We start from the raw sequence: 57671 nt of genomic DNA, 5'->3' as shown, positions 1-57671 counted from the left end.
CAGTGTTTATGCGCGTGAGATCTGTAGTATCTGTGCCGACGTTTGTGAAGAATGTGGCACAGAATGTAAAATGCATGATGTAAAACACTGTCAAGAATGTGCAGAAGCTTGTTTTAGATGTGCAGAGGCTTGTAGAGCAATGGCAGCGTAGAACAGACTCAATAATCAATAACCCTCCTTGTGAGAAAGGAGGGTTTATTGATTATAAGTTATAACTAAAATTATATATAAATTGGAGATAGCTGTTAGAGCAGATCAACGTCTGCTGGAACAGTTTTTTCTGCTTATGCTGAAAAAGAAGTGGTTACAAAAATGTATTTAATAATTAACTTAGAAGAAGTCGGTGTTCATATAAGAATAATACAATAAGAGCGGAACTTCTCCTTATATTTGTACTTTATAGGGTGAATTTGAACGAAACTCGACTTTTAATAAAAAAAATGATGGATTTAGAGGATGGGATTGACAACATACACGAAAATGTACTACATTATGTAGGGTTACAAAAAATTAATTTTTAATGCCGAGTTTCATTTTTGAAAACGGGGGAACCATTCCGGGTGAATTATTCTTGATTGAAAAGGAATAAAGGGCGCCTTCTACCGAACCCTTAGCTAACTCCGTAGGCATCCGAAGGGAGAGCATGTGTTTGAAGAAATTCATGATTTCATTAATAGGGTCTGCAGTTATTTTGTCAGCTGGTGCGACTAATGCGTTTGCTGATGATCAATCCAAATTGCGTACAGAAGTAAGTCAAGTTGTTGGTACACCTTACAAGTGGGGGGGAACTTCTGTATCGAGTGGATTTGATTGTTCTGGTTTTATTTTGTATATCTTTGATAAGTTTAATTTGGAGCTGCCACGGACATCAAATGCTCAGGCAAAAACAGGTACCCCAGTTGCAAAGAAAAATCTCAAACCTGGAGATTTGGTCTTCTTTAATACAAGTGGTGCTGGTATATCTCATGCAGGGATTTATATCGGTAATGGGCAATTTGCTCATTCTTCCAGTAGTAAAGGAGTAAGGATTAGTAATTTATCGGAATCATACTATAAGGATCGATACGTTACAGCAAGACGTACAATCTCTAAACAAAGTTATACAAAAATGGTTAGTGGATTGCACTAGTACTTATTTGTAATTAGACAAGCCCTGGTAAAAACCACGGGTTTGTTTTTTTGTATCGCAGGTGAATTAAATCTTGTTAAGAATTTAATCTAACATAATTCATTAATCTTCAATGGAAATACCATAAAATGAAAAATTGACTAGTTAAATTAAATAAACTACAATTCGTAGTATATAATATATTATTGATTTCTTGATGTTTTTAAACAAGGATCAATTTTTTTATCAAAAACACTACACTGCGTAGTTAATAATCCGGAAGGGAAGACTTTTTCTATGTGTGGGATTACAGGGCTTTTGATGTTTGAAAACAATTCGCTGCCAACGACGGTAGCAATTAGAAAAATGACCGATGCAATCAAACATCGTGGTCCCGATCAAACGGGCATTAGGGTGGTAGATCGGATTGCTTTAGGATTTACCCGTTTGTCGATCCTTGATTTGGAACACGGCAGCCAGCCTATTTCCAACGAAGATCAGAGCCTTTGGCTAGTTTTTAACGGTGAGATTTATAATTATCAATCATTAAAAAGAGAACTTGAAGACCTTGGTCATACGTTTAAAACGAACACAGATTCTGAAGTCATCATACATTTATATGAGGAGTATCAGGAACATTGTTTAGAAAAACTGCGTGGAATGTTTGGATTTGCAATATGGGATCGGAGGAAAAAACAATTATTTGCTGCTCGTGATCATTTCGGAATAAAACCATTCTATTACTATACGGATAACACTCAATTTGCCTTTGGCTCCGAAATTAAAAGTATCCTTTCTTTAGATGGTCTGAAACCCGCCGTTAACTCAAAAAGTCTGTTCCATTATCTAACATTACAATATGTGCCCCAACCAGATACAATGTTTGCTGGAATAAAAAAGCTTGAACCGGGTCACTATTTGATTGTCGATCAATGGGGAAATATAAAGAATCAAACATATTGGGAAACTAAGTTCGAACCGGAACATCGGCCAATTGAAACATTTATTGAAGAGATCCGGTATAAACTTAATGAATCTGTGAATCTTCATACCCAGAGTGATGTGCCGATTGGGAGTTTTTTATCTGGGGGAATAGACTCAACATCGATTGCCAGTTATCTTAGCAAGAGAGGGCCTGTAAAAACCTTCTCGGTAGGATTTGAAGGCGAGCATAATGAAAATATATATGCTAAAAAGACGGCAACTGAACTGGGTATAGATCATTTTGATGAAGTGATATCGGTTGATCGTTTTTTTGAGGATACGATTAAGGCTGTGTGGCATATGGATGAGCCCATAGCAGATCCGTCTGCAATTGCGATCTATCGACTTTCCCAAGTGGCAAGAGAGCATATTACTGTCGCATTATCAGGTGAAGGTGCAGACGAGCTGTTTGGAGGATATCGTATTTATAGAGAGCCCTCCTCACTTAAACCATTATCGTGGATTCCTACGAACCTAAAACGGAACATTAAGCAATTTATAGACGAAATTCCGTTCAATTTTTATGGCAAAAACTATTTGAAAAGAGGCTTAACTCCTTTAGAAGAACGATTTTTGGGGAATGCTAAGATCTTTAACGAACAAGAAAAGAGACTTGTCTTGTCTTCAATGGTAAATTTGAAAACGAATTGGGAACCTACAACAGCACTAACCAGTAAAATATATGAGACTTCGAAAGACCTTGATGATATTAGCAGAATGCAATTAATCGATCTTAACTTCTGGTTACCTGGCGATATTCTAATGAAGGCTGACAAAATGAGCATGGCACATTCCTTAGAGGTTCGTGTGCCATTTCTAGACAAAGAAGTGTTTGAAATAGCTCGTAAAATACCATCATCATACCGTGTAACAAATAAAACAACGAAATATGTACTTCGTAAAGCGATGGAGGACATAGTACCTAATCATGTACTGAATCGTCCCAAGCTAGGTTTTCCAGTACCTTTAAAGAAATGGCTTATGGGATCTATCGGAGATATCATGATCGAACAAATCATTATAAGTGGTATTGAAGAATGGATTCAAATAGATCATGTTGTTGGTCTATTAAAGGAACACCGTAATGGGAAAGTCGACAACTCAAGAAAAATATGGACCATTTATATTTTTGCCTTGTGGCACTCGGTTTTTATACATGAAAATTCAGTTAGACTCGTGATATAAATTAGTTGTTAATTGAGGGGTAGACCTCTCATTTTTTACTTTCTAAGTTGATGGGTTAAACCTTGGCTTAAATGGTCTGAGAGAATGAGGCTCACAAAATCTACACATTTACCAACTATAATAGGAGTTATTCTATACTCAAGTTAGGAGAATGATGATGACGGATAAGAAATCAAAGAAAAAAAGGAAGGGAATATCGTTAGGTATCGGATCATTATTTTCTGTGGTTATGATTGTCTTGATTGGTTTTGCTATTTGGGGAAATGTGAAAAAATCGAATGATACCACTCTTGATACACTGAATGCCGACTCTAACACTCATCCACATATATTTAGCTACTCGCCTAGTAATGATACGGTCTGGGTAGGGACACATACAGGTGTTTATGAGCTGAAAGACGATATATTTCAAAGAACACTCCCAGAACTCCGTACGAATGATATCATGGGGCTTGAAATTGATCCGTTTGATCCAACAAGGATATTTGTATCAGGACATGGATTTGTCAAACGTTCCGTTGATGGTGGGGAAACTTGGCAGACAATTGAAAACGGACTCCCTAATGCAGCAAAACCCGATGAGCCCGATGCCCATTATTTAACGATGGACCCGGATGATCCGAATCATCTATTTACATTGTTAGCAGGTGAGGGTGATAACCTGTATGAAACGAGGGATGGCGGGAACACGTGGACGAATGTAACAAGTTTACCTGCCGGTGCATATTCTATTACAATGATGACTGGATCGCCATCATCCATTTTGGCTGGAACGGAAACGGGACTTGTACGGTATGATATACAAAATGGAACTGTTCAAGAAAACAAACTGACCAATGATCCGGTTTATCAAGTCATAACTTTGCCTAACAAAGAAGTAGTTACTATGACGGAAAGCGGATTCCAAAAATCAATGGATTTGAAAACATGGACGGCGATGGACATAGAATTGAATGGGGAAATTCCACTTGGTATTAAAGCATCTAAACAAGACAGCAACCGTCTCGTTATTATAACAGATCGTTATTCTGTTTATGAAAGTAGTAACGGCGGAGAGAAATGGACAAGAACGAAATAAGTAATTCGCCTTCTACAATTGACAGTGCTACTAATTGTTACTACAATTTGTAGTTACAGAGGTGAGGAAATTGAAAATTAAAAAGTTTAACATGCATGAACAAGGTCTAAATCAATTCTTTGGTCCGCTGGAAGCGAAAATTATGGAAATTCTATGGGCATCAAAAAAAACAACGATTCGTGATGTACAAACCATTGTAAGTGAAGAAGAACCACTCTCATTTAATACCGTAATGACTGTTATGAATCGATTGATTGAGAAAGGACTGCTGAAAAAAACTTCCAAGGGTAGCGGTAGAGCAAGATTAACGTTTTTTGAACCTATACAAACCAAAGAACAATTCTTATCAGAACAAACTAAAGAGGTTACACAAGGACTAATCCGCGAATTTGGAGAGTTAGTTGTTGGTCATATGATCGATGCATTGGATGATGCAGATCCTAAATTAATCTCTAAACTTCAAGATAAACTGAACCAAATGAATCACGGGAGTTCATCATGAAATCGGCTGTGAAAACAAATCTGATTTTGTTAATCATGTTACTCACGGGCTCATTTGTGTTGATCCAAATGGGTTGGTATGTCGCGCATCAAGTACTAGGTGTGCCACTCAATTGGAATATAATACAATACTGCTTAACCGCTATACAGGAAGACACTTTGGGGCATGACATCATTAAAGTTTTATTTAATCTTGTCATTTTGTATACAGTGGTGCGATTAGTTGGCAGATCAGGTAGGCAATTATTCTTGACTTGGAAATGGATGCGGACGTTTAGAAATAATACGGATCATCAGCAAACGTTATACCTAAACAAGGTATACCAGGATTGGAATACAGAAATTATAGTTGTTAGAGATGACGCATTTATTGCTTTGGCAATGGGGATTTGGCATCCACGTATCGTTATTTCTACTGCAGTTATGAACCTGTTCAACGAAGAGGAAGTCAGGGCAATATTACTCCATGAATGGTATCACTGCAGGGGACGCGATCCGCTTCAAATGTTCCTGGTCGTTTTACTGACAGAGAGCATGGGGTATATTCCATTATTAAAAACATTGAGCAATCAGTTTGCAACTAGGAAGGAACTTCTTGCGGATCGTTTTGCTTTAAGACATATGAAATCGGAATATCACTTAGGTAATGTATTATTGAAGTTGTCCACTTTGGTAAATAATCGGCATATAACCGTAGCTGTGCCCTTTGCAAATACAGCAATAAATTACCGAATATTACAAGTGCTTCAGCCGGATCAACCGCTTCATATTCCCTTTTCCTACGGCAAGTCTCTTCTGTCAACCATTATTATTTTTGGCATCATGATTGGTTTGATATCGGGCGGATGTTCATGAGCCCTTTTTTTATTCTAAACACTACTACGTGTAGTTTTTACGGTAAGATTATTGCTGAGGTGATTTAAGGACGTGTATGAAATATTCAACTGGATAACCAACGTTGTTGCTAGTCCATTAACTGAGGTAGCGTACTCTTCGAATATAGCACTTCTTTCTGTTATGTTTTTGGGGTTTGTCGGTTCAGTGGCACCGTGTCAAATTTCAGCAAACATAGGTGCCATGATGTATTTTAGTAACCGCCAAGTTCAGCGAAGATTATCATGGATCGAAATCAGTATGTACTTGCTCGGGAAAATTTCAGTATTTAGTATATTGGGTGCTGTGTTTTGGCTATTTGGACAAAGTGTATCCCAAGATATGATTCCATTTTTCGTATTCGCACGTAAAATGTTAGGTCCACTGCTGATTATCATGGGGCTGTTCTTTTTAGGTTTGTTGAAATTACCGGGTAGTTTCGGCTTTCAATTATCTTCATATCTAAAAAATCTATCTGGACGTATCGGTGGGAAATGGGGGGCGTTTGTACTAGGAGCTTCCTTTTCCTTCGGTTTTTGTCCAACGATGGTTTGGCTGTTTTTCGGCTTAGTTATGCCGTTGGTATTTCAATCTTCTTATGGATTCATTCTACCTCCAATATTTGCAATAGGAACAGCGATGCCGTTTCTATTGTTTGTGGGATTAAGCATCGTACTGGGGTTCGATACAGCTATGATAAAAAAGTCGCGTCAATGGGGGAAATGGATGCAGAGAGTCGTAGGTGTGTTATTTCTATTATTAGGGGTCGCCGATACGATAACTTATTGGTAATAAGGTGACTACATGCTGTTATATATTTGAGATGAGAGGGAAATGATGAGATGAAGGTTATACTCTTTTCCATTGGCGGTATTGATATTCGTTCTTATGGCGTAATTGTAGCTTTTGCAATTTTACTTGCCATAGGAGTTGCTTATTACCTTTCGAGAGGGAGCGAGTACCAGAAGCATATTCCGAACTTAATGACCTATGTGATTTTTGGCGCAATTATAATGGCCAGAGTTTGGCACGTTTTCTTTTTTCAGTGGAACTATTACTCATCCAATCTAAGTGAAATATTTGCCATTTGGAATGGGGGAATATCAATTCAAGGAGCATTAGTGGGTGGTTTTATAGTGGCAGCTATCTATACTAGGATACATCGCCTTTCATTTTGGGAATTGGCGGATGTCCTGGCACCTGCAATTATTTTAGGACAAGCTATTGGCAGAGTTGCTTGCTTTCTTAATGGTGATGCTTTTGGTTCTCCGACAGGTTCAAACTTTGGGATTGTATACCCTCCAGGAACAATGGCATTTGATGTTTATGGTTCGCAGCCGCTTTGGCCAGCCGAGGTATGGGAAGGGCAGTGGGATCTGATTGTATTTGCCATTTTACTCATATTGAGAACGAGAACTTTGCCTAGAGGGGTATTGTTCCTTTGGTATAACATTCTTTACGCAGTTGGAAGATTTATGTTGGAATTTCTGCGTGGGGATTCCCTTCGCTACTTGCTGGACTGGACCGCGGGTCAATGGACTAGCGTTGTCGTTATCCTCGTAAGTATTGGTTTGATTCTGTATTTCTCATTTCAGAATAAACAGAAACAGCAGGAGATATTACTGCAAGATAAATAGGCGTGCCTTACACCATTACTTTTGGTGTTATCTCGGAGAAGGCTCTTGGAATTGGTATAGCTAATGGACCCAGTTATTCACTGGGTCCATTTTTAATTTAACTACAATTTGTAGTGTTTATTTCAAAAAACTTCCACCAAAGAGAAATCTCTTTTCCCAATGTGTGTTATCAATTGAATCGATTCGGACACCGCCGGATGTTTTAGAATAAGTATGCAAAATCTTTCCATTCCCGAGATATATTCCATTATGCGTAATACGTGCCTTACTTTTGTCAATACCTCTATAGCTCGAGTCTTTATTCCCCTTATAAGACATGAAAAACATGATATCCCCAGGTTTTAATCGTCTCCAATCCTTTGTTACAGTTCCATTTTGCTTGATATAGGCCCCTTGCGTTCTTGAATTTGCTGGGATTAATACACCGGATCCCTCCCAATAAGCTTGCCGAACAAAATCAGAACAATCAAAGGTATTTGTATTCGAGCGGCTAGAACCAAATTCATAGGGGGTACCTAAATATTTCATACCACTATTTATGACGTTTTGTCTGATTGAAGAAGAGTTGTCCTGCTGATATAAGGTCTTTTGAGGAGCAGCCAATACTTGTCCTTGCTCTGGGACAACTGAAAATGATAGAGCAGTCAACAACCCCAATGCGATGATTTTTTTCAAAATAATCCCTCCTGATCGTGATGATTAATGTCTTGCATCTCAAATCTATCACAACCCATGAAGGAGCATTGGATGGAATATTTACCATCCCTCTTGGGGTACACATTATTCAAATGAATTAGGCAAATACCTACTACACCGGACAAAAGTCATATGCATAAGCTGTATGAACAAAATATTAGGAGGCTCTAATGTTGAATCAGACTATGAAGCATCACACTGCCATGATGTTTCCTCGTGTACTCAAAATCGTACAAGAATGTGGGGCAATGTGTGAACATATGGTTTCTCATTTTCTTTGTATGCCTGACGCACGCTCTAGAATCCACCAAATCCAATTACTCCGTGATTGTGCCACTATTTGTGAAACGCTCTCTTGTTACATTGCTCGCCGTAGTGTTTTTGCAAAAGCAGCTGCTAATCTGTGTGCATATATTTGCGAGGCCTGCGGCAATGAATGTGCGAAGTTTGCTGATCAGGAATCCCAAATGTGCAGTCGAATGTGCTTGAAATGCGCTCAAGAATGCCGTACCTTCGCTGCATAAAAAAGATCAATAGGAGCTAAGATGGACTTATTTAGCATTGGAAGGTTACTGAAGTTCAGCAGGAAGTTGGCAAAGGCAGAGAGGCGACTGGCAAAGGCTCAGAGAAGGATAGCGAGAGTAGAGAGGCGGAGAGCAAAAGCAGAGCGACGGAAAGCAAGAACAGTAAGAAGAATTGCTAAACGAATACGGAAGGGGCTGCTTTAAGATCTAATATATATTTAAAAAACATATGTTACAAATTAAAAAACCCACAAAACTCCCAAACGATGTATTCCATCTGTAGGAGTTTGTGATTGTTCTATCTTCTACTCAGCTTTATTATCTACATTCGGATCGGAAGTGTAATTAGTTTGATAATCTGAATACTTATATTTCACCTCCGTTACCATGCCGGACGATGCGTGATGTTGGAATGGTTTGCATATCGATAGAGGATACAGGGCCAGGTATACCTGAAGATGAAATTCCTTGTTGGTTTGAGCGATTCTATCGTGTTGAAAAGTCCAGATCAAGGGAACATGGCGGGTCTGGACTCGGGCTCGCAATTGCCAAAAAAATAGTGGAGCTCCATAACGGCAAAATTCAAGTATTCAGTGAATATGGACAGGGCACAACATTTGAAGTTCATTTACAAAAATTCGAATCTTAAAAATAAAAAATGTAATTATTCATTAAGTGCCTATCGCTGACTGCGACAATGGCACTTTTTATTTTTAATATGTTAAATGATAAATGGACTAAGGCAGGTTTGAAATAAGAATGATGAGAGCAGACTGAATTACATATAAGAGATAAATTGGGAAGGGGATTTTCATGGTGATAAGGGATATTCAGAGGGATGCGATTCTAACATTCGCAGCTGCTTTCTCTTTCATCGTTTACGAAGTTTTTCTTTCTCGATTCTTTGCAGTTATCTCGGATAATAATTACGTGTTTTTAACCATTTCATTAGCTACGCTAGGTATTGGACTTGGTGGATTTATGGCCTATAAAACTGCCGGACGTGTTTACCAATTTCGCAATGTATGTCTCGGCTTGTTTGCACTTTTTCTAATCGTATCCGTCTTTGTCATGTATGTCTTTCCGTATCAAGGGATATGGTTTTATTCACCAGTCGCTCTGCTCCCTTTCTTTACTGGAGGTGCTTTACTCGCTGCCATTATGCAACAACATAAACAACAAATTCGCCTCATTTATTGTGCTGATTTGGCTGGCGCAGGGATTGGAGCCGTTTCATCCATCGTATTGATGAGTATATTCGATCCCATCACAACAATATCACTGTTAGCTGCCATATTGTTTGGAATAAGCGTTAGTATGGACTTTAATCGTTCGCGAACCCAGCGGAAATTCGTATATCTCTTGATTTTTACGCTTCTGCTTGTCAACACGGTCTTACCATTCTCACAATACATCCCCTTTCTGGCATTCGAAACGAGTCCATCAAATGTGTTCCAAGGAAACACGAAATCAAAAGTTATGTATACGGAATGGAATTCATTCTCTCGTACTGATGTATACGACGATGCAAACGGGGAGCTGTTATATATTACTATCGATGGGGGTGCTGTTTCTCCCATATCAAAATATACGGGGGACTTAGAGGAGGTAGACTATTTACGATCAACAACCAGTTTTCTTGCTTTTGAAGATATCTTAGATAAAAAACGGGCACTCATTATTGGAGCAGGCGGTGGCCAAGAGGTTTTAGCCGCCCAACTTGCAGGCTTTAAGGAAATTGAAGCGGTCGATATCAATCCTGGGAGCTTTCGAGCTGTACAGACAGTTTCTTCATTCTCGGGCGATGTATTTAATCAACCGGGGGTGAAAGCAATCGTTTCTGATGGAAGGAATTATATACGTCAAACACAAAATCAGTATGACTTGATCTATTTGTCCCTTGTAAAAAAAGAATCGGAGAATGGCTTAGGCCTTGCTTTGACTGAAAATTATATCTTCACAGAAGAAGCCATCCGAGAATATCTAAACAAGCTGAAGCCGGGGGGGAGGCTTGCATTTTTACTCCATGATGAGTCGGAGCTCATGAAGGTGTTGAACGCAGCAGAGGAATCACTACGATTTGAAGGGATTCATCATAATCAATTACAGAATCATCTGGCAGTGATTGGCACATATCAGCATCTTGGTCATGTCGTGTGGGGATTCAATGGGAGTCGTATTACCAGGCCGTTGGTGATTGTGACGAAAGCCCCCTTTACTTTAGAGTCCGCACAACATCTTAAAGTGGAAGCTGAAAAGAAACAACAGATACCTGTTCACATCCCAAAGATATATGATCGCTATGCTGATTTATATCGTACTTTTTCGATTTCACAAAACCAATTACTTTCTAATCGTGACGATATGCCCTACTTTTACAATAAGGCAAATGGGGTTCCTGTCCAACTTGTCATTCTTACGATAGGTACGATATTGATTACTTTAATATTAGCTGTAAGAACAAAGTACTCATTAGGTCGTACCGCGTACTTTTCTGGGTTGGGGATCGGATTTATTGTGATTGAAACAACACTTATACAGAGGTTAATCCTACCGTTAGGACATCCAACGTTATCTTTTGTATTGGTGCTTGGTGTATTGTTAGTTTCTGGTGGTGTTGGCAGCCTGTTTTTTGGTAAATGGTTTTCTTTCGACAAGAATAGATACACGCCTTTGTTGTGGATTTGTGTTTTAACATTGTGTGTGAATGGAGTTATATCATGGTATAACGAACAATCATTTTCTTTATCTTTAACCTATCGGGTTATAGCAGCGGGGCTAATACTCATCCCATTAGGTTTATTTATGGGTATGCCGTTTCCGTTTGGTTTGACGAAGACTCCTGAGCGGAAGATAGCATTAAGTTGGGCAATTAATGGTCTGATGACCGTCACTGGTTCGCTTCTTGCCACCATGATCTCTTTAACCCTAGGCTTTACTGCTGCTATGACGATAGGAGCTCTGTTATACGGGTTGTTATATATTTTGCAACCGAAATTAAATTTAAGTAAGTAATATAAAAAATTCCGCTATTAATTTTTCATTGGAATTGACATCGTCTATTCTTTGATACTACAATACGTAGTGTAAGTCTAATCACTACTTACTGTAGTTTAAGGAGAAAAGTAGCATGTTCAACGCTGATTTAACGGTCTGGATTGTTTTTGCAGCAGGATTTCTGTCATTTATCTCACCATGCTGCCTTCCGCTGTACCCCTCGTATTTATCTTATATAACAGGGGTATCCGTGAAAGATTTACAGGAAGGCAGAGGGGCTTTTCGAACAAGAACATTGTTTCATACTGTTTTTTTTATTTTTGGGTTTTCTATTATATTTTTCGCTCTAGGTCTGTCTGCTAGTTTCATAGGAAATCTGTTTACTGGTAATCAAGAGTTAATTCGCAAAATAGGCGGTGTGATGATTGTTGTGATGGGTTTGATGATGGTGGGGTTATTTAAACCTTCAATCCTAATGAAAGATTTGCGATTTGAATGGAATAAAAGGCCTGTCGGTTATCTGGGTTCCGTATTAGTCGGAGTTACATATGCGGCAGGGTGGACACCCTGTGTTGGCCCTATACTCACAGCGGTGTTAGCTTTAGGTTTTACCAATCCCTCTGAGGCGTTGATATATACCTTTTCTTACACTTTAGGCTTCGCTATTCCGTTTTTTATCATGGCCTTCTTCCTTGGGCGAACGAAATGGATCCTAAAACATTCTAATCGACTCATGAAAATCGGAGGAGCATTAATGGTGTTGACAGGTGTCTTGCTCTATACGGATCAAATGACAAAAATCACTATTTTTTTCATTGAATTATACGGTGGATTTACTGGTTTTTAAGGGGGCGAGTTTGTAGTGAAAAAACAATGGTGGATACTTTCGACAATTATTGTTCTCGCTATCATCGCTATTATACAATCGACGTCTGTAAGAACAGAAGAACTGCCCAAAACGGGTTATCAAGCCCCGAACTTTTCACTACAAGCACTTGATGGACAGACTTATTCACTCCAAAGTTTGAACGGCAAACCTGTCGTAATTAATTTTTGGGCTTCGTGGTGCGGCCCATGCAAAATTGAGGCACCTGAATTGGTACGGCTCTACGATAAATATAAAGCTCGTATAGAAATCTATGCGGTGAATGTAACAGCTAGTGATTCAATTGAAGGGGCTAAAGCTTTTGCACAAGATTTTGGTTTTCAGTTTCCCGTTCTGATTGATGAAAAAGGTGAAGTAGCTCAAAAATATGCGATTCGCCCCATACCAACTACGTTATTTGTCAATAGTGAAGGCATTATTATCGAACAGGTCATTGGTTTGGTTGATCCACAAACCATGGAATCCAAGTTTCGGCGGTTGTTACCTTAGGGCATAATAGGGGGATGATATTTTGCAGTTTGGCCCGTTTGTAATCAGGATAGATTGGTTGACAATAGCGGTGTCTGGATTCGCTGGATTTATAGCCATGCAATGGTTGTGTAAACGATACGGTAATCGAGATCAGCCAATACTAGACCCCGTTGCCAATGCTTTGTTATGGATATTGATCATATGGAAATTTAGCCCGCTGGTTAGTACACCATCATTGTTGAGTAACCATCCGCTTCTTTGGTTGACGATGCCCGGAACCATGATGGGATGGTGGGTCGGTTTGATAGTTGGTTCGATTTATTTATACCGTGCCTGGTATCGTCTTGAAGTTTCTTGGTGGTTAATTGGCGATTTGTTCACCTTTGGAGGGGGGGTTATGTATGTAACATACAGCATGCTTGCTTGGCAATACGGAAGTCTGACAACCCTTCCATGGGGAATTTCAATTCATAATCCTGAATTCCATTATCACCCAATCAACGTATACCGGTTAATCATTCTTTTACCGATGCTAGTCTGGATCTGGAAAAACGCTGGGCTTATTGGAAGCGGTAAGTGGCTAACAACTGCGTTAAAATTTCCCGTGATGGGTCTAATGATTGTGTCATTATTTGATTCAAAACCCAAATGGCTTATCCCGTTATCCTTCGAACAAATGGTGTATCTCATATTAATGTTGTTAGGAATTGGATTATCATTACGTAATGCTAGAAGAGATCAGACAAATCTATCGAGTGAAACGATTATAGAGGAGGGACAAAATGAAGTATCAGGGATATTACAATCTCATTCAAGAAATCTTGATATTGACCCGATCAGACCTAAAGATTCGAGGAAAGAAAAAGGGTCATTTTTATCAGATTAGACAAGATGCAATTGCATTCATTCATACAGATTGGTTTGATTCATTGTGTTATTCAGTGAATTTGGAGCCTGATGCGGTGCGTGTATCATTTCTTGATGATACCATTCAACACTCGAGAAAATATAGGGCAACTAACAATTTGTAGAGAAAATAACCATCCATAATTTATACACATTTTTAGAATGCATTATTGCCTTCAGAAAAGGATACGGCATCTATGAAAAAATTCTACAAGGCTTTTCTAATCCTATTCACTTTGCAGTTCAGTCTTCAGAATCTGACATTTGCAATGGAAGATAAGGATCACTTTTCACTCAATAGCGAGGCAGCTATATTGATTGACGGAACAACAGGTTCCATTTTGTTTCATAAAGAAAGTGATCGTTTGATGTATCCAGCAAGTATCACAAAAATTGTAACAGGAATCATTGCGATTGAAGAAGGGAATTTAGACGACATTGTAACCGTCAGCAAAGCGGCTAGATCTATCGATGGTACTAGGGTTTATTTACTTGAGGGTGAACGGGTTCCTCTGTTGAAGCTGGTACAAGGGCTTCTTATTAATTCAGGTAATGATGCGGCTACAGCGGTTGCGGAGTACTTTGATGAAAGTGAAGCCCAGTTTGCTGAACGAATGAATGAATTTGTGAGTGAAACGATTGGTGTTAAAAACACGACCTTTCAGAACCCGCACGGGCTATTTGATCAAAAGCACCAAACAACCGCTTATGATATGGCAAGGATTACACAATATGCAATGAAAAATCCTTTGTTTCGATCCATAGTAAGTACAAAGGAAATGGAATGGGTTGGAGAAGGTTGGGAAACGACTCTCTATAATCATAACAAGCTTCTTTGGCGTTACGAGGGAACGACGGGTGTGAAAAATGGATTCGTAGATCAATCCGGCTATACATTGGTTGCTTCTGCAAAGAGAGGAAGCTCAGAATGGATCGCTGTAACGTTAAAATCGGATTCATCAGAACTAGCTTATAGTGATATGGTAAATTTATTTGATTATGGATTCGAACATTATGAAACCTACTCGATCTCGGTAGATGCAACATCCTTCCAAAGTTATAAAGATCGGTTTGTAATCCCCAAGACATTGGTGTTTACAGGCACAAAAGACATAGATTTTAAAGTTGAGATCGATCAATCTGACGGTCAGATCGTTGTTATTGATTCAGCTGGGCAAATTATATATAAGGAAAAATTGGTACCTATCGTTCAAAGCCTTCAAAAAACTACAACAACAACCGATCAAGTTATAAAAACAGAAAGTGAGTCCTATCGTACATCAATACCTAAAATCATTATCTTGGCAGTAACCACGTTGTTCACGCTACTGCTTATTAGAAAACAATGGATAAAGAAAAAGCGACGATATTTGAGTAATGATTGAAAAATCGAATATTTTCGCTTAATTCGTTGATCAAATCATGTATTAATTAAATCGTTATCTTCTAACCAGATCTCCTGAATAACTTCAGCTAGTACAGTTATGGTACGATAACTTTCTTCAAGATTATTTTCGACTCCTCCGATCTCTATAAGTGCACTATTGGTCGATAGGGCTTGGTTGTAATCACCATCTCCACTGGCGGAGTCTTTTGTATATATTCCTTTTGAAAGATCAGGTACTTTATCATTTAGTCCCTTTTGAATGCGTTCATCGAATTTCATATTCTTTTCCCAATTCGGATTATTTGTTCCAACAACAAAATACACTTGAGCATAATTCAAGTTATTATGTTGAACGGTGGTTTTATCTCGTCCCTGTGAGTCACGATGGATATCAATCAGATACTCAATATTATCATGCATGGTACGTTCCTGTTTTATTGTATTCTTTGAATAGGTGTAGGAATAGGCATAATTAAAACTGTCGACAAATGAAGGATAATCTTTTTTGAATGAAAAACAGGGATGTCATACGATTTCATTTTTTTTATTAGATAATCACCTAATAAGGTAACATTTGTTTTAGAGTCAAAGGCTTCATTTGCTGTTTGGACATTGCTTAATTCGGGTAACCATGATTCACGATTGTGCGAATGATAGATGAGGATTTGAGGCATAGAACGTTTGGCTTTTACTTTTTTCTTTAAAGGATTCGTTTGTGCCTCGGTTGATGTTTTTTCTTTATTTTTTAATGGTGCCGGTTGTTTTGATTTGTGCTTTGAAGATTCTGTTGTTAAGGGGGAACCTAGAGAGGTTACTTTAACAAATTGTACCGGTTGGGGATCCGATTTCGTTATTATTTGAGGTGAAGCGAATTTCGTGTGATATATGTGAACTCCTATCGTTGTATAGAAAGTTAACGAAAAAAACCAATCCAAATACTTTGATATATTTGCGTTTATTACTCATGAATTATCCCTCCTGGATCTCTCTGAATCTAGCGTTCATTTACTAGTAGATTATGAGTGGAGTAGGAGAAGTAGAACCAATAGATAGAATTAGTGATAAGAATAACATCGATAATTAGGGTAAGAATTCCTATAAGATTGAAAAAGGCACACTTAAAACACTACAATTTGTAGTTTGTGTGGATCAATCAAATTTGATAACTAACATGCCAAAGGAGCTCACATGAATCTACACACAGCTTTGAAACCATTTGTGCAGGATTATACGACAATGGCAAACATGAACATTACAGGTGTTCAATTTCATTCGGGTAAGATACAACAGGGGGATGTATTTGTGGCCATCAACGGGACCAAAGAAGATGGTCATCATTATATCCAAAGTGCGATAAAGGCGGGTGCTTCAGCCGTTGTTGGTGAATATGAAATAACGGACTTACCTGTTCCATATTATCGTGTTTCAAATACACGGAGGGCCTTAGCTGCTCTTGTTGGTCACTTATACGATTTCCCTTCTCAGCATCATGTAATGATCGGTATTACAGGTACAAACGGCAAAACCACCACTGCCCATATGCTTAAGCATATATTGGAATTTGCTGGCGTTACATGTACGCTCTTAGGCACTGTATTTCAAGAAATTAATGGACAAAAGGTGATATCGACACAAACAACACCAGATTCACTACAACTGAATAAATGGTTGAATCAAAGCGATGACCAAGTGGTCATCATGGAAGTATCTTCACATGGAATTGATCAGGAGCGTATAGCCTTCATCGAATATGATTATGCGGTATTTACGAACCTTAGTCATGATCACTTAGACTATCATAAGACTCTTGAAGATTACTTTGGAACTAAAGCTCGTTTATTTACTCAAATAAAGCAGAGCGGAGAATCCATTATATCGAGTCACAATGATTGGGGTAAAAGGCTTATTGATCTTCTGGCTACTCAAAAAATGAGAGTACATACCTTTGGAAAAAGTGGTAACGACGATGTGCAGCTCACTAATATTGAATCAGAATTCCCTTTGACGTTTGAATTGAAACAAAGAGGTACGCACTATAGACTGGTTTTACCCATCCCAGGAATATACAATGCTTGGAACGCCGTAGCTGCTTGGTTAACAGCAAGTCGAATGGGGGTCGAGCCTGAAGTCATACAAAAGGCACTCTGTACATTCGCTGGTGTTCCTGGGCGCTTTGAAATTTTTAAACATCCTTCAGGGGCAGAACTTATAGTTGACTATGCCCACACTCCTGACGGATTTCTCCAATTCCTCAGAACGATACATTCGCGTACAAATAACAGAGTCATTCACATTTTCGGTTTTCGAGGGAATGGAGATCCAACAAAAAGAAAGGAGATGATCCGGATTTCTGTTGAAAACAACGATATGATTGTTTTAACTCTAGATGATTTAAAGGGTGCAAATAAAAAAGAAATGTTGATGGAAATGAGAAGTTTAGTTAGTAATTACGGGAAAAGTAAATGCTTAATCATTGACGATCGTACGGAGGCGATCGAATATGTTTGGAAAAAAGCCAAGAAAGATGATGTTGTTATAATTACCGGTAAGGGGCGAGAGTGTTATGAACAAAGATTCGCAATACCAAGTAAATCTGATATTGAAACGATTGAATATTTGTTAAAATCCACTGCCCCCTGATGATTCTATATAAATGCCATAGAACTATGAAAATACGGGGAATTTGAACTCAATAGCACTATAATTCATAGTGTTATTGAGTTTTGTGTTGTCATAACCCGCTAATCTTACTATGTAATTTCATAGCTAATACCAATTTGTAGATGGGAGGAACAAACTTGATTAAAAAAAAACGCTATAATGAACACGAGGAACATGTTAATGAAGGTTGGTTGATTCCTTATGCCGATTTGTTAACCTTGTTGCTAGCACTATTTATTGTGTTGTATGCAATGAGTTCAATAGATGCGAAGAAATATGAAGAGATGAGTAAAGCATTCAGTACATATTTTAGTTCTGGTTCGGGGGTATTGTCACAGTCTGGAATTATAGAATCTGATATGAGAATGGATAGTACAGTAAACGTTAAGCAAACTATCGATAGAAGTATTACCAAGCAAATAAACACATTAGTCAATTTAGAGCAGATAGATCTTGAAAAGATACAGAAGAAGATCGATTCATTCATACAAACAAGTGGTTTTGAAACTAAGATTCGAACGAGTTTGACTAAAACGGAATTAACTATAATGATTAGTGATACTACATTGTATAATTCTGGTGAATCTGTTATAAAACCTGAATCACGGGCCATTGTTATGGCTATATCCATGATTTTAGAAGAAACTGAAGATTATAATATAATCGTCGCAGGACATACCGATAATGTGCCGATTAGTAATAGCGAATTTGATTCAAATTGGGAATTAAGTCAGAAGCGAGCGCTTCGATTCATGGATATTTTGCTTCAAAATAATAAAATGGATCCGGAAAGATTTCAGATTGTTGGCTTTGGAGAATTTCGTCCAAAAACCACAAACACTACCTCTGAGGGGAGGGCAATGAATCGGCGTGTGGAGGTATCCCTTGTACGAAGATTCGTTATAGATAAACAACTTTAATTTCTATTGATCAAAGAAGGCTAGAATGGCCTTATGTTTTAAATAATGGTACCGTAAAAAAATTCATTTAGACCAAAGCTAAATCTATAACACTAATTTAAACGCTCAAGATATTAAAAATCTGAGCGTTTTTGTTATTTGCTGTGAAACCGTTTGATTATGAGCAGGGAATCAAAGTCAAATAAAAAATAAAAATATGTTGACAATATAGGGTAGGGGGCTATACTATAAAAGCAGTCAATCTCCGGTAAATTATGGCATATAATTAACTTCACTTTTTGACGGCCGTCGAAAGCGTTAATTTTGGATTGATGAAATCCGGAGATATGTAGCTAAAGGAGGATAAAACAAATGTCTAAACAAGGACAGAGTCTTTCGCAAGCAGATCCAAGACGATGGATGGCACTAGCATTATTATGTCTTGCGAATTTTATGGTGATTATGGATACTTCGATTATCGGAGTTGCGTTACCGGCAATTCAAGAAGCGCTAGGATATACACAGGAAAGTTTACAGTGGGTATTTAATGCCTATGTAATATTCTTCGGAGGGTTATTACTACTAGGTGGTCGTTTATCCGACCTCTTTGGACAAAGACGCATGTTCATGTGGGGATTTTTGATTCTTACATTAGCATCTTTACTTGCGGGCTTTGCTTGGAACGATGATTCACTAAACATCGGTCGTGCACTGCAAGGATTCGGTTCCGCGTTAATAGCACCTTCGGCTCTCACCATTGTGATGATGCTTTTTAGCGGTAATCCTAAGGAATTGGGCAAGGCACTGGGCTTCTGGGGAGCTTCCGCAGCTGCTGGAGGATCCGCTGGTGTATTTTTGGGTGGTGTTATTACAGAGTGGCTGAGTTGGCAATGGACATTTCTAATTAACGTACCAGTTGGTATCCTTGCATTAATTTTATCTCCCGGTCTTCTAGCGAAAGGTACACGAAGAAAAGGAAGTATTGACATTGCAGGCTCCATCTCTGTAACAGCATCTTTGGTTCTGATCGTGTATGGAATTGTAACTGCAGAACATAATGGATGGGGTGCACCAATCACCATATGGACCCTTATCGCTGGGCTGATATTGTTCGTTCTTTTTCTAATCATTCAGTTAAACAAAAAGGAACCACTGGTTCCGCTTGGAATCTTTAAAGCACCAAACCTGGCTGCTGGCAATATTGCGCTTATCATGCTGTCAGGTGGTTGGATTCCATTATGGTACTTCCTGAACTTGTACATGCAGCAAATATTAAAGTTTTCCGCTTTCGCGGGTGGGGTTGGACTGCTTCCGATGACCATTTTGATTGCCATCTTCATGATCGTTATTACAGGCAAGTTGATTGGGAAATTTGGTATAAAAGCAAACATTGTGATTGGGTTGACGGCCCTTGGCGGTTCGATGCTCATGTTCTCAAGTAATACGCCTGTAGACGGCAGTTTCCTTATCAATGTACTTCCAGCTTCGCTTTTGGGTGCTCTCGGGATGTCTCTAGCCTACATTCCTTCTATGATGGCCGCGATGTCGGGAGCGAAGCCAGAAGAAGCCGGTCTTGCATCCGGCCTAGCGAATACAAGCTATCAGATAGGTTCTGCTATTAGCCTAGCAATCATGGTTGCCATTGCCGCATCAGCTACTTCTTCCACGACGGGTGCCAACCCTGTAGAAGCACTAAATGATGGTTTTCAACAAGCATTCTTTTGGTCAGGTATGGTTGCTTTTGCGGGTGCGATATTAGCTTTGATGTTTATCCGCTCGCCTAAACAGGCGGATTCGTCGAACGTACCGAAAGCTATGTAATTGTTGCTCTAACTGATCTCGATAATGAATATATTTTTTACAGAGAGGGTAAACCAATAATAATGTCACTGTTAAGGTTAAGGATATATTTTCAATGACTTTGTACTAAACAGGGCAAAATTCTTTACATGAAGGGAGTTAATTATGTTGAAGAAGAGAATTAGACCAATGGCTGTATTATTAATATTCATGTCCCTTTTATTAGTATTGGGGGCCTGCGGCAACGCTAATAATAATGACCCCGAAAGTCCAGATAATGCGGGGGAAATGGATCATGGTAACATGGAACACACTGGCTCTGGAGAAGTGCCTAAAGGTTTGAAAGAAGCAAAGAATCCAACCTATGGAATCGGAACACAAGCGATTATTGAATCAGATCACATGGCTGGTATGAAAGGGGCAACGGCAAAGATTGTGGGAGCATATGATACCACGGTGTACACTATTTCTTATACACCAACGAATGGTGGTGAAGTAGTGAAGAATCACAAATGGGTCATCCATGAAGAATTACAAAATGCAGGCGAGGCTCCATTAAAACCAGGAACTGAAGTGGTTGTAAATGCAGATCATATGGAGGGTATGAAAGGAGCAACGGCTGAAATTGATTCGGCTGAGAAAACGACAGTATATATGGTGGATTTCACTCCTACTACCGGTGGAGAAGAAGTTAAAAATCATCAATGGGTAACAGAAAGTGAGCTATCCCCTGTTAAATAATGTTAAACATAAGGAGAGCTTAATCATAATTGATTGAGCTCTCTTTTATTGCTGATTTTATTTCGATGATTTATTTCTTTCTCGATATTCGAAAGTGATATAGAGGGTTCCTTAGTACAGGTCATTCAAACATATCTTTTATGCCTAATTTTAACTACTAGTTCTCCGCCGAAGGACACTTAAGATGATAAGTAAGAGCGCAATAATTCCAATAAATGCGGACAAAATGCATCTACCTCCTACAATAATCCATATTTCAAAGACTTCTCCTTTTAAAGATGAAGCATTTGAACGAATCAAGGATAATAATTCATATGATTACTTTTCATTTCAGTTAACACTACGGTATGTCAATGTAGCATATTCTGCTCTTTCTTGAATGTGCGGAAAATCAGCAAAATCAAGTTGGGGTGGAACATACGCCATGCCCACTATGGGTGAACTGCTGCTTTTTCTGCCGTGGCTGTTCACGGTGTCATTGCTAAAGAGGTATACATAATGGATGAAGAGAACGATCCTCGCCTATGTTTGAAGAATATGTCGGAGGACAAGAACATATATGGATATGAAGTCGCGGAAGTGGCTTTTTTGTGGGGCTCGTCACTTACAGTCAAAGCAGCAAAAATCCGGGGCTAATTAAAATTAGTCCCGGAAAGGGTTGAGGGCTGCGGGTCGGTGAGTAGTGTCATACCATTTATCATTAAGGCGTAAGATACAGTCAAAGAGACGCGTTCTAGGTATATCCTTCTGAATCCTTTCGTTAAGATTTACCTTTCATCATTTCTTCCATTCGTCTACATCTTTCTTCAATACTGTCTACGGTACGTTTAATTTCATTTGTCGTCATCATATGCTGCTTCATCATGTTCATCATTTCCTTCATAGGTTCAGACATCATCATATTTTCTGCTGCCATCATCTCCTGACGCATGGGTGGTACGGATCGAGACGGCGGATAATACCAGGTATTGGGATACACATAATACACTTTTCTGATCTCTCCTTTTTTGATTTCTTCACCATTGTATGACCACGACAAGGCAAATGCCATTGATGAAAAAGCCCAATCTAGGAAAAACCATTCATGTAAAAAAATTCAGTGCCTCCCTGGAGTAAGGACATTGATGGGGCTTTTGTGGAAATACTGAACTTTGTAAACCATGCAAGGAAATTTTTTTCGAGGTGAAAAATAACATGATGATAAATATGAATAACTCGTTCATGATGATGTGTATGTTGCTCATGTTTTTAGGTGTGCTTATACTGATTGTTGCAGTAGGCGTGGCGGTTTATTGGGTAGTTGCTTCACTGACAAGAAATAACAGGACGAAGAACTACCCCATAATGATCCTAGCGGAGCGGTATGCAAAAGGTGAAATCACGGAAGAAGAATTTAAACAACGAAAAACGATCATCGAAGAGTAGACATCAACAGACCAGCTGATAAACCATCCAGCTGGTCTTTTCATTATTTCTAATTTCAAAAAGTTTTTCTTCATAAATTCAACACAAATTTTAGATATATTGATGAAGAGAAAAATCAAAAGGAGGTTCATGATGAAGGGTAAACTAAAATTATTCCTCGCTGTTGGTGCAATTAGTGTCATCGTGGCGGGTTGTGCAAATGCAAATAGTCAAAATGGGATGAAAGGTACAGATCAACCCAAGATGAACATGGGGGATTCTCAACAAAATACGAGTCAAAACAAAGAGCAGTCAGGGGACATGAAATTGACGCAAGCGACTCCTGTTGCAGATGGGAAGGAATTTACGATTACCGCACAAGCGAGCAACTTGAAAGTATCGGATGATGTGACCTTGCCTGTTTGGACGTTTAACAATTCGGTACCTGGCCCACAGATTCGTGTGAAGGTTGGGGACACCGTAAAAGTTAAATTGAAGAATGAATTGGAGGAGCCTGTTTCAATACACTGGCATGGCTACCCGGTTCCAAATAATATGGACGGTATTCCAGGCGTAACGCAAGATGCAGTGGCTGCAGGTAAGGAATTCACATATGAATTTAAAGCAACGGTCCCAGGAACCTACTGGTATCATTCGCACCAAGATAGCGTAAATCAGCTGGATAAGGGCTTGTATGGTACGTTAATCGTGGAAGATCCCAGCGAGAGTTATGACCGTGATTATACGATTGTACTCGATGAATGGATGAGCTCAGGTGAGATGGATATGAGCAACAACGAAGACATGGAAGGTATGGATCATAGCCAAATGGATATGGGCGATACGAGCAACAATGAAGACATGCAGGGAATGGATCACAGTCAGATGGATATGGGCAATACGAGCAACAATGAAGACATGGAGGGGATGGATCACAGCCAAATGGACATGGGCGATACCAGCAACATGACAGAGATGGCTGGGCATGATATGAGCATGTATGATGTGTATACCATGAATGGGAAAACAGGTGATGCAATCGACAAGCTCACCGTAAAGAAAGGGGATAAAGTCCGTATTCGATTGGTCAATGCGGGTTACATTACGCACACGATACATTTACATGGGCATGAGTTCAAAGTCATTGCATCTGATGGACAGCCTGTTAATAGTCCAGCCGTGATCACCGATCAAGGCATTGCAATCGCGCCTGGCGAACGCTATGATCTCGAATTTACTGCTAATAACCCAGGATCATGGCTATTAGAAGAACATGGAAAAGAGGACCGCGTGAAGAACATGCGTGCAGTCATTGAGTATGAAGGAGTACCCGACAGACCCGACGCTTCGAACGCAAACGAAGAGCTGCCGACCTTTGATCTAACCAAATACGGTCAGCAAGCAAGAACCAATTTTTCTTTGGATCAGAAATTTGATCAAGACGTGAAGCTAGATCTGAACACGGAAATGAAAGCCGGAGAAATGGTTTACACCATTAATGGAAAGCTATTTCCTGATACCGATCCAATTAAAGTAGATAAAGGGGATAAGGTGAAAGTAACCTTCGTGAATAACTCGAAGACCGATGATCATCCGATGCACTTGCACGGGCACTTCTTCCAAGTGTTAAGCAAGAACGGAAAACCGCTCGAAGGAACACCAGTTATCAAAGACACGCTGAATGTAAAGCCTGGCGAAGAATATGTGGTCGCATTTGAAGCCGATAATCCTGGGGATTGGATGTTCCACTGCCATGATCTGCATCATGCGTCCGCAGGTATGGTTACGGACGTCATGTACAATGGATACAATAGCAATTACACACCTGACCCTACCGTAGGAAATAAGCCTGAATAATCAATAAAACTCCTGCATCGATCAGCCGTTGTAGGAGTTTTTTTTGATTTGATTCATGGTCACATCAATCCTCCATCATTTCAACACGATTTCCACACATTCTTCTTCTACAATAGAGTTACATCACCAGATAGGAGGAGTTAGAGATGGACTGGACATGGTTATTGGTATTGGTTTGCCCGATCATGATGATCTTGATGATGTTGGGTATGCGTGGTGGTCACGGTAACGGGCATGAAAAACAAGGACATGGGACGAGTGAAGAAACTCAAAGAATGCAGAAAGAACTGGACGAGTTAAAGGCCCAAAACGAAAAAATGCGAAATGATCTTCAGAATGTAACCAAGTCATACCATTTAAAGGAGGAATGAATGTTGAGTTGTTGTGGAGGGCATCATCAAGAAAACAGCCATCAGTCTCAATCTTCTTATCATGCTTCAAAGTGGCATCATTGGATCATGACATTATGCTGCGCGTTGCCGATTGTAGTCGTCGTTCTCATGGTCTTGATTCGTGCCTTTCAAGGAGAACCAACCAATAATATTCTAATAGGCATCTTACTGATATGCCCATTATTCCATATGATTTTCATGCCATTGATGAACAAGATTCATCACAGGAGAACATCCAAAGAATGAATCAATTGCCTTTGCTTCAGCAGAATGCTGACAAAGTTTCTTTATCTTGCATTTGACGCTATGAATCGTTTACATTTTGGGTAGGATTTACACATTGAAGAAGGTGGATACAATGTCAAAGATTCATGTACTTGTGGTCGATGATGAGTGGAACATGCGGAATCTACTTCGCCTATATCTTGTGAAAGAGGGATTTGTGGTGAAGGAAGCTTCCACTGGCTATGAGGCGCTGTCGATGCTTAAGCAGCACTCTTTTGACCTTCTAATCTTGGATGTGATGATGCCTGGAATGGATGGTTGGCAGGTGTGCAAAACCGTTCGAGAAACGGAGATAATTCCCATCCTCATGCTCACCGCGCGTACGGAGACAAAGGATAAAGTTCATGGGCTCGGTATTGGAGCGGATGATTATTTAACCAAGCCATTCGAACCCGAGGAATTGGTAGCCCGGGTATTTTCGCTGCTAAGACGATCTATGATCAATCAAGCCCAAAAACCTCAAGATACGACGTTGGTTTTTAATAACCTCAAAATCAACGCAGATGCTCGAGAAGTTTACATTCATGAAGAAAGCATTGATTTTACGCCCAAAGAATTTGATTTACTTCACTTTCTTGCTGAGCATAGTCAACGTACATTTTCGCGTGATGACTTGGTTGAACGATTATGGGGGTATGAGTATACGGGAGACGCTCGAGTCGTCGATACCCACGTCAAAAATATTCGAGAGAAGATGAATCGTGCAGGACTTGGATACGAGGCAATTCACACGGTTTGGGGAGTAGGCTATAAGTTTATTGCGCAGGGAGAAGAAAGATGAGAAGTAATCGAATTGGGATGAAACTGGGGCTGATCATAGCTGCGATTTTTTTTATTGTTCTCCTCTTCCTTGGTGTCAGTCTATATCAAATGTTTTCAAGCTTTTACCATTCAGAAATGAAAACAGAGATCACGGAAATGACTTCTCATGTCTCGACCATGGCCGAGACCACAGAAGCATCTTCGGAAGAAATGATGCTGACTTTCGCCGATTTTTCGAATGTCAGCATGTTTTATATTAATGCAGCAGGAGACATTACTTTTCATACAGGGGAACATAATCCCGCCGATCGTACATTTATTCGTAAAGAGGATTTGAAGCAAATCTTCTCAGGAAACGCGATCAACTTAGAGCATGAAGATCCATTAGGCCATCGCTATATGGTGATTGGTCAACCGATCTATAAAGATCATCAGATTACCTCAGCTATTTATGTGATGGCTTCTATGCAAAGCATGGATAAGTCGCTTACAGCCATACGTAATTTGTTGATTCTATCCGGAGTAGGTGCATTTTTGCTTGCAATGGGCATTACATGGATTATGGCATTGCTTTTCTCACGACCACTCATTATGATGCAAAAAGCGACGAAAAAAATCGCCGTCGGCGAGTTAGAAACCCGGTTGGACATCCATAGCAAAGATGAAATCGGCGATTTGGCGGCAGCAATTAATAATTTGGCCGCAGATCTTCAGCGATACCGGGATACACGACAGGAGTTCTTTGCGAATATTTCACATGAGCTTCGAACACCGATCACCTATTTGGAGGGATATGCCAAGGTTGTAAAGAACCATATGTATGAGACGGAGGAAGAGAAAGACCGTTATTTAGATATTATTTATCAAGAAGGAGTTCGAATCCAGCATTTGGTGGATGATCTATTTGAGCTTGCCAAAATGGAAGAAGGAAAGATCAGTCTATCCATGGAATGGATTGATTTGAGGTATGTTATCCATCAGTCAGTCCAAAAGGTATCGTTAAAAGCAAAGGAAAAAGGGTTGGAGTTGGTTGTCCATCCCACCAAGTCTGTTCCATTCATTCGAGGAGATGGCATGCGTTTAGAGCAAATTGCCCTCAATCTTTTGGAGAACGCTATACGATATACCGATGAAGGGCGTATTGATGTATATCTTCACCATTCATCTACCATGCTGACACTATCCATTCAAGACACGGGGATCGGAATTCCTGACGACGAGCTCCCCTATATCTTCGACCGTTTCTATCGTGTCGAGAAGTCCAGATCACGGCAAACGGGCGGGACAGGGCTCGGTTTGTCGATTGTCAAAAAATTAGTGAAGCTGCAAGGAGGTTCAATCCATGTTACCAGCAGGGTTGGGAAAGGCACCTGTGTTAGCGTTCAATTCGTCCTTCCGATGATGCAGGAGGATCAATAAGATGAAGAAAACAGATTGGTTTATTGCTTTATTTTTCATGGCACTCGGGTTGATGTGTTTAATGTTTTCGGCCTCATATTACCGAATGGGTTCGTTTATAAGTGAGGTTGGCATATTCAGATTGGCATGCATTGGAATGGCGGTTGTAGGTGCGGCCATCTATCTTATCTATCGCTTGATTCGTTTCAAACAAGGAAAAGGCAAGTAAAGGGTGACTTCCATAGGGAGTCACTTTTTTTACACAGCGTGCCCAGCATCTTCTAGCCGGTGAAAGTCCGATCACGGGAGGGGCCAAGCCCCCGTGAGCTAAGATACCTGCGTATGGCGAAATCTGTGCGTAGAAGCGTATTGACGAAAGTACCTGTCGGAGACAGGGCGAGCAACATACCAGGCCGTAACATAAAGTGAATCCTGCGCGTCGTCAAAAAGACCTCGCAAGAGGGAATAGAGAAGCCGAAACTTGTTGCGTATGGATGAAGGCAACGGAAGCTGCTTGGAACTTTTGAACGGCAGCGAAGAATCCTCTGGTGTAAGGGGATCGGCAAGGTATGGTAGCCTTTTAAGGTTTTCTTTGACAATTTAAGAACTCGGCATTATTATAATAATCAAATAATCATTTGATTGAGGTGATTCAATGGAAGTTAGAGATACATGCGATATTTTTTGTTATGACGAGCATAAGGTCAATCGAGTGAAGGCAAAGCTAAGCACACATGATTTTCAAGATATGGCTCAAGTATTCAAGGTCTTAGCAGATCCAACGAGGCTGAAGGTGGCTTATGCACTTTGTGATGAGGATGAGTTATGCGTTTGTGATGTTGCAAATATTATTGGTTCTACTATGGCAACGGCTTCCCATCACTTACGGCTGCTGCGGAACATGGGGATTACGAAATATCGTAAAGAAGGAAAACTTGTTTTTTATTCAATGGAGGATGCCCAATTGAAACAAATCATCCGTATCGCGATTGAGCATCAGAAGGAGGCTATTGGAGTTGAGTAACATGGCTGAATCAACAGATAAAAAAAATGTATACCGTGTAGAAGGCTTTACATGTGCGAATTGTGCAGGGAAGTTTGAGAATAATGTGAAACAGCTCCCGGGAGTACAAGATGCCAAGGTGAATTTTGGTGCATCTAAAATTTCCGTGTATGGTGACACAACGATCGAAGAACTTGAGAAGGCCGGTGCCTTTGAGAATCTTAAGGTTGCCCCAGAAAAGGCTCAAAGGGAAGCGATAGGAGACTCTAACAAAGAAGAAAAGGAACCATTTTATAAAAAGCATAGCACGTTATTAAATGCGGCTTTACTGATCGTTTTCGGATACCTTTCCTTAATTGTAAACGGAGAGGAAAACCTGATTACCTCCTTGCTCTTTGCAGCCTCTATCGTGATTGGCGGATTTTCGCTCTTTAAAGTTGGTTTTAAAAACTTGATGCGTTTTGAGTTTGATATGAAAACCCTTATGACGGTTGCTATTATTGGTGCCGCAGTAATCGGGGAATGGGCGGAAGGTGCAATTGTAGTCATTCTCTTTGCAATAAGTGAAGCTCTTGAACGATTCTCGATGGATCGCGCAAGACAATCCATTCGTTCTCTAATGGATATTGCACCAAAAGAAGCCCTGGTGAGACGCAATGGGCAGGAGATGATGATACATGTGGATGACATCGCACTAGGCGATATCATGATCGTCAAGCCTGGACAAAAGATAGCCATGGATGGTGTTGTTGTTAGTGGCTATTCAGCAGTAAACCAGGCAGCAATTACAGGTGAGTCAGTCCCCGTAGAGAAAAAAGTAGATGATGACGTATTTGCCGGTACATTAAATGAAGAAGGTTTGCTTGAAGTTAAAGTAACCAAACTTGTTGATGACACAACGATTGCAAAGATCATCCACTTAGTTGAGGAAGCACAGGGTGAACGTGCGCCATCGCAAGCCTTTGTTGATAAATTTGCGAAATACTATACCCCAATCATTATGATTGTGGCAGCATTGGTCGCTGTGATCCCACCATTGCTCTTTGGTGGAGATTGGACAACATGGATCTACCAAGGCTTATCCGTACTTGTTGTTGGTTGCCCTTGTGCCCTGGTTATTTCCACACCGATTTCTATTGTGTCGGCCATTGGGAATGCTGCGAAAAAGGGCGTTCTCATCAAAGGCGGCGTATATCTGGAGGAAATGGGTGCTTTAAAAGCCATTGCCTTTGATAAAACCGGCACGCTCACCAAAGGTGTTCCTGTTGTTACGGATTTTAATGTATTGAATAAAGCTGCCAATGAAAAAGAATTACTCTCCATTATTACTGCCTTGGAGTATCGTTCTCAACATCCTCTTGCCTCTGCGATTATGCGAAAGGCAGAAGAATCCAGTATTTCTTATTCGGACATTACGGTTGAGGATTTCTCATCAATAACAGGCAAGGGGATTAAGGGTAGTGTTAACGGAACGACATATTATATTGGAAATCCAAAACTCTTTAAGGAATTGCCAACGGTTCAGTTCACTCCTGACCAAGAGCAGTTGGTTTCGTCCCTCCAAAACCAAGGGAAAACGGCCATGATTGTTGGTACAGAAAAGGATATCCTTGCTGTGATTGCAGTAGCAGATGAAGTTCGCGATTCCAGTATGGGCGTTATTCAAAAATTACATCAACTTGGCATTAAAAAAACCATTATGCTTACGGGTGATAATAAAGGTACGGCTACAGCTATCGCTGGATCTGTCGGCGTGTCGGATGTACAGGCCGAGCTATTGCCTCAGGATAAATTAGATTACATTAAACAATTGAGATCCGAATACGGAAATGTAGCCATGGTTGGGGACGGTATTAATGACGCTCCTGCACTTGCTGCTTCAACAGTTGGGATTGCCATGGGCGGAGCTGGGACGGATACAGCGCTCGAAACTGCAGACGTGGCTTTGATGGGGGATGACCTGAGAAAACTGCCTTTCGCAATTAAACTAAGCCGAAATGCACTATCGATAATCAAACAAAACATCACGTTTGCATTAGTGATCAAGCTCATCGCTTTGCTGCTGGTTATACCCGGTTGGTTAACGCTATGGATTGCCATACTTTCAGACATGGGGGCTACTCTCCTCGTTGCATTGAATGGATTACGACTCATGCGTGTGAAAGAATAACTCACAGTAACAATTCAACGTGTAATTTAGGAAGATCTCTTGATTCTTCGCTCTACATTTTTTGGGTGCGAGATTCTTCTCCATACGAAGTCATATTGCAGGTTTTATTCATTTTAAAAGACACACATTGGATATGTGTGTCTTTTCGTTTGGGACAAGACAATCCGATCAGGAAATAATCCATTTTTGTGCAGAAAACAATCAAACGAACATTTGACTAATAGAAAATAATGGTGTATTATAATCTCACATTCAAACAATTGTTTGATTATTAATTCTCAGTGAATTGGGGAAGATCAATGAAGAAGACAAATGACAAAACCAAATCGGATTACATTCCGGCTCTACGGTTTCACTGGCTTACGTCTTTTTACGATTCTGTATTACGTTGGACAATGAGAGAGTCTACATTTAAAAACCAATTAATCAAACAAGTTCAAAGTTATCCAGGACAACGAATACTGGATCTCGGGTGTGGCACAGGTACGTTAACGGTGCAATTAAAACAAAGCTATCCTGAATCAGAGGTCACCGGTCTTGATATTGATCCCGATGTTCTTCGAATGGCAGAGGCAAAGGCCGCGCAGAGGCATTTAAGCATTAAGTTTGATCAAGGTAACTCGTACGAATTACCATACCCTGATCACTCCTTTGATCGTGTGGTCACCAGTCTAATGTTTCATCATTTAACCACAACAAACAAGCTCCAAACCTTAAAGGAGATATTCAGAGTACTTAAACCAGAAGGAGAGCTTCATATCGCCGATTGGGGGAAAGCGAAAAATGGCATTATGCGTATTGCATATTATTCCATTCAGATCCTCGATGGATTTTCAACCACCACGGATAATGTTAAGGGACTTTTACCTGGATTTGCGCTAAAGGCCGGATTTAATACGATGAATGAAACAAAACAGTATGCAACCTTATATGGTAGCCTTTCACTTTATAAAGCAAAGAAGTGTAGTTAAGCCCATATAGAAAGAAGGATCAAATATGTCCATTACACAACTCTTATCAGCCATAGGTACCTTTATCGTAACCAACATTGATGACATTTTTATCCTCATGATCTTTTTTGCCCAAATCGATAAAGTGCGCCATATGCAAATTGTGATTGGTCAGTACCTTGGATTCGGACTTTTAGTAATACTGAGCTTACTTGGTGCCTTGGGTTTTACTTTTCTGCCACCAGAGTGGGCTGGGTTCCTTGGCTTGATACCGATTTATCTTGGTATTCGAATGTTTTTCACCAAAGAGGAAGATGAGGCAGAAGAAGCACTCGAGAAATTAGGTGATGTAAAGTCTCAATTAACCGGTAATCGTTTTTTTAGTCCATTGACTGCTAAGGTTGCAGCGATTACCTTTGCGAACGGTGGAGATAACCTAGGAATATATATTCCTTATTTTACAACCCAAAGCAGAGACTCACTTATTTATATCGCGCTCGTTTTTTTGGTTATGGTTGCGGTCTGGTGTTTCTTGGGTTATCGTCTAGCGAGTTTCCCAGCTATTGTAAAGATATTGCAAAAGTACGGTAATGTTATCATTCCAATCGTTTTTATCGTTCTGGGTATATCCATCATGCTTCATGGTGATGTTTTAGATGTTGTCAGAAGCTTATTAAAGTAATTATACAAACAACAAGATGGAGGAGATTAGGATGGATCAAGCAAATCAGCACATTGAATTGTTGGTAATTGGCGGAGGATCAGGCGGATATGTGGCTGCAATTAGAGCAGCTCAGCTCGGGAAGAAAGTATTATTGGTTGAAAAGTCGGAACTAGGCGGCGTTTGTTTGAATTGCGGGTGTGTACCGTCCAAAGCGTTGATCTCGGCAGCACATCGACACGAGCATATGCATAATTCGGGAATACCCGGATTAACAGCAAGGGATATTGAAATTGACTTCTCCCAAATTCAGCAATGGAAGCAGAAGGACGTGGTTGATCGGCTGAAGTCAGGTATCCAGTCGTTGATGAAGAAAAATAAAATTACGGTTATCAAAGGAGAAGCAACATTTATTAGTGAGCGTGAAGTAAAAGTATCCAATAAGCAGGAAAGCTCCCATTATCATTTTGAAAACTGCATCGTCGCAGTAGGTTCTCGTCCGATTGAATTAAAATCATTTCCATTCGGAGGACGTATCTTATCTTCGACGGAAGCTTTAAGCCTTACTGAAATTCCAAAGCGTATCATTATCATTGGTGGAGGCTATATCGGTATTGAACTTGGACAAATGTATGCAAAATTCGGAACAGAAATCACGGTACTAGAAGGATCCAGTACCATATTGCCAGGATTCGAAAAGGATATCACACGCATTATAAGTAAGAACTTAAGTTCGTTGGGTGCGACTGTGTATACGGATGCGATGGCACAGTCAGCTGAGCAAACAGAGAAAGAAGTTACCGTATCGTTTACAGTAAATAATGAAGAAAGACAAGCGACGGCTGATTATGTACTGGTTACAGTCGGTCGTAGACCCAATACGGATGGTGAACTTGGTCTCGATAAAATTGGTATCCAAATAGGAGAACGAGGACTTGTTGAAGTCAATGAGTCAGGTCAAACCAGTCTACCACATATATACGCGATTGGAGATATTATTCCAGGACCGGCGTTAGCTCATAAAGCTTCATATGAAGGGAAAATCGTAGCAGAAGCTATTGCAGGACTTCCAAGTATTTTTGACTATAAAGTGATTCCTTCCGTTGTATTTTCTGATCCGGAAATTGCATCAGTTGGCCTTTCTGAGTTCGAAGCTAAAGAGCAGGGTTTTGATGTATTGACAGGTAAATTCCCTTTAGCTGCTAACGCTCGAGCATTATCTTTGACCTCAGCTGAAGGGTTTGTAAAGTTAGTAGGGGATAAGAAGACAGGTCTTGTGTTAGGTGGACAAATTATAGGGACCAATGCATCAGATCTGATTCCGGAGCTCGCATTAGCCATTGAACTGGGTTCAACCTTAGAAGACATTGCGCTTACCATACATGCTCACCCAACACTTGGTGAATTGACTGCAGAAGCAGCTGAAGTTGCTCTTGGACATCCTATTCATATTTAGTTTGCTGCGTATTGGCTTTTTGACAACCATCCGTAACTGAAATATGATAATACTCAAATGAGTATGAGATTGAGGTGTTACACATGTCAACAGAGGATACCTGCGATATATTTTGTTACGATGAAGATAAAGTGAGACGTGTTAAAGCAAAGTTGAGTAATCATGATTTTCAAAATATGTCCCAAATTTTTAAGGTCATTGCCGATCCTACACGGTTAAAAGTCGCCTATGCCTTATGCGATGAGGATGAGTTGTGCGTTTGCGATGTGGCCAATATTATTGGTTCTACAATGGCGACAGCATCCCATCATTTACGACTGCTTAGAAATATGGGGATTGCGAAATACCGCAAAGAAGGAAAACTTGTGTTTTACTCACTAGAAGATATGCAGTTAAAGCAGCTGATAAAGCTAGCTGTAGACCATCAGTCAGAAAGTATTCAGTTTTGAGCCTATAATCATCCAAAGAGGACCAGTTCTGTTCAAATGAATCTGTAAATTTTGTGATTTCTCATATTAATTGACGAATAGAAACGGGTAGATTGAACTCACTTAGAGTGCAGATCTTCCCGTTTCTTTGTTCATTTCCTTGTCGAGTCCTAAAATCAAATGGTAAATACACATATTATATTCAGTTCAGTAAGTTGACAAACAATTGTAATAACCAGTAATCTTTAATTTGTAATATACTATGTTGTGTAGTCTTTTAACTGTTTGATATGGAAAAGGAGTTTTGCCATTGATGAACCAGAGTGTATTAACACATTTTAGTTTTTCAGAATTATGGGGTCCGCTCGTATTTTTTATAACCGTTTTATTATCTGTAATCTACTTGTTATATGTTGGTCCATTACGTAACCGCTTTTATGAAAGTGAACCAGTTAAAACCAGACAAAAAATATTGTTTATTTCAGGTTTGTTTACGTTTTATATAGCGGTTGGAAGTCCCATCAATGCGTTTAGTCATCATGTGTTATTTAGCGCTCACATGCTGAAGCAAGCTTTATTATACTTTATTATGCCGCTGTTTTTTTATTTAGGTACGCCATCATGGTTAATACGCCCTTTATTAAATTCCAAGTTTTCCTCGAAGTTTCTCTCATTTTTTAATCAACCTATCTTAGCCATGTTTCTATTTAACTCTGCTTTATCCTTATATCATTTCCCAGTTGTTTTTAATAAGCTGATGGAGATCCCATTCCTAGGAGGCTTATATCATGTTTTGTTAGTAATTGCATCATTTCAGATGTGGTGGCCACTTATGTGCCCTGTACCAGAACTTGATAAACTATCGAATGTAAAAAAGTTAGGGTATATTGCAGCGAATGCAATCCTGTTATATCCAGCATGTGTAGCCATAATTTTTGCCGGCAACATTCTCTATGATCCATATGTGAATGCTCCCCAACTATTTTCATTTTTGAGTCCAATTGATGATCAGCAATTAGGCGGAATTATTATGAAAATGACGCAAGAGGCAGCATTTGTAGTCACACTGGCAATCATTTCTGCAAGATGGTACCGAAAGGAGAAACATGATGACTCCATTGAAGTTGCTGAAGCTGTATATGACTCACCGAATCAACTTAATAACTATTAATTACGATTATTGATGGCTTCTCGTTGTAGAAAGGAAGTTAACTCATGGGCCCAGAGAACTTGACTCTATGGATAGCATTTGCAGCAGGATTTTTGTCTTTTATATCTCCTTGCTGTCTTCCGCTCTATCCATCCTATATATCTTACATTACCGGAATTTCTGTTAAGGAGTTAAAGGATGGTAAGGGGATCATGCAAAAGAAGGCTTTTGCTCATACCATATGCTTTATGCTAGGATTCTCTGTCATTTTTTTCGCATTAGGGTTATCAGCCAGTTTAGTAGGAGATTTGTTCTCGAATAATCGCGAATTGATTCAAAAATTAGGTGGATTATTAGTGATTGTAATGGGATTAATCATGCTAGGAGTTATTCAGTTACAGATTTTAATGAAAGATAGGAAGTTTCAATTTAAGCATAAACCGTCAGGATATCTTGGATCGATATTAGTTGGATTATCATTCTCTGCAGGATGGACACCGTGTATCGGACCCATTCTTTCAGCCGTTTTAGCTATGGGAGTAACAAACCCTGAGAAGGCAGTGGGTTACATAAGTGCATATACATTAGGGTTTGGGATTCCGTTTCTCATTATGGCCTTTTTTATTGGCAGATTAAAATGGATCTCAAAATATTCTTCACTAATGATGAAAATTGGCGGGGCGATGATGGTTCTTACCGGAATATTGCTTTACACAGATCAAATGACCAAAATCACCATATGGTTAATCGGGCTATACGGCGGGTTTACAGGTTTTTGATGTAGTTCGAGATCTGGAATTAAGGCGGTGATAAACATATAAAACGGCAAGTAAGCAAACATCTAAAAAAAAAGCAACTAAACGAATAAATAGCTGAGGTGAAACATGAATAATAAGAAGAAATCATCAAAAAATCTAGTTATTTTCACCATCATTTTTGTGGGCCTGGTGGTAGCTTTGGTATTGTTAAACCAGAACAGCCAACCATCAAATCGTTCGGAAGGGGTATTTGACAACCCACCGGCCACGGAAAACCAGCCTACTCTAGGTGACAAAAACGCAAAGGTATCTATCGTGGAGTTTGGAGATTATAAATGTCCCTCCTGCAAAGCCTGGGGAGAGAATATAATGCCACAACTCTCGAAGGACTTTATCGAAACAGGAAAAGCATCATTCTCCTATATTAATGTTCTTTTTCATGGTGATGAGTCAAAAACAGGCGCACTTGCTGCAGAAGCAATACTACTGCAGGATCCTGACGCATATTGGACATTTCATCATGAAGTATTTAATGCACAACCTGAAACAGAGCAGCATGATAACGCATGGCTAACCCCAGAAAAGGCGCTGGAGCTTGCTAAAGAATATACACCTAATATCGATCTAGCGAAGCTTAAAGAAGATATGGGAAGTAAGCAGATCGAAGACCAAGTTGCTTTAGATGAGGAATTAGTCCGTGAATATAATGTACAACAAACACCCACGATTATGATCAATAATGTTATGGTAACGAACCCGTTTGATTATGAGGAGATATCATCCTTAATCAATGCGCAACTGAAGGAGTAGATGGGAGGGGATCGAGTAGTGGTACGTGACAAAACAATATATTTAGCTTGGGTTGTAGCACTTACAGCAACGCTTGGAAGCCTCTATTTTAGCGAGATAAGGGGGTTTATTCCTTGCGAATTGTGCTGGTATCAGAGAATACTAATGTATCCACTCAGTATCATTCTTGGAATTGCGGCCTTTTACAGTGAGACAAGCATAAAAAAATATGTGCTTCCATTTTCGATTTTTGGAGCATGCGTTTCATTATTTCATTATTTGGAGCAGAAGGTCCCTGGATTTGCAGCAATCAAGCCATGCACGAACGGGGTGCCGTGTAATGTACAATACATTAATTGGTTTGGTTTTATAACGATTCCTTTTCTCGCATTAGTAGCATTTATTTTAATTACAATCTTAATGGTACTCACAAGATCTGAGGCTGGCGTGAGCCCAAGACCAGGCAACTAATTGCTAAAAAACACCAAAACGACTACTAGAATCAGTACTAGTGAAATAATCGTTGTCAGCGTTGCACCAAGTAACCAGGACACCTTGTTCTTCACAAAAAGGGATAACAGTAAGTGAATGATAAACGGACTGATATAATGTGCTATTAAATGAACGGTACTGTTGAAATCAATAAAATAGATATCCGTCAGGAAAACGATACTAATCATAGTAAACAGTAACAGTGAGCTTAAAATCATAATCCTAGGCTTGAGAATTGAAAGAAAAGTATCATTGTTCAACATGTATCGCCTTCCTTATTTAAATATAGGATGTTTAATCGAAATTTCATCATTAATTATGAATCAATATTATCGGTTACTAACGATATGGGATTGAGGTGAAAGGGTTTGTTCGATGCGATTAGTCCAATTGCATTTCGATTAGGGCCAATCCAATTATACTGGTACGGAATTATCTTAAGCGTAGCAGCTCTCATTGGTCTAATCGTTGTTATTCAAGAAGGCAAGCGGTATCAGATCCATCCAGGGTTCTTTTTGGACATGGTGCTAGTTGGCGTGCCGTCGGCTATCGTCGGGGCTAGAGCTTACTATGTCATATTCAAGTGGGAAGATTACCGCGATAACTTTTGGGACGTTTTCAAAATATGGAACGGTGGAATCGCCATTTACGGAGCTTTAATCGGAGCGATCGTTGCTATGATTTTTTTCTTTCATATACGTGGCTATAATTTTTGGCGTATTGCAGATCTATGTGCTCCGGGTTTGATTATAGGACAATTGATCGGGCGTTGGGGAAATTATATAAATCAAGAAGCTCATGGAGGGCCAGTATCTGAGGATTTTCTCAGGACAACACTACACTTGCCTAACTTTATTGTCGATCAAATGAATATCGAGGGTGTCTATTATCATCCGACCTTTCTGTATGAGTCCATTTGGAATTTGGTTGGTTTGTTGTTGCTCTTATGGTTGAGACGCCAGCCTTTTCTACGTTCAGGAGAATTATTTTTGACTTATTTCACTTGGTATTCCATCGGACGGTTTTTTATCGAAGGACTGCGTACCGACAGTTTAGCCTGGTTTGCCTCTAACTGGCTTGCAAATTTGATGAAATTACTTTGGTCACCGATGGGGCTTATGTTCCAGGAAGGCGAAATGAGTTATGGTACAGTTCGTGTCTCGCAGTTATTGAGTGTCTTTATTATCCTAATTGCCATTTGCCTCATTGCATACCGAAGGTTTAGAAACCATCATGAGCGATATGAAGACCCAATCGCCAGTAATAGATCTTAATTAATTTAATATAAGAGGCAGTCGAACTTGGTTCGACTGCTATTTATTTCGAACCTCAGCAAAAGTATTACAATATTGTTTTATTTGTTTCTGCGTTCAATACGAATTCTTTTCGATTAATGTTCTGATATAAGTCCAATAGGTACGGGGATTTAAACAAATATTAACATTAATTTAAGGAGGAAAAGAATTCTAAAGATAAGATTGACAATCGCGAAAAAATAGACTACATTATGTAGGGTTACAAAAATTTCATAAATTATGCCGAATTTCGTTTTTGAAAACGGGGGAACCATTTTTGGGTGAATTATTCTTGTAGTAATGGGAGTATAGGGATCCTTCTACCGAACCCTCAGCTAACTCCGTAGGCATCGAAGGGAGAAAAAATCTTGAAGAAAATGTTACTGTCGTTGTTAGGGTCTGCCATTATATTATCTTCGGGAACAGCCAGTGCGTTTGCAGATAATCAACCTAAGTTGACTACTGAAGTAAGTAAAGTCGTTGGAACACCCTATAAATGGGGAGGTACAACTTCAAGTGGTTTCGATTGTTCCGGCTTTATTCTGTACATTTTTGATAAATTCAACTTAGATTTGCCACGTACATCGAGTGCTCAGGCCAAAGTGGGGACTCCAGTCTCAAAAGATAATCTGAGACCGGGTGACTTAGTTTTTTTTAATACGAGTGGCAGGGGAATTTCTCATGCTGGAATCTATATTGGCAATGGTCAATTTGCACATTCGTCCAGTAGTAAGGGTGTAAGGATAAGTAAACTGTCAGAATCCTATTATAAACAACGATATGTAACTGCAAGAAGAACCATTAGTCAAAAAAGTTACACGATGATGGTCGGAAGTTACAATTGAAATCATAAAACAAGCCCTTCAATTTATGAAGGGCTTGTTTTATGATTTCAATTCAATGTTACCCTTATGGGGCTTGCAATCGTGTTTCCTTCTTAGACATACGTTGGTGCTTATTACTTCAATGTACAAAACACCAATGACTTGATGCCTATTTAGAAGATGTGCATTTCTGCCGATACTCAATGTTGGGATATTCATTATTGATGAATAAATGCTCATATGATACTTTAAATAAAAATATTAAAAGGAGGGATGATATTTATATGTTAGATGTTATAGTCATCGGTGGAGGTCAGGCCGGGCTTGCGGCTGCTTACTATCTCAAACAAAAATCTGTGGATTTTCTCATCCTTGATGGTCACAAGGAGGTTGGTGACTCTTGGAGAGATCGCTATGATTCTCTTCATCTGTTTACGCCAAGAATGTATAATAGTCTACCAGGTGTTCCCTTTCAAGGTGATCCTCAGGGTTTACCACATAAAAATGAGGTTGCAGATTATTTGAAAGATTATGCGAATCGTTTAGAGCTTCCTATTCAAAGTAATACACAAGTTACATCATTAACCATGAACAATGGAATCTTTGAAGTCTCCACATCGGAGGGTACATTTAGATCAAAAAAAGTTATAGTAGCCACCGGTCCTTTTCAGAAGCCACTAGTACCTTCTTTTCATGACAAGCTTGGTGATGCAGTTATACAATTACATTCTTCTGAATATCGAAATAAGAACCAACTTAAAGAAGGGGTTGTTTGTGTTGTAGGTGCAGGAAACTCCGGGGCCCAAATTTCCAGTGAATTGGCAGATGATTTTGAAGTGCATTTGTCCGCAAGCAGTGAGATCCAATATAAACCGTTACATATTTTCGGCAAGAGTATTTTTTGGTATTTTGACAAGGTGGGCTTTCTAACAGCAAACCGCAAAAGTATGTTAGGTAAATGGTTACACGCAATGCCAGAACAGATCTATGGAAAGGAGTTGAAGCTGCTCATTCAACAAGGAAGGATAAAACTCCATGCAAGGACGGAAAAGATAGTGGATCAAAAGTTATATTTTCAGAACGAAGGAACTCCTATACATATCGACAACATTATCTGGGCTACAGGTTTTAAACGTGATGATCACTGGATAGACATAAAAGCGGCATTTAAAGATGGGCATATCGATCATATGGAAGGTGTATCCGTTGTAAAAGGACTCTACTTTGTTGGATTACCGTGGCAAACATCAAGAGGGTCAGCACTGCTTGGATGGGTGAAATATGATGCTAAGCGTATTGTTGATCATCTGCTGAGAGAATAAAAATAGGGTAGGAGTAGTAGTTCGGGACACTTTTCTTCTGACAAAATTCGGTTTGTTAATCGTAATCCTTTCGTTTTTTGTGCCTTTGCTATAAAATAAGTGGTAATGGTAAATAGGATGGTGATTACGAAAATGGAGCAGAAGGATCCCTTGATTGAAGATTGTGACACATCATGCTTTGGGTCTGAGGCTGATTTAAAACAAGTTAGGGCCGGAATGATTGATGAGCATGCAGCTGTTCAAGTGGCAGACTGGTTTAAAGCCTTCAGTGATCCTACTCGGGTTAAATTGATCAATGCTTTATTGCAGAAAGAATTATGTGTCCATGATCTTTCTGTATTACTCGAGATGGGACAGTCAGCGATCTCGCATCAACTGCGATACCTTCGTAATATGAGGATCGTAAAACGTCGTAAAGTGGGCAAGACGGTGTTTTATTCATTGGATGATACACACATCGAGCAAATTTTTACACAAACCCTACAACATACAATGCATGGAGAATAACATAAAAGCACCCGCAGTCAGCTGCTGGTGCTGTTTTTGTTGTGTTTAGAAGTCTTCACCTAATGTAGCGGAGAATGTACGAAATAATTGACAACTAACTTTTCATTTGAATATAATGAGTTTAAATAACATATGAATAATTGTTCATGTGTGTACGGCAAGGTTGGTGGAAAGGAGAACATACGATGGAAGCACAACAACAAAGGGTTAAAAAAGAGTTGATATTAGAAGGACTGGATTGTGCTAACTGTGCAATGAAAATCGAAAATGGTGTTAAGAAAATTGAAGGTGTAAGTTCCTGTTCCGTTAATTTTGTAACGAAGACACTAACGATGGAAACTGCAAACGGACAGGTTGAAAACATTGTATCGAAAGCCAAGGAGAAAGTGAAAACACTAGAGCCTCATATCCGAGTGATTGAAAAGAACAAATCTGCAGCAGGGGCATTACATTCAGAGGACAGTCACGGTCATGGAGATGATCACGGACATTCTCATGAACATGGAAATGAAAATACGAAACGGATGTTAATTCGTTTATTGTTTGGTACCGCTATTGCAGCGGTTGGCTTATTTTCTTCTTTTTCCGGTTATTTAGAATTTGCACTGTTTGCAGTAGCTTACATTGTTATAGGTGGAGATATTGTCTTTCGGGCAGCTAGAAATATTGTTCGCGGCCAGGTTTTTGATGAAAACTTCCTTATGACGATAGCAACACTTGGTGCTTTCGCCATTCAGGAATACCCTGAAGGTGTCGCCGTGATGTTGTTCTATCAGGTTGGGGAGATGTTCCAAGGGATCGCTGTAAATCGTTCTAGAAAGTCCATCAGTGCTCTTTTAGATATTCGCCCTGACTATGCAAACCTTAAAATGGGTAACGATACAAAACGTGTATCTCCGGAAGAAGTTAAGATCGGTGACTTTATTGTCGTAAAGCCAGGCGAAAGGGTACCTTTGGATGGTAAGGTCATTGAAGGGAATTCAGCAGTAGATACCTCTGCATTAACTGGGGAATCTATTCCAAGAGAAGTGGAACCAGGTCAAGATGTCCTAAGTGGATTTATTAATAAGAATGGCGTATTAACGGTAGAGGTAGCCAAGGAATTTGGTGAATCTACAGTTTCAAAAATTCTGGATCTAGTGCAAAATGCCAGCAGTAAAAAAGCACCAACAGAAAATTTCATAACAAAGTTTGCCCGCTATTATACGCCAGTGGTGGTCATTATTGCGGTATTGCTCGCTGTGTTACCTCCCCTTATTATAAGTGGAGCCACATTCTCTGATTGGATTTATCGTGCCTTAGTATTCTTAGTTATTTCATGTCCATGCGCTTTAGTTGTTTCGATTCCGCTCGGATTTTTTGGTGGTATTGGAGCTGCTTCAAAAAATGGGGTATTGATTAAAGGAAGTAATTATCTTGAAGCGCTTAATGATGTCAAATATGTTGTGTTTGATAAGACGGGAACCCTTACAAAGGGAGCATTTACGGTAACCAATATCCATCCAATGGGCGAGATTTCTAAAGACGAGTTGCTTAAATATGCAGCGTATGCCGAAATGCACTCTACCCACCCGATTGCAGATTCGATAAGAGCAGCATACGGGCAGGAAACAAGTGAAGAAGAATTGGAAGGATACAACGAGATATCTGGTCATGGCATTCAAGTAAAGGTTAATGGAAAAGAGGTCTTGGCCGGTAATGCGAAATTAATGAAGAGAGAACAAATTCCATTTAATCAACCTGAAGATTTAGGCACTATCGTACACATTAGTATTGATCGAGAATATGCTGGGTATATTGTCATTTCCGATGAGGTGAAAGAGGATTCTGCAGAAGCTATTCGCTCTTTGAAGGAACTCGGAATTAAAAAGATAGTTATGTTAACAGGTGACTCTAAAGCTGTAGGGGAGGCTGTGGGACGCAAACTCGGATTAGATCAGGTACATGCTGAGCTCCTTCCGCAGCATAAAGTAGAAGAAATTGAAAAGCTGGATCAACAGAAAACATCAAAAGAGAAAATCATATTCGTTGGAGATGGTATTAACGATACACCGGTATTAGCTAGAGCTGATGTGGGAATTGCAATGGGTGGACTTGGTTCAGATGCAGCCATTGAGGCTGCTGACATCGTGATTATGACAGACGAACCATCCAAGATTTCATCAGCAATTCGTATTGCGAAGAGAACCCGAAGAATTGTTTGGCAAAATATTATCTTCGCACTTGGAGTTAAAGCCATTTTCTTGTTACTTGGAGCCTTCGGCATTGCAACGATGTGGGAAGCCGTTTTCTCCGACGTTGGGGTAACACTCCTCGCTGTATTAAACGCAGTTCGTGTCATGAAGAGTTAAAATTAAAGAGCCGTAATTGGCTCTTTTTTTTATTTCATAACCATAGTACCTTCTTTAGCAGTCCCATAACACCAAAACCTCTAAAGAACCACATGGATTCGACGCTATCTCCCGGCATTAGGCTATAAACTATTTAACATTACAGAACAAGGTTATGAAAATTCTGAGGCTGTTTTGTGTTGAAAAGGTGAATAAAGCGTGAAAGAGTTATGACAATCCGCCTAAAAGACTTCAATGCGTAGTCTTATTTATATACAATGGTTTAAGCACGTATAAGTCGACAGCGAGGAGTGAAGGAAAGATAACTATTGAGTGCGATCCGATAACCTAAAACGTATGGCATGAATTTTTGAGAAAGGGGTACTTCATGAAAATAAAATGGGCAATGTTATCATTGGTTTTTATTTTTGCTACTGTTCTGACCGGTTGTGAGCCACTTAAGGTTTTAGATCCAAAGGGACCGCAAGCTCGTACAACAGCTGATGTCATTATGATATCCATTTGGACCATGGCGATTGTTGTTGTGGTTGTGATTGCACTTTATGTTTTGATTATTAGAAAGTATCGAGCCTCCAAGCAAAGTGATGAGTATGAACCTCCTCATATTGAAGGAAGTCTCAAACTCGAAATACTCTGGACATCGATCCCCATATTAATCGTAGCCTTCCTTTCGTTTGTAACGGTGAAATCCACTTATGAAGTGGAGGCTATCCCTAAAGGTTATACGGAGGAGCCTTTAGTCATATACGCATCTTCTTCCAACTGGAAATGGCATTTTAGTTATCCTGAAGAAGATATCGAAACCTTAAATTACTTATTTATCCCGACTGACAGACCGATTCAATTCAAACTGTATTCTTACGGACCCATATCGAGTTTTTGGATTCCCCAGCTCGGTGGACAGAAATATGCCATGGCTGATATGGTAAACACTTTAAACCTTGCAGCTGATGTGCCAGGCGAATACACCGGCCGTAACGCTAACTTCTCTGGTGAAGGTTTTGCTCAACAAACATTTAGCGTAAAAGCACTATCTCCAGAAGAATATGATGAATGGGTCAATGAAGTTAAAGCGACAGCTAACCCCCTCACTGAAGAGAAGTTTAAAGAACTGCTCGAACCAGGGCATCTTGGACAGTCAACATTTACAGGAACACACTTAGGCTTTTCACCACCTCCAGCAGGTCACCATCCTTCAACCAAAGAAACGGATGCTGAAGGTGATTCTCCAACTGAAGAAAAAGGCGAAGAAAATCCTGATGAAAACAATATGAGCAACATGAACCATTGAGTTCAGCAGAAAGGAGACAGGAGCATGGATTTTTTCGATCGATTTGCCGTCCCCAACCCGGGACCGACGATTTATGCCTCAATGGTTGCTATAGCTCTTACCGTTTTCGCAATAATCTTTGGCTTAACCTACTATAAAAAATGGGGTTACATATGGCGTGAGTGGCTAACAACGGTTGACCATAAACGTATTGGTATCATGTATCTCATATCTGCTCTGCTGATGTTATTCAGAGGCGGCGCAGACGCGATTATGATGCGTGCACAAACGGCCGTACCTGATAATAATCTTCTTGGAGCCCAAGAGTATAATGAAATATTTACAACCCATGGGGTTGTCATGATTATTTTTATGGCGATGGCATTCATTATGGCTTTAATGAATTTTGTGGTGCCGCTTCAGATTGGCGCTCGTGATGTTGCATTTCCGAGGCTAAATGCCTTAAGTTATTGGTTATATTTTTCCGGTGCTATGCTATTTAACATTTCTTTTGTAATCGGTGGATCTCCTGATGCTGGTTGGTCATCTTACTTCCCTCTTGCCGGGAACGAGTTTAGCCAGTCCGTAGGAACGAATTACTATATGTTCGCTCTTCAAATTTCGGGCATTGGTACTTTAATAACGGGTATCAATTTTATCACGACGATATTAAAAATGAGAGCACCAGGCATGACCTTGATGAAGATGCCTATGTTCACATGGTCTGCGCTGATTACCAACCTTATTATTGTGTTTGCGTTTCCTGTCCTAACCATTGCGCTCATCATGGGGACAATGGATCGACTTTTTGCCACAAACTTCTTTACAACGGCAGATGGCGGTATGGACATGCTTTGGGCTAATTTGTTCTGGGTTTGGGGACATCCAGAAGTATACATTTTAATCCTGCCGGCATTCGGTATTTATAGTGAGATTATTTCTACCTTTGCTCGACGTAATCTCTATGGCTACAAATCCATGGTAATATCCATGGTTGCCATCTCTGCACTGTCATTCTTAGTCTGGGTACATCATTTCTTTACAATGGGTCAGGGAGCGCTCGTGAACAGTATCTTCTCGATTACGACCATGGCTATAGCCGTACCGACGGGGATCAAGATATTTAACTGGCTATTCACCCTTCGAAAAGGAAAAATTGTTTTTACGGTTCCCATGCTGTATTCCTTAGGGTTTATCCCCATTTTCACCATTGGTGGAGTAACCGGCGTCATGCTGGGAATGGCCAGTGCGGATTATCAGTACCATAACACCATGTTCTTAGTGGCCCACTTCCATCTGGTTATTATTCCAGGAGTCGTTTTTGCGATGCTTGCGGGTCTTACTTACTGGTGGCCAAAAATGTTCGGCTTTATGCTAAATGAGAGAATTGGGAAATGGGCATTCTGGTTTATTGCGGTAGGTGTTTGTGTAACCTTCTTCCCTATGTTTATCTCTGGCTTGGACGGACAGGCAAGACGAATGTACACATATTCAGAGTCTACCGGATTTGGTCTGTGGAATATGATTTCATTTATTGGAGCAATTGGGCTTTTAATCGGATTTGTACTTATCGTGTATAACATCTATTACAGCACTCGCTTTGCATCAAGAGATATTCCGGCTGATCCTTGGGACGCTCGATCATTAGAGTGGGCGACACACAGTCCAGTACCTGAATACAACTTTGCTGTAATTCCAACGGTAAATTCAACTGAAGCGTTCTGGGATTATAAGAAGAAAGGATTCAAACTTTTCAAAAATAAAATAGATCAAATTCATATGCCGAATAATAGCGGATTACCATTCATCATGGCGATTATTTTCTTCGTATGGGGATTTGCACTAGTCTTCGCGATGTGGGGCGTCGCCATTGCAGCTACAATCGGAATTTTTGCTTGTTTGGCTTATCGCTCATTTGAACAAGATGATGGACATTACATCCCCGTTAAAAAAATTATTGATACTGAAAAAAGATTGGGGGAGGTTAGAGAATGAAAACAGATCCATCGCTCCCACTAGAATACGGAACGGAACAAAACCGGCTTAATATTTTTGGGTTTTGGATTTTCCTTGGGGCTGAAATCTCACTCTTCGGAACGCTGTTTGCTTCTTATTTTACACTAGTTAATCGAACAGGCAGCGGCCCGACAGGTGCTGAATTATTTGAAATCGCCCCCGTATTAATTGAAACGATTTTGCTGTTGGCAAGCAGTTTTACAATCGGATTAGGCATACATGCTATGCGCTTAGGAAGACCAAAAGCCATGATCACATTTTTTCTGATTACGTTGCTTCTCGGATTAGGCTTTCTAGGTGTCGAAATATATGATTTCTTTGTGTACGTTCATGAGGGGGCTTCTCTCCAGACTAGCGGTTTTACTGCGATTCTATTCACTACCTTAGGTATTCATGGGGCGCATGTTGCGATAGGTTTAGCCTGGGGATTGTTCATTATCCTTCAAATCAAAAAGCATGGATTAACACCGGCAACCACGAATAAAGCTTTCATTTTCTCGCTGTATTGGCATTTCCTTGACGTTGTTTGGATTTTCATCTTTAGCTTCGTCTTCCTGAAAGGAATGATGTGAACATGAAAGAGTTATTTCCGAGAAAACAAGTGATAGGTTTTGTATTTTCACTTGTCTTGATCGCTGCTGCTCTTACGGTATACTTCTTGGATATGTCCTTCGCCGTCGGAGCTACTATTCTTCTTGTTACAGCGTTCATTCAGGCAGCTATACAATTGGTTGTGTTTATGCATGCTGGTGAAACGGAAGATAAGAAATCAATATATACAAGTCTGTATTATGGGATTTTCATTGCCTTAGTCACGGTATTCGGTACACTTCTGACATTAATCTGGGGTTATTACTAATTAAATCAATGTACAATTTTCTATAGATGTCGGACTGCAGGCGGCTATTACTTGATTGTGTTCAATCAGTAGTCGCTGATTCCAATTCGAATATATCTATAAGTAAGTCAGCAGCTCTCCCTGAATGCTTATTGGTGGCGTATTCTTCATTCATACGAGTTTAATTGTTTTAACAGGGGGCTATATATGAACATTCACATTTATCCACCTCGTAATCAAGGGTTTATGGAATGGGGGGTAAAATTAAACGGTCATATACCCGTCAGTTGTGGCAAAACACCGGACGAAAAGGAAGTGGGGCCTCTGTTTTACTGGAATTGGTTTCGAGTAAGTGATTATTTTAGTTCCCCTATACAATATCATCACCGGTTCGAAATTCTGACTTACATGCTTCAGGGAACAATGGAACATGATGACGTGAAAGGGAAGGTCTATAGAGTTAGTCGAGGGGGAGTCCACGTACTGCAGACTGCAACGGGGTTATGTCATCAAGAGCGTTTCTTAGGTCCGCGAGCACATGGATTTCAAATATGGTTTGATCCGAAACGCTCTCAAAGTGTTAGGGATCTTCCACGCCATCGTGGGTATCAGTCTAGTGCTTTTTCTGTGAAACAAAAGGGAGGTGTGAGAGTTCGTCAGATCATTGGTGACAATTCCCCAATTGTTCTAAAAACAGATGTTTCCATGATAGATTTGGAACTTGAGCACAGGGTATCAATGTCATTAACCCTTGCACCGTTTCGAGTCATGACCATGTTTATCGTTGAAGGCCAAGGGAATCTAAATGATGGTTTAGGCTACTTTCAAAAAGGGGACTTTGTGGCGGTTTATTCCACGGAAAGTGACGCAGAAGATGTACATCTTCAAACTTCTCACAATGGTTACCTTCGAGCCGTTATTGTTGACGTAAGGCAGTATGATTTTGTTTAAGCGCATATTCAGGTCTGGGTAAAGCTATTCGTCGATTTCAGTTCCGAGACCGATTAAGATATTTTTTTATTCCTATAAAAAGGATCCTCATCCAGTTGAATGCGTGTTATTGGCATATCCCCAAAGATGATTTAAAGTATAGTAGTCGGTTTAAATCATCATACTATGATATTAATCAACTTGGAAAAGGTGGATTATCATGCGAATAAAAAAGATTAACATGGATGAGGAAGGTCTTAATCGTTTTTTTGGCTCGTTAGAAGCCAAAATTATGGATATCATATGGGCAAAAGGTAGAGTCACAATAAAAGAAGTTCACGAGATGATTGATGATGAGACCCCTATATCGAAAAACGCTGTAATGACGGTCATGACAAGACTGGTGGAAAAGGAATATCTCATTAGAGAATCAACGGGGAAAGGGCGATCCAAGGTGTCGCATTTTTATTCCCCACAAACGAAAGAGGAGTTTATCACTGAGCAGACACGAGCTGTTACAGACAGTCTCTTTGCGGACTTTGGTACATTTTTGGTCAAAAATCTAATAGATAATCTAGACAGTGCTGACCCTGATTTAATCAAACAATTAGAGCTTAAGTTGAAGGAAATGAGACGAGATGAATAAACCAAATGATTTTAGTCATAATCCGAAAATATCCTTAACCATTGCTTTACTAATCTGTGCAACTGTCTTGCTTCAGATGGGTTACAATGTCCTTCACCAAATTAAAGACGTGCCTTCTGATTCCGATATCACCCCATTGATGATGTCTACCATTCGAGATGCATTGTTTAATCATGAGATTTTTATAAATGCTTTTATTGCGTATTCACTCATCATTCTTAGTTATCAAACCATAAAACAATTTTTTCTATATCGAAGTTGGGGGAAATTCGTTAGTTCTAACGAATTGCCTGATTTGTCTATTTACTATACTGAAAAAAACGTAGATTTGAATTGTAGGATCAAAGTAGTCTCAGATTCAAGAAAGATTGCAGTGACGTCAGGATTCTTTAAGCCCTTCATCGTGCTATCTACCGGTCTTATCAACCATTTCAATGAAGAGAAACTAAATGCAATTATTTTACATGAATCGTTTCACTGTTTAAAGCGGCATCCTCTTCATAATGTAATGTTATGTATCAGTTCGAAGAGCCTGATTTATGTCCCGATCGTAAAAGAGCTGGTCCAATACTATCAAATATGGATGGAACTGAATGCAGACCGATTTGCAATTGCAAAGATGGGGAGTGAGTCGCCTTTAGGCCATGTACTCCTTGATTTAATCAAGAATCAAACCGTAAAAACTCCAGGTTATGGTTTGCACTTCTCGCATACCGCGATCAATTATCGAATTCAGCAGCTGATGGACCCAGAGCGTCAATTACAAGTGATGGTATTTAGAAAGAAAGCTTTGTATGCTTCCCTGATTGTGCCGGTATTAATGGGAATTATTATCATCATGGAATGTATTTAATTCGTTCCTATGAAGTGCGCAACAATCTAACAGAGTGAATTTCTGCATAAGAAATTCACTCTGTCTTAAATTTGTCAGAATTAGAGTTTTAACATTATTGAATGAACATATATTCATGTGTTAGTCTGATAGCAATGTTAATTAAAAATTGAAAGGGTTGCTTTATTATGATAAAGAAAATAGGTCAGCAAATAATAATAGGTATGCTTTTTGCGCTTGTTTTTGCCTTCCCAACTACGATATTTGCACATACTCAATTGGAAATGTCATCACCCAAAGAAGGGGAAACCGTGACGACGGAACTTAAGGATGTATCCCTGCAATTTAACACGAATATTGAAAAACTTAGCTCTTTTAAAATCATTCATCAATCGAAACAGGAAGTGCCTCTTGATCAAACTACGATTGAGGGGAATACGATGACAAGGCATATTATGGATGGGACGGCTCTTGAAAATGGTACATATACCGTTGAATGGAGAATTGTTGGGAAAGACGGTCACCCTATAGAAGGAAAATATGACTTTACTGTCGATATATCAGCAAAGGAGCCGGTTACAGAAACCAATGCGAAGGCACCGGAAATAACAGATCAAGAGGCAGTTTCTGAGCCGAAGGAAACTCCTGAGGTGACTTCCGAGACTGCAAGCGGTAATCAAGCGAATACGGAGTCGGACATAAATCAAACGGGAAAAAATAATATTTGGATTTATTTTGTGGTTGGTATTGTGATCATCCTGATTATAGCTGGAGTAGGAAGAGGAATGACTCGGAGGAAAAAATGAATTGGTATTGGATAGGGGAACCCATACTTTATAGTTGCTTAGCTATCTTATTCGGGGGCATTATCGTCCCACGCATTCATACACAAGTCAAATTCCCTGCCAAATTATTAATTATAGCCGCAGTAGGAGTCGCAATCTTTTCGTTTCTACCGGTTCTCAGAATTGTTCTCTTTTTCTCAGATGATGCAGGCTTTGCACTTATATTTAAGAATGTCATGCTGTTTTTCTCAGAAGGGAAAGCATATATTTGGACAGTGATTTTCACCGGATTATTTATCAGTACCGTGTTGGTGAACAAAGGAGTTGATAGTAAAGGAACCAATAAAATAGCTCTTACGGGGTTATTCTTGGTAGCGATCGGTATTATCGGGACTCTATCGTGGTCAAGCCATGCATCCTCCAATTTTGGAATCATAGGTTTTTGGACGCAATTTCTACATTTGTTTTCTGTAAGCGTTTGGGCAGGCATTCTGGTTGTTGCCGGCTTGTATATACCCAATAAAGCAGATGAGTGGAAGGCGTTTTTAAGATGGTATCATCCGCTTGCAATTATCGCTATGATTATCATCCTTGTATCCGGATTACTTTTAAATATGAGAACAGATCCTGATTATGTGAACTCTTGGATCACTTCATATGGTCAATCCTTATTGTTAAAACATCTTTTCGTGATTCCGCTTTTGGTCATTGCTTTCTTGAACGGTTTCTTAGTAAAAAGGAACCTAAACCATACGGATTTCAATCCTAAAAAGTGGATGCTGGTCGAGGGAATCATTATTCTACTGATCTATACCGTTACAGGCTATATGAATCAGCAGCCAGCCCCTCATGATTTAAATCCTCAATTGATGGAATCATCAGCATCTAAGTTATATATGTGGTTGATCCAAGGAGAAGGAGTGCGGGTTCCAGTTGAAATTACATGGAGTCCGATATCTGTGTTCCTCTTTATAGTGGCACTTTGTAGTATTGTTTCAATGTACCTGTTGTTTAAGAAAAATAAGAATGCTTACGCAGCTCTGATTTGTGCAGTTATATTTACATTTGTTTCATTTGTAGGGTTTATGACCTTAGTATCCTGAGTTAAGACTTATATTGTTAGTTAAATGAAATTACTTATCCCAAAAGAGCCTGATCATTTTACGATTAGGCTCTTTTTCTGTTGTCTGTTAAAAAAGGTAAGTATTTAAACAAGAATATTAACGAAAATGTGTAAGAGGTGAAGGTTGAAAACTAAATGGCGTAATTTGGTTTAGTTTAGGGAACCCTTTATTTCGAGCGATAAATCGTGTAGATACACTATGAGCATGAGGGAGTTGAAATCAATGGGACAAAAAAGCGTTTCACTTCAACAATCGAATCATGATGGCCACTCCCAAGAGGGGGGGCATTCACATAGTCATGGTAAAAACGTGAATAAACAAGCCTTAAAACTTTCTTTTATTCTCATTACAGCATATATGATTGTTGAAGCCATTGGCGGTTTTATGACTAACAGCCTTGCTTTAATTTCTGATGCAGGTCACATGCTAAGCGATGCTGCTGCCCTTGGATTAAGTTATTTTGCTATGATATTTGGGGAGCGAAGAGCCAGCAAATATAAAACCTTCGGATACAAAAGGTTCGAGGTTTTAGCTGCATTTATTAATGGTATTACTTTGATCGTAATTTCGTTATACATATTCTGGGAAGCTTATAAACGATTTTCTGAGCCACCCGAAGTTATGAGTTCGGGTATGATCATTATCGCTTCCATTGGCTTGATTGTTAACTTAGCTGCGGCCTATATTCTGATGAAAGGTGACAGGTCCGAAAATCTTAACATAAGGAGTGCTTTTCTTCACGTAATTGGTGATCTACTTGGTTCCATTGGAGCCATTATTGCTGCTTTACTGATTATGTTTTTCGGCTGGAACTTAGCAGATCCGATTGCCAGCGTATTGGTGTCCATTCTTATCATCGTGAGTGCTTTCAGGGTGACTCGAGATTCAATCCACATTCTCATGGAAGGGGCACCATCCAATATTAAAGTCAACGAAGTTCAAGATATGCTTAGTTCCATTCAACATGTGATCGAAGTACATGATCTGCATGTCTGGACTATTTCATCGGACTTCCCTTCACTTAGCTGTCATATCGTCGTGAATGATATACAAAATAGTGCCGTGGTCCTTAAAAAGGCTGAACGCATTCTAGAGGAACAATTTAAAATTAAACATACTACGATTCAAGTTGATGGTCCGGAAACACAGTGTGATATTGAGGAGCATTGAGGACAACGCGAGAATAAATCAAACAAAAAAACAGTGAAGAAGTAAGCATTGCTTTACTTTCACTGTTTTTTGTTGTCTCCCATATGATCATAAGAAGGCGACAGGGTCGTGGCCGAAGTACTACAATAGTTTAAAGCTGTTGTCGCCGGCTAAATATTCATCCCTACCCGAACTTCATATCGTCTCTATGTGACCGATACCCTAATCGAGATGAGGTTGTTCAGTACCTAAAAAACTTCGCGTCTCACTTTCAATTACCAATTGCCTTTCATCAACGTGTTGAGCAAGTTTCTAAAGAATCAGGTGTTTTTCAAGTGCGTACGACTACGGGAGAAACCTATACTGCAAGCAACGTGATTTGCGCTACCGGTTCTTTTAACAAGTAATATATCCCGTCAATACAGGGTCAGGAAGATACAAAGGTACTATCGTACATTCCGCGGTTTATAAGAAACCGGATCCCTTTAGGGATCAATCGGTTATCGTTGTTGGCAGGGGAAATTCTGCCGTACAAATCGCAATGGAGTTAGCAGATATAGCCAATACCATGTTAGCTGTTCGTGAGCCGGTCTCGCTTGTTCCGCAGCGTTTTTTAGGAAAAGATATTCACTTTTGGTTTATCATCACCGGTATCGATTCACACTGGCCGATAGGGAAGTCATTAGCCAACGCTTCTTCCGTTATGGACTTGGATGGGTACAAACAAAGATTGAAGGATGGCAACCCCAAGCAAAAGATCATGTTTACTTCGTTTTATGAAGATGGGGTGATCTGGCCAGATGGTTCAAAAGAGAAGGTGGATAGCGTAATCTTTGCAACTGGGTTTCGTTCCAATCTTTCCTTTATTAAGGATCTAGGAGGACTTGATGCTAAGGGAGATCCATTACAAGACCGAGGCATAAGTGCGGTTGTACCTGGTCTATATTTTGTGGGGCTGTCCGGGCAGCGAACCTTTGCTTCGGCGACCCTGCGTGGTGTTGGTCCTGATGCAAAGTATATCGTGAAACATATTCAGAAAAGTGCTAAGTGAGACGGATGGTTTCTTATGCGGAAAAGTTATTTTTGCTTTCGTCAATGTGACTCGTTTAGGTTCCTTCGACGCCACGCTAATGTTATATATATTTGTAATTGCAGACATTCTAATTTTAACTGGTAGGAATAAAAAACAGTGAGTAATCAATGGCTACTCACTGTTTATTGTATTGTTATAATTCCTAATTAACTTGTATAAAAAACTATTTATTATTTAGTTTTACTTCAATAAATGAAATGATTTCATTTTTATCCCTCGAGTCGAATGTCTGAGATACGATCATGGAGCTGCTGGGAAAATGAGGATCACTTTCTGGAGTATTGGTAATCATGACATTATTTTAGAGAAGCTACTTTTTCAGAAGAAAGTCAGCAAACGAATACCAAGAGAAAAGAAATTAACTCAGATAAAGGAAGTATGTAAGAAATAAATTGCAACAGAAATGGATATAAGGTTTGAAAAACGTAGCAAAAGAAGTAGGAGTCTCCACGAGAAAATGGAACGAAAAATTAGGGAATGGGACTCAAGTGAGGCGACCGATGTATCGGGTGCTAGATTAGCATATACATTTATCCCCACCGGTTTCGGATTAGTTATTGAGGTGTGCGATGCGATGTTTGTAAGAGGAAATTGAGCCTGACAGAAGGTAGGGGATAGAGCACTTCAATATTCTTTGTAGAGGAGATACTCGGTTATCAAAAATAATACGTATTAGAAGATCTCTGGCAAACTAATGTCAGAGGTTTTTGTTATAATTAGGAATATCATGTGGAATCAGGTATCAGAGTATTAACAAACAAAAATTATGGGCCAGGGAATATGAAAATGAGACTTAAGAGGGTTAATTAATAATAAGCAATTTCCGTTGTTATGGGCGAACAGAGACAGTAATAACTTTTGAGGATATTACTACTTTATCGGAGCATAGCAGCGGAAAGAGCGCTGCGCTTCAATTATATTGAGGCGAATTTTTCTTTTATTGAAGAAGAGAACAGTAATGGAGAAATTGATTATGCCATACCTACATACTATGAACACTTTGTTGTTGATCAACCAGGCGAGCCTCCCTATTTAAGGATCCGATTGCAGGCTACATGGGAGCAAAGATACCGCAGATGGTATGATCGAAAATAAAATATACTATATGTCAATGTCAGAGGATGGAGAACAACATGATACAAGGGTGCCAACAAGTGACCTCTCTTAAATTAAAATATTTATGTGCCTGCAATTCGAAATCCTTACACATTATTATAGAGGTTAGCGCAGTGGACAATCCCTTTTGGAGATGAAATCTTATGGATCTTATTGCTCACAATGATAGTGTTGCTCTAATGAAGCGTAAACTTCGTGATTTTCAAGATTTATTTGGAGCTGATAATATCCGGATTTATGAAGAATACTATTCCGCATTTTCTCACCGGAATCAGCAATGGTTGTTCTCCGCATTGCATTATGAATTGAATGGGCTGCTTCGCTATCTGTTTACGAAACTTCTAGGGAACCGCCACTATAATGCAGATGAAAGCCGGAAGCTTTTAGCCATAATTCAAATGATCGGATCTCTAAAAATGAATTTGAAAACTACCGAATTTGAATTTGAGTTAGACCCATCCTATGATGAGTTGTTAAAGAAATGCAGAACTTTTTTAAAACCGACCAATGGCAGCCCCATCCCGGATGATCTAGGAGAGATCGAACTAATCGATCATCGGAACATTTTCCATCTTAAACAGTCAGTCTCGGTACCGAACAATCCATCGAGAGCGTATCCGTTAATTTTCGTTGGGGAAGGTTCCTACTCACAAGTCTTTAAATATAGAGATGAAAGCTATGACCTGTGGATCGCTCAGAAACGAGCATTAAATAACTTGACTACTGCAGAACTCGTACGGTTCCGAAACGAATTTGACGACCTGAAGAAATTCGACTCTCCTTTCATTATCAAAGCTTACGAGTACGATAATCAAAACAATTCATACACAATGGAATTTGTCCCTCTAACACTCGATACATACATCTTCAAATGGAATGATCGACTTTCCATAAATGAAAGAATTCGACTCATTACACAACTTTTCCGGGCATTTTCATATATCCATCATGAAGGTCTTTGGCATCGGGACATTTCATATACCAACATTCTTGTCAAGCAGCATATTGATGGCAGTGTATTCCTGAAGGTTGCTGATTTTGGCTTGGCGAAACACCCGCATATCCGACTGACACGTCCTGGAACCGAGTTTAAAGGTTCACTGAACGATTCAAATTTGAGAATTATCGGGTTTGAAAACTATGAAGTTCGTCACGAAGTCTTTGCACTTGCTTTCATCATCTGCTATATACTTACTGGAAAAAAAGAGCTCTCGGCTATAAAGGGCGATACCGTATTCGAATTTTTTGAAATCGCAACAAGCCCTGATCTTAATCGTCGCTTTAATTCCGTAAACGAGATGGCTCAAGCCTTTCAACGGTTAATACCTCATATACGGGAATTAAGTTCACGAAAACTCTAAAAGGTTGAAGGTGAAACCGCCAGGGACCTCAATTACGGCCAAGTCGCCCTCGAATCTGTCAAAAAAACTTATAGTTTCACCGGCGCCCGTCGAATGGCGTTCGTCGTTTTTTCTTCGTGAAAGGGTAGTTCCTCATTGCGGCCCCTCAAAAAACGGTTTAAGAAGAAAATCGTTAAATACTGATGTAACGACTATTTTCTTCAGTGTCTCAACGTAATCTTTTTACCGTCGCTGATCGTGTGATCGAGCCTTACAGGTCGGTCCGGTAGACCGTAGCCTTGGCCGCTATGAGGAGGTCTCATTATGTGGGGTACTATTTATATTATCGTACACAATCTTACTTTTCCCTCAATATGGGGGAGAATTGAAGGATTACGAGGAAAGGTCGTAAAAGTGAATTCGATGCTAAACGTCAAAATTGTGAAGGGCGTTTTCACTTTTTATATTGTATGCAGGTTAGCTCTATAGTGACAGATTATAGTTATTGTGGGAAAATAGTCATGGTAACAGGGTCTCTAGCTTTGTGCTCATTAATTTGAGTGGACTCTTCGGGGTAAACCTAGTTAAAAGGCGTCAAAAAGCTTTTGTCTTTGCCTCATCCTGACCTGTTTACAGGTGCCATCCTTTATCCTCTAGAGACCCTGTTACTAATACATTAAGCAGGTGACGTTTTATGAGTAATTCGGATCTTTTATCTGAAAAACTTCAACTTAAGCATTTGAGAGATGTTTATAATTTGAAAATTTCACATAAAGCAAATCCTGGACTAGATAGGATGAATCGAAATGCATTTGAAAAAAATTTAGATGAACATTTGAATGTAATTAATTGAGCATTTTGCATTAATCTGAGTCCTTGATACACAAGGATTTCCACACATAAAAAAGGGACTTCACCCCAACTTGGCGAAGTTTTTCGGTGAC

General features: G+C 39.6%; 57 protein-coding genes, 2 pseudogenes and 2 riboswitches (1 of these 61 running past the window's edge). Of the genes and pseudogenes, 55 read left to right on the top strand and 4 right to left on the bottom strand.

Going from position 1 to position 57671, the window contains the following annotated elements; translation table 11 throughout:
* The 8 genes from M2277_RS27915 to lgt (M2277_RS27880) all read left to right on the top strand — a co-directional run.
* Positions 1–151 carry the end of a four-helix bundle copper-binding protein gene (locus tag M2277_RS27915; RefSeq protein ID WP_076152819.1) on the top strand. It extends 179 nt beyond the left edge of the window, so only the last 151 of its 330 coding nucleotides appear in the window; the start codon falls outside the window, past its left edge; the stop codon is at positions 149–151.
* A 360-nt stretch (positions 152–511) separates the two neighbouring features.
* Positions 512–645: riboswitch (cyclic di-AMP (ydaO/yuaA leader) on the top strand.
* A gap of 4 nt (positions 646–649) precedes the next feature.
* Entirely contained in the window at positions 650–1129 is a 480-nt protein-coding gene (locus tag M2277_RS27910; protein WP_036638510.1) for a C40 family peptidase, read from the top strand.
* 276 nt (positions 1130–1405) lie between these two features.
* Positions 1406–3277, top strand: a complete 1872-nt coding sequence (asnB, locus tag M2277_RS27905; RefSeq protein ID WP_036638512.1) for an asparagine synthase (glutamine-hydrolyzing) — start codon at positions 1406–1408, stop codon at positions 3275–3277.
* A gap of 157 nt (positions 3278–3434) precedes the next feature.
* A complete protein-coding gene (locus M2277_RS27900) occupies positions 3435–4355 on the top strand; it encodes a WD40/YVTN/BNR-like repeat-containing protein (protein WP_036638515.1) in 921 nt (306 codons plus the stop codon).
* Positions 4356–4425: 70 nt separating this feature from the next.
* The gene (locus M2277_RS27895) at positions 4426–4857 is read left to right on the top strand and encodes a BlaI/MecI/CopY family transcriptional regulator (protein ID WP_036638517.1); all 432 of its coding nucleotides are present in this window, start codon (positions 4426–4428) and stop codon (positions 4855–4857) included.
* Positions 4854–5711, top strand: coding sequence for a M56 family metallopeptidase (locus M2277_RS27890; RefSeq protein ID WP_036638520.1), 858 nt, complete (start codon positions 4854–4856; stop codon positions 5709–5711). Before M2277_RS27895 ends, M2277_RS27890 begins: the two co-directional genes overlap by 4 nt.
* 72 nt (positions 5712–5783) lie before the next feature.
* Positions 5784–6521 carry an urease accessory protein UreH domain-containing protein gene (locus M2277_RS27885; protein WP_036638521.1) on the top strand — a complete coding sequence of 246 codons (738 nt, stop codon included), beginning with the start codon at positions 5784–5786 and terminating at the stop codon, positions 6519–6521.
* A 50-nt stretch (positions 6522–6571) separates the two neighbouring features.
* Positions 6572–7366: a prolipoprotein diacylglyceryl transferase gene (gene lgt, locus M2277_RS27880; RefSeq protein ID WP_036638523.1), complete on the top strand. Its 795-nt coding sequence runs from the start codon at positions 6572–6574 to the stop codon at positions 7364–7366.
* Between the two features lie 117 nt (positions 7367–7483).
* Here lgt (M2277_RS27880) and M2277_RS27875 read toward each other — a convergent pair whose 3' ends face one another.
* On the bottom strand, positions 7484–8041 hold the full coding sequence (locus M2277_RS27875; RefSeq protein ID WP_225595916.1) for a C40 family peptidase: 558 nt from the start codon (positions 8039–8041) through the stop codon (positions 7484–7486).
* A gap of 191 nt (positions 8042–8232) precedes the next feature.
* Between M2277_RS27875 and M2277_RS31815 the strand changes: the two genes are divergently transcribed.
* The 7 genes and pseudogenes from M2277_RS31815 to M2277_RS27845 all read left to right on the top strand — a co-directional run bounded on the left by M2277_RS31815 (position 8233) and on the right by M2277_RS27845 (position 15231).
* Positions 8233–8586 carry a four-helix bundle copper-binding protein gene (locus M2277_RS31815; protein WP_036638524.1) on the top strand — a complete coding sequence of 118 codons (354 nt, stop codon included), beginning with the start codon at positions 8233–8235 and terminating at the stop codon, positions 8584–8586.
* 430 nt (positions 8587–9016) lie between these two features.
* Positions 9017–9235 (top strand): annotated as a pseudogene (locus M2277_RS27870) (sensor histidine kinase); the annotation flags it as partial.
* A 164-nt stretch (positions 9236–9399) separates the two neighbouring features.
* Complete coding sequence (locus M2277_RS27865; RefSeq protein ID WP_051449136.1) at positions 9400–11601, top strand: spermidine synthase family protein; 2202 nt, start codon at positions 9400–9402, stop codon at positions 11599–11601.
* Between the two features lie 115 nt (positions 11602–11716).
* Positions 11717–12430 carry a cytochrome c biogenesis CcdA family protein gene (locus M2277_RS27860; RefSeq protein ID WP_036638535.1) on the top strand — a complete coding sequence of 238 codons (714 nt, stop codon included), beginning with the start codon at positions 11717–11719 and terminating at the stop codon, positions 12428–12430.
* 15 nt (positions 12431–12445) lie between these two features.
* Entirely contained in the window at positions 12446–12958 is a 513-nt protein-coding gene (locus M2277_RS27855) for a TlpA family protein disulfide reductase (RefSeq protein ID WP_036638536.1), read from the top strand.
* A 22-nt stretch (positions 12959–12980) separates the two neighbouring features.
* A complete protein-coding gene (locus tag M2277_RS27850) occupies positions 12981–13826 on the top strand; it encodes a hypothetical protein (RefSeq protein ID WP_036638539.1) in 846 nt (281 codons plus the stop codon).
* A gap of 217 nt (positions 13827–14043) precedes the next feature.
* Positions 14044–15231 carry a D-alanyl-D-alanine carboxypeptidase family protein gene (locus M2277_RS27845; RefSeq protein ID WP_036638543.1) on the top strand — a complete coding sequence of 396 codons (1188 nt, stop codon included), beginning with the start codon at positions 14044–14046 and terminating at the stop codon, positions 15229–15231.
* A gap of 35 nt (positions 15232–15266) precedes the next feature.
* On the opposite strand, the gene spoIIP is transcribed toward M2277_RS27845, so the two are convergent.
* Together spoIIP and M2277_RS27835 are read right to left on the bottom strand one after the other, a co-directional pair.
* The gene (gene spoIIP, locus M2277_RS27840) at positions 15267–15671 is read right to left on the bottom strand and encodes a stage II sporulation protein P (protein WP_081742731.1); all 405 of its coding nucleotides are present in this window, start codon (positions 15669–15671) and stop codon (positions 15267–15269) included.
* Positions 15668–16168, bottom strand: a complete 501-nt coding sequence (locus M2277_RS27835; RefSeq protein WP_076152822.1) for a stage II sporulation protein P — start codon at positions 16166–16168, stop codon at positions 15668–15670. The genes spoIIP and M2277_RS27835 overlap by 4 nt, the downstream gene beginning before the upstream one ends.
* Before the next feature lie 253 nt (positions 16169–16421).
* On the opposite strand from M2277_RS27835, the gene M2277_RS27830 reads away from it, so the two are divergent.
* The 4 genes from M2277_RS27830 to M2277_RS27815 all read left to right on the top strand — a co-directional run bounded on the left by M2277_RS27830 (position 16422) and on the right by M2277_RS27815 (position 21334).
* Positions 16422–17873, top strand: coding sequence for a UDP-N-acetylmuramoyl-L-alanyl-D-glutamate--2,6-diaminopimelate ligase (locus M2277_RS27830; protein WP_036638545.1), 1452 nt, complete (start codon positions 16422–16424; stop codon positions 17871–17873).
* Positions 17874–18031: 158 nt separating this feature from the next.
* Positions 18032–18814 carry a flagellar motor protein MotB gene (locus M2277_RS27825; protein ID WP_036638547.1) on the top strand — a complete coding sequence of 261 codons (783 nt, stop codon included), beginning with the start codon at positions 18032–18034 and terminating at the stop codon, positions 18812–18814.
* A gap of 351 nt (positions 18815–19165) precedes the next feature.
* The gene (locus tag M2277_RS27820) at positions 19166–20614 is read left to right on the top strand and encodes an MFS transporter (protein ID WP_036638549.1); all 1449 of its coding nucleotides are present in this window, start codon (positions 19166–19168) and stop codon (positions 20612–20614) included.
* A 144-nt stretch (positions 20615–20758) separates the two neighbouring features.
* Positions 20759–21334 (top strand): YdhK family protein, encoded by a 576-nt coding sequence (locus tag M2277_RS27815; RefSeq protein ID WP_036638551.1) that lies wholly within the window; start codon positions 20759–20761, stop codon positions 21332–21334.
* A gap of 760 nt (positions 21335–22094) precedes the next feature.
* Here M2277_RS27815 and M2277_RS27810 read toward each other — a convergent pair.
* Positions 22095–22385 (bottom strand): hypothetical protein, encoded by a 291-nt coding sequence (locus M2277_RS27810; RefSeq protein ID WP_143767901.1) that lies wholly within the window; start codon positions 22383–22385, stop codon positions 22095–22097.
* A 143-nt stretch (positions 22386–22528) separates the two neighbouring features.
* Here M2277_RS27810 and M2277_RS27805 point away from each other — a divergent pair, with 143 nt between their 5' ends.
* The 36 genes and pseudogenes from M2277_RS27805 to M2277_RS27640 all read left to right on the top strand — a co-directional run bounded on the left by M2277_RS27805 (position 22529) and on the right by M2277_RS27640 (position 57580).
* A complete protein-coding gene (locus M2277_RS27805) occupies positions 22529–22759 on the top strand; it encodes an SHOCT domain-containing protein (protein ID WP_051449138.1) in 231 nt (76 codons plus the stop codon).
* Between the two features lie 132 nt (positions 22760–22891).
* Positions 22892–24595 (top strand): multicopper oxidase family protein, encoded by a 1704-nt coding sequence (locus M2277_RS27800; RefSeq protein WP_063477387.1) that lies wholly within the window; start codon positions 22892–22894, stop codon positions 24593–24595.
* 146 nt (positions 24596–24741) lie between these two features.
* Complete coding sequence (locus M2277_RS27795) at positions 24742–24966, top strand: DUF2933 domain-containing protein (protein ID WP_036638557.1); 225 nt, start codon at positions 24742–24744, stop codon at positions 24964–24966.
* Between the two features lie 379 nt (positions 24967–25345).
* Positions 25346–26053: a response regulator transcription factor gene (locus M2277_RS27790; protein ID WP_036638559.1), complete on the top strand. Its 708-nt coding sequence runs from the start codon at positions 25346–25348 to the stop codon at positions 26051–26053.
* Positions 26050–27453 (top strand): sensor histidine kinase, encoded by a 1404-nt coding sequence (locus M2277_RS27785; RefSeq protein ID WP_036638562.1) that lies wholly within the window; start codon positions 26050–26052, stop codon positions 27451–27453. The genes M2277_RS27790 and M2277_RS27785 overlap by 4 nt, the downstream gene beginning before the upstream one ends.
* Before the next feature lies 1 nt (position 27454).
* Entirely contained in the window at positions 27455–27661 is a 207-nt protein-coding gene (locus tag M2277_RS27780; RefSeq protein ID WP_036638565.1) for a hypothetical protein, read from the top strand.
* A gap of 426 nt (positions 27662–28087) precedes the next feature.
* Positions 28088–28456, top strand: a complete 369-nt coding sequence (locus M2277_RS27775) for an ArsR/SmtB family transcription factor (RefSeq protein ID WP_036638567.1) — start codon at positions 28088–28090, stop codon at positions 28454–28456.
* Between the two features lies 1 nt (position 28457).
* Positions 28458–30605 (top strand): heavy metal translocating P-type ATPase, encoded by a 2148-nt coding sequence (locus M2277_RS27770; RefSeq protein WP_143767902.1) that lies wholly within the window; start codon positions 28458–28460, stop codon positions 30603–30605.
* Positions 30606–30904: 299 nt separating this feature from the next.
* Positions 30905–31576 carry a class I SAM-dependent methyltransferase gene (locus tag M2277_RS27765; RefSeq protein ID WP_036638572.1) on the top strand — a complete coding sequence of 224 codons (672 nt, stop codon included), beginning with the start codon at positions 30905–30907 and terminating at the stop codon, positions 31574–31576.
* A gap of 25 nt (positions 31577–31601) precedes the next feature.
* Entirely contained in the window at positions 31602–32237 is a 636-nt protein-coding gene (locus tag M2277_RS27760; protein WP_036638574.1) for a cadmium resistance transporter, read from the top strand.
* Between the two features lie 25 nt (positions 32238–32262).
* Entirely contained in the window at positions 32263–33672 is a 1410-nt protein-coding gene (gene lpdA, locus M2277_RS27755) for a dihydrolipoyl dehydrogenase (protein ID WP_036638854.1), read from the top strand.
* An 83-nt stretch (positions 33673–33755) separates the two neighbouring features.
* Positions 33756–34121: an ArsR/SmtB family transcription factor gene (locus tag M2277_RS27750; RefSeq protein ID WP_028407066.1), complete on the top strand. Its 366-nt coding sequence runs from the start codon at positions 33756–33758 to the stop codon at positions 34119–34121.
* A gap of 292 nt (positions 34122–34413) precedes the next feature.
* Positions 34414–35271: a cytochrome c oxidase assembly protein gene (locus M2277_RS27745; protein ID WP_036638578.1), complete on the top strand. Its 858-nt coding sequence runs from the start codon at positions 34414–34416 to the stop codon at positions 35269–35271.
* Positions 35272–35315: 44 nt separating this feature from the next.
* Positions 35316–36029, top strand: coding sequence for a cytochrome c biogenesis CcdA family protein (locus tag M2277_RS27740; RefSeq protein ID WP_028407064.1), 714 nt, complete (start codon positions 35316–35318; stop codon positions 36027–36029).
* Between the two features lie 105 nt (positions 36030–36134).
* Complete coding sequence (locus tag M2277_RS27735; RefSeq protein WP_028407063.1) at positions 36135–36818, top strand: DsbA family protein; 684 nt, start codon at positions 36135–36137, stop codon at positions 36816–36818.
* Between the two features lie 18 nt (positions 36819–36836).
* Positions 36837–37268: a disulfide oxidoreductase gene (locus tag M2277_RS27730; protein ID WP_231887922.1), complete on the top strand. Its 432-nt coding sequence runs from the start codon at positions 36837–36839 to the stop codon at positions 37266–37268.
* A gap of 389 nt (positions 37269–37657) precedes the next feature.
* On the top strand, positions 37658–38563 hold the full coding sequence (gene lgt / locus M2277_RS27725) for a prolipoprotein diacylglyceryl transferase (RefSeq protein ID WP_036638586.1): 906 nt from the start codon (positions 37658–37660) through the stop codon (positions 38561–38563).
* Between the two features lie 252 nt (positions 38564–38815).
* A riboswitch (cyclic di-AMP (ydaO/yuaA leader) is annotated at positions 38816–38949 on the top strand.
* Between the two features lie 3 nt (positions 38950–38952).
* Positions 38953–39429: a C40 family peptidase gene (locus M2277_RS27720; protein ID WP_036638588.1), complete on the top strand. Its 477-nt coding sequence runs from the start codon at positions 38953–38955 to the stop codon at positions 39427–39429.
* Positions 39430–39692: 263 nt separating this feature from the next.
* Entirely contained in the window at positions 39693–40730 is a 1038-nt protein-coding gene (locus tag M2277_RS27715) for a flavin-containing monooxygenase (protein ID WP_036638590.1), read from the top strand.
* 132 nt (positions 40731–40862) lie between these two features.
* Positions 40863–41237 (top strand): ArsR/SmtB family transcription factor, encoded by a 375-nt coding sequence (locus tag M2277_RS27710; RefSeq protein ID WP_036638592.1) that lies wholly within the window; start codon positions 40863–40865, stop codon positions 41235–41237.
* Positions 41238–41383: 146 nt separating this feature from the next.
* Positions 41384–43588, top strand: a complete 2205-nt coding sequence (locus tag M2277_RS27705) for a heavy metal translocating P-type ATPase (protein WP_370511130.1) — start codon at positions 41384–41386, stop codon at positions 43586–43588.
* 367 nt (positions 43589–43955) lie between these two features.
* A complete protein-coding gene (qoxA, locus tag M2277_RS27700) occupies positions 43956–44879 on the top strand; it encodes a cytochrome aa3 quinol oxidase subunit II (RefSeq protein WP_036638598.1) in 924 nt (307 codons plus the stop codon).
* A 24-nt stretch (positions 44880–44903) separates the two neighbouring features.
* Positions 44904–46853, top strand: a complete 1950-nt coding sequence (gene qoxB, locus M2277_RS27695; RefSeq protein ID WP_036638600.1) for a cytochrome aa3 quinol oxidase subunit I — start codon at positions 44904–44906, stop codon at positions 46851–46853.
* Positions 46850–47446, top strand: a complete 597-nt coding sequence (gene qoxC, locus M2277_RS27690; RefSeq protein ID WP_036638602.1) for a cytochrome aa3 quinol oxidase subunit III — start codon at positions 46850–46852, stop codon at positions 47444–47446. The genes qoxB and qoxC overlap by 4 nt, the downstream gene beginning before the upstream one ends.
* 2 nt (positions 47447–47448) lie before the next feature.
* Complete coding sequence (qoxD, locus tag M2277_RS27685; protein ID WP_036638605.1) at positions 47449–47733, top strand: cytochrome aa3 quinol oxidase subunit IV; 285 nt, start codon at positions 47449–47451, stop codon at positions 47731–47733.
* Between the two features lie 186 nt (positions 47734–47919).
* Positions 47920–48663: a pirin family protein gene (locus M2277_RS27680; RefSeq protein ID WP_051449139.1), complete on the top strand. Its 744-nt coding sequence runs from the start codon at positions 47920–47922 to the stop codon at positions 48661–48663.
* Between the two features lie 199 nt (positions 48664–48862).
* Complete coding sequence (locus M2277_RS27675) at positions 48863–49288, top strand: BlaI/MecI/CopY family transcriptional regulator (RefSeq protein ID WP_036638607.1); 426 nt, start codon at positions 48863–48865, stop codon at positions 49286–49288.
* Entirely contained in the window at positions 49281–50141 is an 861-nt protein-coding gene (locus M2277_RS27670; protein WP_051449140.1) for a M56 family metallopeptidase, read from the top strand. Before M2277_RS27675 ends, M2277_RS27670 begins: the two co-directional genes overlap by 8 nt.
* Before the next feature lie 167 nt (positions 50142–50308).
* On the top strand, positions 50309–50926 hold the full coding sequence (locus M2277_RS27665; protein WP_051449141.1) for a copper resistance CopC family protein: 618 nt from the start codon (positions 50309–50311) through the stop codon (positions 50924–50926).
* Complete coding sequence (locus tag M2277_RS27660) at positions 50923–52008, top strand: copper resistance D family protein (protein ID WP_051449142.1); 1086 nt, start codon at positions 50923–50925, stop codon at positions 52006–52008. The genes M2277_RS27665 and M2277_RS27660 overlap by 4 nt, the downstream gene beginning before the upstream one ends.
* A gap of 243 nt (positions 52009–52251) precedes the next feature.
* Complete coding sequence (locus M2277_RS27655) at positions 52252–53199, top strand: cation diffusion facilitator family transporter (protein WP_036638609.1); 948 nt, start codon at positions 52252–52254, stop codon at positions 53197–53199.
* Between the two features lie 155 nt (positions 53200–53354).
* Positions 53355–53585, top strand: coding sequence for an NAD(P)-binding domain-containing protein (locus tag M2277_RS31810; protein WP_081742737.1), 231 nt, complete (start codon positions 53355–53357; stop codon positions 53583–53585).
* Positions 53585–53746: pseudogene (locus M2277_RS31805) on the top strand (monooxygenase); the annotation flags it as partial. The gene M2277_RS31810 and the pseudogene M2277_RS31805, both read left to right, overlap by 1 nt.
* The gene (locus M2277_RS27650; protein WP_235187329.1) at positions 53747–54229 is read left to right on the top strand and encodes an NAD(P)-binding domain-containing protein; all 483 of its coding nucleotides are present in this window, start codon (positions 53747–53749) and stop codon (positions 54227–54229) included.
* A 1301-nt stretch (positions 54230–55530) separates the two neighbouring features.
* Positions 55531–56748 (top strand): serine/threonine protein kinase, encoded by a 1218-nt coding sequence (locus tag M2277_RS27645; RefSeq protein WP_051449144.1) that lies wholly within the window; start codon positions 55531–55533, stop codon positions 56746–56748.
* 673 nt (positions 56749–57421) lie between these two features.
* Positions 57422–57580, top strand: coding sequence for a hypothetical protein (locus M2277_RS27640; protein WP_156515014.1), 159 nt, complete (start codon positions 57422–57424; stop codon positions 57578–57580).
* Positions 57581–57671 lie beyond the last annotated feature (91 nt).

It is taken from the genome of Paenibacillus sp. LBL (genome assembly GCF_029893715.1).
GTDB classification, from domain to species: Bacteria; Bacillota; Bacilli; order Paenibacillales; family Paenibacillaceae; genus Paenibacillus_AQ; species Paenibacillus_AQ glucanolyticus.
The sequence above is the reverse complement of the archived record's forward strand: the minus strand, read 5'-3'. Positions and strand labels throughout refer to the sequence as shown.

Coding starts and splice junctions, on each gene's coding strand:
- M2277_RS27750 (WP_028407066.1), top strand. CDS start 33,756: ATGTCAACAGAGGATACCTGCGATATATTTTGTTACGATGAAGATAAA.
- M2277_RS27680 (WP_051449139.1), top strand. CDS start 47,920: ATGAACATTCACATTTATCCACCTCGTAATCAAGGGTTTATGGAATGG.
- qoxB (WP_036638600.1), top strand. CDS start 44,904: ATGGATTTTTTCGATCGATTTGCCGTCCCCAACCCGGGACCGACGATT.
- M2277_RS27770 (WP_143767902.1), top strand. CDS start 28,458: ATGGCTGAATCAACAGATAAAAAAAATGTATACCGTGTAGAAGGCTTT.
- M2277_RS27865 (WP_051449136.1), top strand. CDS start 9,400: ATGGTGATAAGGGATATTCAGAGGGATGCGATTCTAACATTCGCAGCT.
- M2277_RS27785 (WP_036638562.1), top strand. CDS start 26,050: ATGAGAAGTAATCGAATTGGGATGAAACTGGGGCTGATCATAGCTGCG.
- M2277_RS27655 (WP_036638609.1), top strand. CDS start 52,252: ATGGGACAAAAAAGCGTTTCACTTCAACAATCGAATCATGATGGCCAC.
- M2277_RS31815 (WP_036638524.1), top strand. CDS start 8,233: ATGTTGAATCAGACTATGAAGCATCACACTGCCATGATGTTTCCTCGT.
- qoxC (WP_036638602.1), top strand. CDS start 46,850: ATGAAAACAGATCCATCGCTCCCACTAGAATACGGAACGGAACAAAAC.
- M2277_RS27775 (WP_036638567.1), top strand. CDS start 28,088: ATGGAAGTTAGAGATACATGCGATATTTTTTGTTATGACGAGCATAAG.
- M2277_RS27890 (WP_036638520.1), top strand. CDS start 4,854: ATGAAATCGGCTGTGAAAACAAATCTGATTTTGTTAATCATGTTACTC.
- M2277_RS27820 (WP_036638549.1), top strand. CDS start 19,166: ATGTCTAAACAAGGACAGAGTCTTTCGCAAGCAGATCCAAGACGATGG.
- M2277_RS27670 (WP_051449140.1), top strand. CDS start 49,281: ATGAATAAACCAAATGATTTTAGTCATAATCCGAAAATATCCTTAACC.
- M2277_RS27765 (WP_036638572.1), top strand. CDS start 30,905: ATGAAGAAGACAAATGACAAAACCAAATCGGATTACATTCCGGCTCTA.
- M2277_RS27745 (WP_036638578.1), top strand. CDS start 34,414: ATGAACCAGAGTGTATTAACACATTTTAGTTTTTCAGAATTATGGGGT.
- lgt (WP_036638523.1), top strand. CDS start 6,572: ATGAAGGTTATACTCTTTTCCATTGGCGGTATTGATATTCGTTCTTAT.
- M2277_RS27800 (WP_063477387.1), top strand. CDS start 22,892: ATGAAGGGTAAACTAAAATTATTCCTCGCTGTTGGTGCAATTAGTGTC.
- M2277_RS27760 (WP_036638574.1), top strand. CDS start 31,602: ATGTCCATTACACAACTCTTATCAGCCATAGGTACCTTTATCGTAACC.
- M2277_RS27900 (WP_036638515.1), top strand. CDS start 3,435: ATGACGGATAAGAAATCAAAGAAAAAAAGGAAGGGAATATCGTTAGGT.
- M2277_RS27710 (WP_036638592.1), top strand. CDS start 40,863: ATGGAGCAGAAGGATCCCTTGATTGAAGATTGTGACACATCATGCTTT.
- qoxD (WP_036638605.1), top strand. CDS start 47,449: ATGAAAGAGTTATTTCCGAGAAAACAAGTGATAGGTTTTGTATTTTCA.
- M2277_RS27735 (WP_028407063.1), top strand. CDS start 36,135: ATGAATAATAAGAAGAAATCATCAAAAAATCTAGTTATTTTCACCATC.
- M2277_RS27795 (WP_036638557.1), top strand. CDS start 24,742: ATGGACTGGACATGGTTATTGGTATTGGTTTGCCCGATCATGATGATC.
- M2277_RS27660 (WP_051449142.1), top strand. CDS start 50,923: ATGAATTGGTATTGGATAGGGGAACCCATACTTTATAGTTGCTTAGCT.
- M2277_RS27830 (WP_036638545.1), top strand. CDS start 16,422: ATGAATCTACACACAGCTTTGAAACCATTTGTGCAGGATTATACGACA.
- M2277_RS27675 (WP_036638607.1), top strand. CDS start 48,863: ATGCGAATAAAAAAGATTAACATGGATGAGGAAGGTCTTAATCGTTTT.
- M2277_RS27645 (WP_051449144.1), top strand. CDS start 55,531: ATGGATCTTATTGCTCACAATGATAGTGTTGCTCTAATGAAGCGTAAA.
- qoxA (WP_036638598.1), top strand. CDS start 43,956: ATGAAAATAAAATGGGCAATGTTATCATTGGTTTTTATTTTTGCTACT.
- M2277_RS27810 (WP_143767901.1), bottom strand. CDS start 22,385: ATGGCATTTGCCTTGTCGTGGTCATACAATGGTGAAGAAATCAAAAAA.
- M2277_RS27665 (WP_051449141.1), top strand. CDS start 50,309: ATGATAAAGAAAATAGGTCAGCAAATAATAATAGGTATGCTTTTTGCG.
- M2277_RS27860 (WP_036638535.1), top strand. CDS start 11,717: ATGTTCAACGCTGATTTAACGGTCTGGATTGTTTTTGCAGCAGGATTT.
- M2277_RS27790 (WP_036638559.1), top strand. CDS start 25,346: ATGTCAAAGATTCATGTACTTGTGGTCGATGATGAGTGGAACATGCGG.
- M2277_RS27650 (WP_235187329.1), top strand. CDS start 53,747: ATGTTAGCTGTTCGTGAGCCGGTCTCGCTTGTTCCGCAGCGTTTTTTA.
- M2277_RS27740 (WP_028407064.1), top strand. CDS start 35,316: ATGGGCCCAGAGAACTTGACTCTATGGATAGCATTTGCAGCAGGATTT.
- asnB (WP_036638512.1), top strand. CDS start 1,406: ATGTGTGGGATTACAGGGCTTTTGATGTTTGAAAACAATTCGCTGCCA.
- M2277_RS27845 (WP_036638543.1), top strand. CDS start 14,044: ATGAAAAAATTCTACAAGGCTTTTCTAATCCTATTCACTTTGCAGTTC.
- M2277_RS27705 (WP_370511130.1), top strand. CDS start 41,384: ATGTGTGTACGGCAAGGTTGGTGGAAAGGAGAACATACGATGGAAGCA.
- M2277_RS27805 (WP_051449138.1), top strand. CDS start 22,529: ATGATGATAAATATGAATAACTCGTTCATGATGATGTGTATGTTGCTC.
- M2277_RS27780 (WP_036638565.1), top strand. CDS start 27,455: ATGAAGAAAACAGATTGGTTTATTGCTTTATTTTTCATGGCACTCGGG.
- M2277_RS27815 (WP_036638551.1), top strand. CDS start 20,759: ATGTTGAAGAAGAGAATTAGACCAATGGCTGTATTATTAATATTCATG.
- M2277_RS27715 (WP_036638590.1), top strand. CDS start 39,693: ATGTTAGATGTTATAGTCATCGGTGGAGGTCAGGCCGGGCTTGCGGCT.
- M2277_RS27640 (WP_156515014.1), top strand. CDS start 57,422: ATGAGTAATTCGGATCTTTTATCTGAAAAACTTCAACTTAAGCATTTG.